Genomic DNA, 57,076 nt, shown 5'->3' with positions numbered 1-57,076 from the left:
AGGTATCCCGCTGCGATGCCTCGCGAGTCGCTTGCAATACGCACTGTCCTTGACGAGGCCATCTGGCGATTGAAGTTGCAGGCCATGATCGCGGTGGAGTCAGATTCGCTCGAATTCCTGCGCAGCTTCGTCGTGAGAGAAAACACAGTCGCATTTCTGCCGCAGAGCGGTGTGCCAATCACAGACGCGAGAATCTGCGGGCGTCCCATCAGCAATCACGACATCGATCCGCTGCGCGTGATCCTCGGCCAGCTTCAAGGAAGGATTCTCCCTGTCGCAGCCGAAAAGTTTGCAGAACAACTGGCCGAGCGCTTACCTGACGTCCATTGAATTCTCTTGAATCTCGACGCTCCAGCAAGCGGCCGCCCTACTGGGCGACAGGCAGCTAGGCAGCTCGAAGCGGACGTTGCGCCCCGAAGGCTCAATGGCCCTGATGGGTCGATTACGGAATTGCGCCGAGACGTTAGCGTCAGCGGCGGGCGCCCGATCGCTGAAACAGGAACGAACTGTGGAGGCTTACTTCAACAAAAGGTGTGATTCAATTGGAGTCGTGTAACCTCTCATCCTTGGAAAGGCTTATGGCGTTCGGGCTGTATGCCCCTGTCGAAGTTCTGATGTTGATGTTGATAAAAATATGAACAGTGACTCCGTGCCAGAACAGCAACGAGAGGTTCAACGTCTTCTAGGCCGCTGCATGCTGCGGCTCCAGCAATATGAGCGGCTGATGAAGGCGCTCCTCGTCGACCATGAAATCGATGGCGAGATCTACACATTGAAGCAAGCTCGAGCGCAGCGCGTTGACGAGTTCGCGACTGACACTCTCGGTCTTTTGGTGAAGAAGCTGTTCGGTTCGTTCGTCGTCGCTGATGATGCTCACAAATCGATGCCCAAAAGGCGAAACGTTGCTCCAAAGGCTCCTGCGTTCAGCTACCGGATCAGTCTACAGATGTCGGCAGCGGACCACGCACAGGTTGTGGCGGAGTTGGAGGATCTGGTCAACGTGCGAAATCGGTTGGTGCACCACTTCATTAACTACTTCGATCTTTGGTCTGTCGATGGTTGCGCTGCTGCACAAGTCAAGCTTAGCGAGCATTACGCGCTCATTGACGGACACTGCAATAGGCTGCAGCACTGGTCCACACGAATGAATGAAGCGAAGTCAGCCATGTTGGACGAAATGGGGACGCCGGCATTTTTAAACTTATTGGTCGACAGCAGATTACCTGGCGAGATGATTGAAGGCGCGATCGCTGGAATCGTTTGCGCGCTGCGTGAAGCTGCAGCCGAACTGGCGATCGATGGTTGGACAAGGCTCGATGACGCAGTGGCGTTCGTTGTCGAAAGGTACCCTGCCCAAACACCGGACAAGTGCGGTTGTCGGTCCTGGAAGCAGGTGCTCCACGAATCGCGCATATTCGAGTTGCGGTACCGTACGAACGGCGGTGATTCTCGCTTCGCCTGGTTCAGGGAACGAGGGGCGTAACACCGACGCACGTTTTCAAACTTCCGCGCCGGACAGCAGCCGATCGGTTGGAACCCGCATACCACCGAGAATCGGACAATCGTGCATCGCAGCGGCGTTTGCATCCCATCCGCACCAACCAAGAGCGCTCCATGTCTGCGGCCATCGGTCATCAGAGGAATTTCCCGAGAACCGTCATTCAAGCGCGTCACCCCTTGGTCAAGGGGTTCGGTCTTCGGTCGCTGTCGCTACCAGCGAAACTTTGGGTCTACTATCGGCTGACGATCCATTCACCCAAAGAGATTGAAATGATCATTCCTGCTGTGATGCGTCCTTCAAGCGAGCTCGTGGGTCGATATCGAGAGTTAATCGCGTCGTACGACTCCGTGACGTGTGCGTTGTCCGACTGTATGGGCCGATTCGGTGCGATGTCGGTTTCCCTTCGGCCCATCTTCGAACCTCTTTCCTTTGTGGGCACCGCAGTCACGGCCAGGGCGCTAGCGTCGGACCTCGCGGCGCCGTTCAAGGCGATTGACGTAAGCGAACCGGGGGACGTCATCGTGATTGACGCCCATACGTCGGCTAGTACCGCGTTCTGGGGGGAGAACATGACGTTGTCCGCGCTAAACCGTGGCGTTGTCGCTGCAGTTATCGACGGAGCCTGCCGCGATGTGCCGGAAATTCGCCGACTTCGGTTTCCGGTCGTGTGCCGCGGTATCGTGCCCAACGTTGCGGCCATCGCCGGTTACGGTGAAGTGAACGTTCCTGTTCAGTGTGGCGGCATACCGGTCTCACCAGGCGATATCGTTGTGGGAGATGAAAACGGTGTAGTGGTGGTGCCGTTCGCCCGCTGCGAAGAGATCATCGGCAAGGCCGAGGAGCTACTGGAAACAGAGCACGTTCTCCAGGACCGGCTACGTGCGGGAGGCACGATTGGACAGCTCGTAGATGTCGACTCGGTGTTTGCCAATACGTTTTCGTATCAGCAGCGCGCCGTGCGTGATGACAAATAGAGCATTTTGACCTGTCCGGCGCGTTCGAGGATCAAATGATCGAAGGTCTGTTTCCTGAAATCCGATCGACCGCAAGGGGTCCCAAGTACGCGTTGCCGGCGGGTCCAGCTCAGCATTCGCAATTGCCGAGGCACGAACGGCGGGAAAGCGTCGCATGGCTGCCCGACGGAAGTCTGTAGCTCAGCTTCGACAAGCCGATTGGCGGTCCGCAAGTAGTGGCCTTTGGCCGACCGCATAGCGATCCTTACTATCCATTGGATCAATGACACGCGATTGTCGATTGGGGAGTAGGACGGTCTATTCCCACGATTGCAAGCTGCGGTTATTCAGTTCAGGTCGTTCTAATGGACTCGTCTCTTAAGGGCGCTCTTCGTCGATCACGGCGAAAACCCGAAGCGGGCTACCCTTTCATCCGCGCAAGACTATTCGACAGATGCATCCGCATGGCCGCGCGTGCAGCCTCCGAATCCCGGCGCGCGATCGCTTCGTAGATATTCAAATGCTCGGTGTTCACGCGCGCAGAGTAGTTTGCGGGATCGAGTCGTGCGCGCGGCGCGAATGCCGGATCGAGCGTCGTCAGCACATCGACGAAATAGGCATTGCCGGTTGCCTGCGCAATGCGCATGTGGAAGCGGAAATCGTACGGCGCGGGGTCCTCGCCGGCACGCGCGTGCGCGTCGATCGCTTCGAGCGCCTCGAGGATTTCCGCGTGGTCTTCCCGGGTCGCGCGCACGGCGGCGAGCGCGGCGCTCTCCGCTTCGATGCAGATTCGTAATTCCAGGATCGCGAAGACATCGCGCCGTCCGCTCGCGGCCGCAGGCTTGAAATCGACCGCGGGTGCGGGACTCGGCAGGACGAAGCTGCCGATGCCATGACGCGTTTCCACGAGACCGTTGGTTTGCAGCCTCTGCACCGCCTCGCGCACGACGGTCCGACTTACCGCGAACTCCTCCATCAGCGCCACTTCGGTAGGCAGCTTTTCGCCGACCTTGAGCACGCCTGCACGAATCTTTTCGATGAGCCGGTCAATGACTTCCTGCGCGCGCGCCGCTGGGCGTCGGATGGAAGGCGAAGTCGAGGTGTCGGGCGGCATGGAGATTGGCGCGAGCGGTAACGACGGAATTATACGATCCCGTGTGATGTGACGACGGACGTTGAGTCATTCAGGTTGATAAGTATTAATACTGAGTGATGGTATGTCATGGTCGACGGTTGTCGATCGGGAAATCGCAAATCATCACCGACACATTGAGTCTAAGTAATTGATAAATATACTAATATAGCTAAAAGCAAAGATTTTATCCGCGATTACGGGTTAACTCTCATTTGATGAGTGATGTGATGACCGTAGTATCCGTCGCTATCTTGTACGACGACGAATCACTTTTAGAAGTCGTCGTAACACTTCACACCAACAACGATGGAGACGACATGGAAAAGGTCCGGTCACGAGCGCCGCGCTTCATGGGCAGCATCCTTGGAATGCATCGAATCGGGTTCGCGGCGGCGGTCTGCGCCGCATTTCCGGTCGTCGCGAATGCGCAGTCGTCGATCACCCTGTACGGCGCGGTCGACGATGCGCTCGCGTATATCAGCAACCAGCACGGACACTCGAACATCTTCCTCAAGAGCGGAAGCCTCGAGTCCAGCAAGTTCGGGTTCAAGGGCGTGGAAGATCTGGGAGGCGGAACGCAGGCGCTGTTCCGGCTCGAAAGCGGCTTCAACCTGAATACCGGCGCGATGTCCGACAAGGACACGATCTTCGGCCGCCTCGCCTGGGTCGGCGTGACCAACCCGCAATACGGCACGTTCACGTTCGGCCGCCAGTACACGCCTTATCTGCTCTATGTCGGCGCGCTCGGCCCCGCGCCGGCGCTCACCGGCGCGACCGGCGCGCACCCCGGCGACATCGATCAGCTGGACGTCGACAGCCGCGCGAGCAACGCGATCACCTATACGACGCCGTCCTTCCACGGGCTGCAGGTGAGCACGCTCTATGCGCTCGGCGGTGTCGCCGGCCAGTTTCCGTCTGGCAATACGTTCAGCACGGCGGCACGCTATACGGCGGGCAAAGTCGATGTCGCGGTCGGCTATCTGCGGGTGACGAACAACAACGTGGCCGGCACCTTCAGCCCGACCGCGACCGGCACGTTCGACCAGTCGCCCATCAATGCAGGCTATGTGAGCACCCATGCGGTCCAGTACATCGCAGCCGCCGGCAAATATGCGTTCGGGCCGGTGAAGATCGGTCTCAACTATTCGAATACGCAGTACAAGCCGGGTTCGGGCTCGCTTTTCACGGACACGGCGATCTTCAACAACTACGGCATCACCGCCGAGGCGAACCCGACGCCCTTCACCGGGCTCGCAGCGGGGTACAGCTATACCCGTGCAACCTCGGCGAACGGCATCAGCGATCCGGCCAGGTTCCATCAGTTCTCGTTCGAGCAGACCTATTTCGTCTCCAAGCGCAGCACGGTCTACTTGCTCGAGGCCTATCAGATGGCGCGAGGCAAGACGCTCGGCTCGAAAGGCGCGGGCAATATCGTCGATTCGGTCGCGACCGTCGGACGGATCGGCGAATCGATGCCGTCCTCGGGCGGTTCGCAGTTCGTAGCCATGGTCGGTTTCCGCCATGCGTTCTGATCGGGCCTCGGCCGATACGAAGTTCAAGTTCTCACAGTGACAGGAAGTCTCATGAAAATCGAGCGGGTCAAAGGCGTCGCATTTACCTATCCGAGCAAGCGCGGCGTGGACAGTGAAGGGCATTCGCACGTGGGCGAGGAGCGCCCGGCCGAACTGGCGATGCTGACGGTGGAAACCGACGACGGCCACGCCGGCCACGCATTCGCGCCGCCGGAGGTGATTCGGCCGTTCGTCGTCGATTCGGCGCTGCGCAAGTCGCTGATCGGCCGCGATCCGCTGATGCGCGAGCAGATCTGGCATGACCTCGCGCTGCGCCAGCGCGGCAGCGCCGGCCAGTTGACCGACCGTGCCCTGGCGGCCGTCGAGCAGGCGCTGTGGGATCTGGCAGGCCGCGCGTTCGGCGTGCCGGTGTACAAATTGATCGGCGGCTACCGCGACAAGGTGCCCGCCTACGGCAGCACCATGTGCGGCGACAGCCTCCCCGGCGGACTCGCGACGCCCGAGGACTTCGCGCGCTTCGCGGAGAAGCTCGTCGAGCGCGGCTATCGCGCGATCAAGCTGCATACGTGGATGCCGCCGGTTTCGTTCGCGCCCGATCCGAAAATGGATGTGAAAGCCTGCGCCGCGGTGCGCGAGGCGGTCGGCCCGGACATCGCGCTGATGCTCGACGGCTACCACTGGTACAGTCGGATGGACGCGCTCTACATCGGCCGCGAGCTGGAGAAGCTCAAATTCACGTGGTTCGAGGAGATGATGAGCGAATCGAGCATGGCGTCCTACACGTGGCTGTCGCAGCAGCTCGACATTCCCGTGATCGGCCCCGAGACCGCGAGCGGCAAGCACCACACGCGTGCGGACTGGGTGGCGGCGGGCGCGTGCGACATCCTGCGCGCCGGCGTGCCGGGTGTCGGCGGCATCGCGCCGACGCTGAAGGTCGCGCATCTGGCCGAATCGTTCGGCATGGATTGCGAGGTGCACGGTAACGGCGCGGCCAATCTCGCCTGCGTCGCGGCCATCAAGAACTGCCGCTGGTACGAGCGCGGCCTGCTGCACCCGTTCCTCGACTACGATGAAGCACCGGCCTATCTGAATGCGCTGCCGGACCCGATGGATGCCGAGGGCTTCGTGCATCTGTCCGCGTTGCCGGGGCTGGGCGAGGACATCAACTTCGGCTATATCGAAGCGAACGCGACGCGCGCGTGGTAAGCGCGTAACAGGCCATCGATATTTCGCGCAAGACGCCGCTGCCGCCCCGACGCACCGGGCGCGCGACAGCCGGCGCAGGAGGAGACGCAACATGAAACTGCCGTACGTGCCGGCGCTCGCCGCCATGCTCTGCGCAGGATACGTCGCGGCCGCGCATGCCGCGACGCCCGCCGACCAGTTGCTGGTCGGCATGAACATGAACAACGTGCTGACGCTCGACCCCGCCGCGGCGACCGGCAACGACGTGATGCCGGTTGCGGCGAACCTGTACGACTTCCTGGTCGAACTCGATCCGAAGCAGGTCACGCACATGTTACCGGGGCTCGCCGAAAGCTGGACCGTGTCGCCCGACCGGCGTCGCATCGACTTCAGGTTGCGCGCCGGTGTGACGTTCCAGTCCGGCGATCCGCTCACCGCCGACGACGCCGCGTGGTCGCTGCAACGCACCGTCAAGATGAACCGCGCGCTCGCCTCGCCGTGGAAGAGCTACGGCTTTTCCGCGCAGAACGTCGACACGCTCGTGCGCGCCGCCGATGACCGCACGTTGTCCATCACGCTGCCGCACGCCGTCGATCCAACGCTCGTCATCTACACGCTCGCGACCTCGATCGGCGCGGCGGTGCTCGACCGGCGCGAAGTGCTCGCGCACGCCCGTGGCAACGACTACGGCGGCGGCTGGCTCGCGACGCACGCGGCGGGCTCGGGCGCGTTCGCGCTCGCGCAATGGAAGCCGGAAGACGTAATGATCCTCACGCGCAATGCCGCGTACTGGCGCGGCCCGGCGAAGCTGCGGCGCGTGGTGCTGCGGCACATTCCGGAATCGCAGGCGCTGCGCTTCATGCTCGATCGCGACGATATCGATCTCGCGCTCGGCCTCTCCGCGCCCGATCTCGTCGCGATGCGCCGCGACCCGCACGTCGACGTGATGACGGTGGCCACCGGCGCAATGTACTACGTCGCGCTCAGCATGCAGAGCAAGCCGTTCGCGGATGCGCGGGTGCGCGAGGCCGTGCGCAGCCTGATCGACTACGACGGCATCAACCGCTACGTGATGGCGGGCTACGGTGTGCCGCATCAGCGGCCGGTGCAGTCCGGCCTGCCGGGCTCGCTGCCCGACCCCGGCTACCGGCTCGACGTGAGCCACGCTCGCGCGCTGCTCGCGCAGGCCGGCTACGCCGACGGCTTCGACACGACCATTCGCGTGCTGGCCGACCCGCCGTTCCTGAACATCGCGACATCGCTGCAGGCGACGCTCGCGCAGGCCGGCATCCGCGCGCAGGTAATTACCGGCACGGGCAATCAGGTGTACGGCGCAATGCGCGACCGGCGCTTCGATATCGTGGTCGGGCGCGGCGGCGGAGGGCTCGAGCCGGACCCGTTTTCGAACGTGCGTGCGCTCGTCTACAACCCCGACAACCGCGATGCGGCGAAGCTGACCAACTTCCAGGGCTGGCGCACCGGCTTCGCGGACGAGCAGATCAACCGCTGGTTCGCGTCCGCGCAGGCGGATCCCGATCCGCAAAGCCAGGCGAAGCTGTATCAGGCGATCCAGCAGCGCTACGCCGAACTCGTCGGCCCGATCCTGCCGGTGTCGCAATCGACCAACACCGTCGTCGTGAGACGCGGCGTGGACGGTTACGTGCCGAGCCCCGTCTGGACCACCCGGCTCTGGGCCGTGGGCAAGACGTCGTGAACCTCGCGCAGTTCCCAACTCCATTCCGTGCAGGCGACTGAAATGAACCTGACTTTACCGATGTTCTCCGGCGCGACGCGCCGGCGCGTGGCCGGCATCGGCGCCCGCGTCGCGAAGGCGGGCGTGAGCCTGATCGGTCTGCTCACGCTGACCTTCGTGATCGGCCGCGTGATGCCGATCGATCCGGTGCTGTCCGTCGTCGGCCCCGACGCCGATCAGGCGACCTACCGCGAAGTGTATCGACAGCTCGGCCTCGACAAGCCCGTCTGGGCGCAATTCGGCTCTTATCTTGACCATCTCGCGCATGGCGATCTCGGCCGCGCGCTTTTGACGGGCCGCCCGGTCGCCGAGGATATCGTCCGCGTGTTCCCGGCAACAGTCGAGCTCGCCACCGCGGCGATCGTATTCGGCGCGCTGCTCGGCATTCCGCTCGGCGTGTTCGCGGCGACGCGGCGCGGGCGCTTCGCGGACCAGGTGATCCGCGTCGGCGGCATGCTCGGCTATTCGACGCCCATCTTCCTTGTCGGCATGCTTGCGCTGCTGGTGTTCTACGCGCATTTCGGCTGGACGGGCGGTGTCGGACGCGTCGGGCTGGGCGAGGAGGGCGTCGTTGCGCCCGTGACCGGCTTTCTGCTGATCGATGCGGCGCTGCGCGGCGACTGGGCCGTCTGGAAAAGCGCGCTCCATCACCTGATGCTGCCCGCGACGATTCTCGGCCTGCACTCGACCGCCTATATCAGCCGCATGACGCGCAGCTTCATGCTGACGCAGCTCTCGCAGGAATACGTGCTGACCGCGCGCGTAAAAGGGCTGTCCGAGCGCGCGGTCGTGTGGGGGCACGTATTTCCGAACATCCTCGTGCAATTGCTGACTGTCGTCGCGCTCGTATACGGCACGTTGCTGGAAGGCGCCGTGCTGATCGAGAGCGTGTTCGCGTGGCCGGGCTTCGGCCAGTACCTGACCAGCAGCCTCCTGCTCGGCGACATGAACGCGGTGATGGGCTGCGTGCTGCTCGTCGGGCTCGTCTTCATCGTGCTGAACCTGTTGACCGACGTGCTGTACCAGGTCGTCGATCCCCGCACGCGACCATGAATGCGCCGCCGCTTCCGTCACGCGCCTCATCGCGCGCCATGCTGGCCTCCACTCAACCCAACCCGTTGCCCGATACGATGAACCCGTCTTCCGTTTCCGTTCGCCCGCAGCCGGCTTCGTCCGACCGGCTCGCCGCGCTCCTGCGTCACGCGCGCCGGCTACTGCGCACTCCGATGACCTGTGCCGGCGCGATCGTGGTCGCACTGCTCGTCGTCGTGGCCGTGCTGGCGCCACTCGTCGCGCCCGCCGATCCGTACGCCCAGCATCTCGCCTTCGCGCTCGCGCCGCCCGGCGCGGGCCACTGGCTCGGCACAGATGAGTATGGCCGCGATATCCTGAGCCGGCTGATTTATGGCACCCGCATCACGCTGTTCATCGTCGTGCTGGTGAGCGTGATCGTCGGGCCGATCGGCCTTGCCATCGGCACGGCGTCCGCGTATTTCGGCGGCTGGGTCGATACCGTGTTCATGCGCGTGACCGACATCTTCATCTCGTTTCCGAGCCTCGTGCTGGCGCTCGCGTTCGTCGCCGCGCTCGGGCCGGGAATCGAACACGCGGTGATCGCGATCGCGCTCACGTCATGGCCGCCGATCGCGCGCCTCGCGCGCGCCGAAACGCTTTCGTTCCGCAACGCGGACTTCATTGCCGCCGTCCGGCTGATGGGCGCGCGGCCCATGCGCATTCTCGTCTGGCACGTGTGGCCGATGTGCGTGTCCTCGGTCATCGTGCGTCTCACGATGAACATGGCGACGATCATCCTGACCGCCGCAGGCCTCGGCTTTCTCGGCCTCGGCGCGCAGGCGCCGTCGCCGGAGTGGGGCGCGATGGTGTCGGCGGGGCGGCGCTACATGATGGATGCATGGTGGCTCGTCGCGGCGCCCGGCGGCGCGATCATGATCGTGAGTCTCGCCTTCAACCTGCTCGGCGACGGATTGCGCGATCTGCTCGATCCGCGCGCGAACTGAACCACGGAGCGCGACATGACCAATCAATCCTTCAGCCTCGCGGCAGATCCGAAGCTCGTCGTCGATGGCCTGCGCGTCAGCTTCGCGACCGAGACCGGCATCACGCACGCCGTGCGCGACGTGTCTTTCACGCTTGGCAGCGAGAAGCTTGCGATCGTCGGCGAATCCGGCTCGGGCAAGTCGACGGTGGGCCGCGCGCTCCTGAAGCTGCATCCGCGCCATGCGGCGATCGACGCCCGCGCGCTGCGTTTTGCCGACACCGATCTGCTGCGCGCCGACGAAGCGACGATGCGCACGATCCGCGGTCGTCGCATGTCGATGATCATGCAGGACCCGAAGTTTTCGCTGAATCCGGTGAAGACGGTCGGCGTGCAGATTGCGGAGGCGTATCGCGCGCACGTCAGGTGCAGCGCCGTCGAAGCGCGCGAGCGAACGCTCGTGATGCTCGAGCGCGTGCGCATTCGAGACCCGCTGCGGGTGTACGGACAGTACCCGCACCAGATTTCCGGCGGCATGGGGCAGCGGGTGATGATCGCGATGATGCTGATTCCCGAGCCGGACGTGATCATCGCGGACGAGCCGACTTCTGCGCTCGACATCACCGTGAGGCTGCAGGTGCTCGAGGTGCTCGACGAACTGATCGCGAAGCGCGGCATCGGGCTCATCTTCATCAGCCACGACCTGAATCTGGTGCGGCACTTCTGCGACCGCGTGCTCGTGATGTATGCGGGGCGCGTGGTCGAATCGTGCGCGGCGGACGATCTCGAGCACGCGCGGCATCCCTATACACGCGGGCTGATCGACACGCTGCCGCGCATCGACCGGCGCCGCGAGCGGCTGCCGCAACTGCAGCGCGACCCGGCATGGAAAGGACTCTGAGGAGACGGCATGAGCATGATCGATATCGCAGGACTCGACCTGACCTTCGGTGACGGCGAGCGCGCGCACCACGTGCTGCGCGACATCCGGCTGTCGGTGCAGACGGGCGAAGTGTTCGGGCTCGTCGGCGAATCCGGCTGCGGCAAGAGCACGTTGCTGCGTTGCCTCGCGGGGCTGATCCGTCACTGGAGCGGGGACATTCGGATCGACGGGCGCGCGTTCGGGCATGCGCTTTCGCCCGAGCGCTGCCGCACCGTGCAGATGGTGTTTCAGGACCCGTACGGCTCGCTGCATCCGCGCCATACGATTGCGTCGGCGCTTGGCGAGCCGCTGCGCATTCACGGCATGCGTGACGTGGATGCGCGCATCGATCGCGCGCTGACCGATGTCGGCCTCGACGCTTCGTTCCGGACGCGTTTCCCGCATCAGTTATCCGGCGGACAACGCCAGCGCGTGGCGATCGCACGCAGTCTGATGCTCGAGCCGCGCATCCTGCTGCTCGACGAACCGACCTCGGCGCTCGATGTTTCCGTGCAGGCCGAAGTGCTTAATCTGCTTTCCGACTTGCGGCGCGAGCGCGGTCTAACTTACGTGATGGTCACGCACGATCTCGGCGTCGTTGCGCATCTGTGCGACCGGATTGCAGTAATGCGCGAAGGGAAGATCGTCGAAACGCTCGCGGTCGAATCGCTTCTCGAGGGCCGAGCGCAGCAGGATTACACACAGTCCTTGCTCGAGGCCTCTATTAGGTATGCATGACGCATATCGGGTCCACTAGAGGCCGCTCAGATGTCACCTTGCTCATGTTGCGTCACGCGCGAGGGCGCGGGGACGCATGCACTTTTCATTCGCTGTTGCTGTCAGACCGGATCCGGCCCATGAGGGGTAATTGTCCTTTTCGTGCATTTTCTGGCGGTAACGGCGGCAGAAGCCGCTTGTAGCAAGGCTGAACGACCTCAGACGCTTTTGCAACCTGACGGATTTTCAAGCGGTTGATCTGAAAGCGCTTTTTCGTGAAAACCGTTAGAAAATGCACGAAAAGGACAATTACCCCGCGTTCCGCGAATTGGTGATCGTCTCGGAGACCTTCTGCCGATTGATCTTTCATAGCTCCTTTGATCGCCTGACACGCATAGAGGCGACGCTGCGTAACCGCGAACAACTGGCTGCGCTTGGCTCGCTTGCCGCAGGCCTCGCGCACGAATTGGACAATCCCGCCGGCGCTCTGGTGCGGACGGCAGACCGCGAGGCCATGAAAATCCTGGGGAGCCTGGGCAATCGCCGGGACGTGACGAGCGTAATGTCGGGTATCGACGCGCTGAAGCAGACTCAGGCTGTCGATGCGCTCTGCGACTGGCTCGTCGCACAGGGTGTGGCCAAGCCCTGGCTCCAGGCGCCATGCCGCATCGATTCGGGCATCCTGCAGGAGGAACTTGGCCCGCTTGCAGTCGTTCTGTCCAAGCAGCAGTTCTCAGCCGCCATCCATTGGCTGGCGTCGACATTGGAACTCGACGCGCTAATGGAAGACATCCGCGTGGGTTCGATTCGGATCTCAGAGATCAGCCGGGCGATGAAATCCTACTCGCGTATGGATCAGGCACCGCAGCAGGAGGTGGACATTCACGAAGGGATTGAAGACACCCTCATCGTAATGCAGCACCGGCTCAAGCAGGGGATCACCGTGCAGCGAGACTACGATCGCAGCCTGCCGCGTCTGACAGTGTACGGCAGCGAGCTCAATCAGGTGTGGACCAATCTGATCGATAACGCGATCGATGCAACGAATGGCCGGGGCGACATCATTGTCCGGACGTACCACGAGATAGACGAGGCGGTGGTTGAGATTACCGACAACGGGACAGGCATCGCGGACGATGTCATGCCGCATCTGTTCGAACCGTTTTTCACCACCAAGCCGTTAGGTCAGGGCATGGGTCTGGGCCTCGACATCTCATATCAGACGGTGGTCAACCGGCACCGTGGTGCGCTGCTCGTCAGCTCACGCCCAGGACGAACGACGTTTCAGGTGCGTCTGCCGATGGTGGGGAATCACGGTCAAATATAAGCGCCCTGGACATCATCATAAGCAAAGGACTAAAAAATAGGCATTGCTGACGCGTCGGGTCCAGACATGCACGATTCGAACGATCCCCTAACTTGCCGTCGCCTTGTCGGGCGGTCAAAGCAGCATGTGTCGCTGATGCGTGGGTCAGATCTCCCACGTTCAAGCTTCGCATTTTGATGCGCTTAAATGCATGATCACGCGGACTATTGATGGAGCGCACGACAGGCTGTGGCGCGAGCATCCGGACGCTCGGATATCGAATCTTGCTCATCGAGAGAGCACGTATCCCGCTCGACACCGAAGTGGACGCCCCCGCAACTGCTCGCCCGCACGGCCGTGTGTTCTTAAGGACTCGAAGGGCAGGCGCGACTGCGCATGTTTTACGGAAGGATGAGCGGGAAGCTGGTCGAGACGAAAAGCCTTGACCAACCACCCGTCGAGATCTATGCAACAGGTTCGGGCCGCTTTGTCGCAAGACAATCAACGGTATCTCGCGCGCCGAACGCGAGCGCAAAGCTCGACACTTGATGTCCAACCGTCCTAACCTGCTCGACCACCTTGGGATCCGAGCACGAATCGGTCGACTCGAAGCGTGTCTCCAGCGTGTTCACCGTCGCACCGAACGGCGTCGGCCAGCCGCGCAATGCATGAATGACCGAGCGTAGCGACGTCAGCACAGTGCCAGCCGCTTGCCATCCATATACCGTGACAATGCTGCCCACGGCCCGTCCGTCCAGATAGGGACGATCGTCGTTACGGAGTTCGTCTAACGTATCGAGGGCGTTCTTCACCAGACCAGAAATGCCGCCGTGATAGGCAGGCGTAGCAACGATGAGCGCATCGGCGGCCCGTACCATTTCGATGAGTTCATGCTGTTCGTCGGTCAGTTGCCGGGTCTCGGGCGCGTAATGGGGAAGACTGTGCAGGAATGCACCGCCGAAAAGCTGCACGCGCGCGCCAGCGTCCTGGGCGCTCTTCAACGACAACGCAAGCGCGCGTTCCGTCGACGATGCTGGCCGCGTCGCGCCGCCAATTCCGACCACGAGAGGACGGTGAGATGAGTGGATTCGAGTCAAGGTCAGTGCTCCAATTGGACTGGCGGAATGAGCGTTTCATTCCCGGTTGGACGCTTTGCTTCACCATGGAGATTGTTCAAGCCCGCTGGATCTTCGGCTTAAGCTTTCTGGGTGTCTTGTTTCGAAAATGCGCCATGGCACATCGACCAACTCATTCGACGCCGCCATTCATCCGCTGGCGCCGTTCGAAGCGCGGCGTCGAGCGATAGGTGATTCGAGAATGTGACCACGAAGCTAGCTTCCGTAACATGAGACAACGATATGCATGAGTCGAATCTATCGGCCTGCTCAGGCAAAGACGAAGTACTTGCGCACCGTCTCCACCACCTCCCAGGTCCCTTTCATGCCGGGTTCAATCACGAATACGTCACCGGCCTTGAGGTGCACCGACTCCTCGCCTTCCGGCGTGATAATGCAGTAGCCGTCGAGGAAGTGGCAGAACTCCCATTTCTCGTAGTTCACCTCGAACTTGCCCGGCGTGCAGATCCAGGTACCCATGATCTTGCTGCCGTCCTTGGAGAGATAAGCGTTGAGGTTCACGGTGTGCGGATCGCCGCCGATGCGCTTCCACTTGGTGGCGTCAAGGACCGGAATCGGGCAGGTTTCGCGCAAAACGGTGATGAAATCGGACATGTCAGCTCCAAACGATCGGATAAGAGGTCCTCACCTTAGTTCAATAGCGTTACTGAGGCTAGTACGCTTCCGACATCGACTCAGCTATTTTCGACACCGACTCGGCTTTAACCTGAGCGCTAGGCCGCCTGTTGGTCGCCTACGGCGTCGAGCTGCACGCGAACGCAGTGACGGCGCTTAGCCTCAGGCGCACTTGGCCCTGATGTGTTCGGCACGCGAGAGTCTTGACGCAAGCCGGCCGGCGCTACATTGACTGATTACCGACTACTGATTACTGATTGGAATTTCACGACGTTCGCTCGTGCCCTGTGAAGGGTCCCTTCGATTCCAGTGCTCTTTGCGACGGTAGCGCGATCTAGGGCTAATGGGGTTTGCGAGACAACCCTTCCGCTTGGGACGAATCGAGGTAGTCGTACCTTTCGTGCAAAATCTGGCGGTTGGTTTCGACCGACGATGCCTGATGCAACGCATTACGCCCGGTGTCCGGTATCGCGCGACCACGCGCTCACACAGGCTTCGTCTCCTCCACGATCTTGCGCGCCACACGGTCCGTCAGCACGGTCCGGTCGCACAGGCCGACGAATGCTTCGGCGCTGTCGACGAGGGCCACGAACCTGCCTGACTTCCCGATGATCGAGCGCGCCATCGATTCCTCGGTGAAACCCTTCTGCACGCGGGCACGTTCGAGCTGCGTGCCGAGCATGGACGGCAGGCCGGCCGCCGTCACGTATTCGGCGAGCTCCCACGTCTTCATGCCCTGTTTGGCGGTGCGGTCGATCTCCAGCCAGGGAGCATCGGGGCGCGTCGGGCCGACCGGGGTAGCCGGCAATGAGATGGCCGAAACGGAGGAAAGGAAGCCTTTTGCGATCTGATTCAACGCGTTCTCGCTCAGATCGCCGTTCTGAAAATCATTCAGACTCCATGCGGCGAGGTCCAGATTCTTGTATGCGTTGAGCCACGCCGATTCGTATTCAGGAAAGCGCGCGCCGATCGAGGCGCGCACGTCGCGTGGCGCGGCGGCGCCGATGTATGCGCCGGACTCGCCCGTGAAGACGATGCAGCGCGCGGCTCGATTGCGGTCGAGCAGGGCGCTGAACACGAACAGGCGGGACGTGAGCCACGCGCGCGCGCGCTATCAGCGCCGAGGGCGATCAATGCGTAATCGGCCGAAGCAGAACGCGTGACGCCCGCGATCATGATCTGCACGCCGCTTTCCTGAACGGCCACCTGCTTCAATGTCTCCGCCGATGTCGCGAGCAGCGGGTTGGCCGGCGAGAGTTGCGCCAGCTCGACTTCGAACTGGAAGACCTTCAGTTTCGTTGCCCGCTGCTTCAAGGACGAAAGCAACTCGATGAGCGTGCCCTGGAATTTCAGCAGCAGAAAGACGATGGTCGCGGGCCATATGACGGCTTTGATCAGTTCAACCATGCTCATCTCCCGCGCCCGGATCGAGCCGCCTTTGTCAAATCTATAACAAGGACGATCCGGATCAAGGGGAGTCGTACCTTTCGTGAAAATTCTGGCGGTTGGTTTCGAAAATGCCTTTCTGAACAGTGGCTTGCAAGATTCAGCTTTGGCAAGATGCCAGAGCCCTGCGGAGCGGATAAGGGTCTGATCTAACTCACCGCCAGAATTTGCACGAAAGGTACGAATACCCCTTTCCAGGTATTCAGTGCCAAGCGCATTACCCGTATCCCAAGGCCATGTATGGCGCTTGACGCCATATCGGCTCTATGGCATCCTCCGCCATATGAACAGGAAAGCCACTCTAGTGTTCGAAGATCGTTCGGTCTATCCCGACGGGGCCATACTCGAAATGCGCATCTGGCGATTGCCTGAGAGCGACGCTGAAAGACCGCACGGTCTGAAGTACAGCCTTTTCTACGGTCGAGATGGCCAACGAATCATCGGCTACGACAATGAGCGTGGCAAGGGCGACCATCGGCATTATCGCGATCGTGAAGAGCCCTATGTTTTCTCGACAGTAGAACAGATGGTAGGGGATTTCCTGGATGATGTGGAACGTGAGCGAGGTGAAACATGAGCAAGCTTAATGTGCATGTGGGTGGTGCTCGGGATATGGGTCGCCGATTTGCGTCGGCCTTCAACCGCGCGCAAGCAGGCGAAAAGTTCGAAGAGCGGCATGTAACCTTTCTGTCGTTGGAGGAAATGCTCGCCGCGCTGTCACCGAAGCGCCTGGAGATGTTGCGTCATCTTCACCGCGAAGGCGCAGAAAGCGTGAAGGCGCTTGCGCTCGCCCTGAATCGTGACTACAAACGGGTCTATGAGGATGTAGCCATTCTGGAAAACGCGGGTCTCATCGTGCGTGAAGAGGGACGTCTGATTGCGCCGTGGGATGCGTTGACCGCTGAAGTCTCGCTGTGAGCGGTAGCTCTCGGATCTTGTTCAACATTGTTGTCCGGGGGGAGCTGTTCCTAGCTCACGCGATGTGACGCAACATGGACACGAACGCTCTATACTTCCTCTGAACGCATGTCCTCCAAGCAAACGGAGAATCACCGTGAGAACGAAGCTAGCAGGCGTTGCTGTGGCATTCCTCGTGGGCGTTGCGGGAACGGTTGTGGTTCCGCTTTCGTACGCTCAGGTTAGTAGTACGAACGCAACCGACGCGACGCAAGCAGCTTCTATGACCAAAGCGGAAAAGAAGGCTGCGAAAAAACAAGCACGCGCGAAGAAGAACGCCGAACTGAAGAAGCTTGAGGACGCAGGCTACAACCCAGGTCGAGCGAATGACCCCAACTATCCCCAGAATTTGCAGGACGCGCAAAAGAAGGCGGGGATCGGGGCGGCTGCCAGCCAGTAGATTTCGCAGCACGCGCGAACGAGTCCCGCAGGCAGCGACAGACCTCGTCGCGCCGGGCAAGAAGAATATCGAGCAGGAACTGCCATCCTTCGAATGCTCATTGCATTGCGCCAGGTCGTTCCATTCCATGAGCCATCCATCGATGATCACGCACGGCTGAGGAGCGTTTTCGCCCGGTCCACCCGATGCGCATCGACGGTCATGTCGGCGATCTGGAGGCGGCGGACATCGGATTTCGGGAGGAACACCCGGTTGACCGGGATTCTTCACGCAGCGCCGGTTCAACTGGAGACAGCCTTCGGTCATGGACTACCACGTGGTAGAACTTTGGCTATATTTCAGCCGGGATGAAGTTTTCCCTGTGCGTTTTTTAGTGCCGAAAGCGCGCATGGGCACGGCACACTCCCTCATGTAAGCAATTTGCGAAAAACCGATAAATTGCGTTATGTCAAGCTGCAGGGATATTTCTGGCGTCAGGTGCCAATGACCGTTTATTGAGTTCAACTCGCTACCCGCGCCGGGTACCGTTGCGCTTCAAGACTGATCACCGCCAGATTTCGGCGTTCGCTCCGACTTCGATGGTCGATATCTAGCGTTTGACCAACCCGAGTACGTACGTGCATTTTTCGTCGGTCGGATTTATGAAAGTACACGGAACAGGGGGTCCGAGTTGCAAACAATCTCCTGCATTCAGCGTGTGTGTAGCGTCGCCTTCCTCGAAAACCAGCGTCCCCGAGGTCACCCAAATTTGCTGATGCTGGAACGTGAACGCGGATGGCGGATAAGCGACCCTCACGCCTGCGGGCAGGCTGACCTCGACCAGTTCAAGTACTGAACCATTCAACGGCGAAAGCACGCGCCGCGTATAGCCCGTTTCTGGATCCTGCCAGATCGGCTGAGAGTCGGCACGGCTGATCCTCAGCCCCGCTTGCTCTGCCAACGCTAGCAATGTCGAAAGTTGCAATCCAAAGGCCCCAGACAACCGGCCGAGCACCGTGGCAGTTGGACTGGCTTCGCCGCGTTCGATCTTGCTGATCATCGCTTTGGAAACGCCCGAGCGCTCCGCGAGCTCGGAAAGTGACCAGTTTCGCGTTTCGCGCTCGATCTTGACGCGGGTGGCGATGGCGTCGGTCGGGTCACTTGTCACTCAGAACCCCATAGTCGGATCAATGTCGGAGCGACGCATTATAGACGCGCGCACTGAACGTACTCGTGCCAGGACTTTGATTGGTCCGGGCAGCGAGCGTAAACCCTATAAAAATTATTTTTACAGTGGTCGAGCGTCCACTATAGTAAACGCAACGAAACCACTCTAGGCCACGAGGCCGACAGTTCCAAGCGTTATTTGAATACAGGACACGACCATGCCGCAAGAAATCCGCCTCAACGCCTTCGACATGAACTGCGTCGGCCACATCCAGCAGGGTTTGTGGGCGCATCCGCGCGACCAGTCCAGCCGGCACGGCGAGCTCCAGTACTGGATGGACTACGCGAAGAAGCTCGAAGCCGGACTCTTCGACGGCCTGTTTCTCGCCGATGTCGTCGGCGTCTACGATGTCTATGGCGGCAACGCCGATGCGTCGCTGCGCGGCGCGGTGCAGGTGCCCGCGAACGATCCGCTGATGATCGTGCCTGCCATGGCCGCCGTCACGAAACATCTGGGCTTCGGCGTCACGTGCAACCTCACGTACGAGCAGCCGTTTCTGTTCGCGCGGCGTATGTCCACGCTCGATCATCTGACGGGCGGGCGCATCGGCTGGAACATCGTCACCGGCTATCTGGACAGCGCGGCACGCGCCATCGGCATCGATCATCAACTGGCGCACGACGACCGCTATGACCTCGCCGACGAATACATGTCGCTCGTCTACAAGCTCTGGGAAGGAAGCTGGGCCGACGACGCCGTGCTCAACGACCGCGCGAACGGCGTGTATGCGTCGCCGTCGCGGGTGCGCGCGATTCATCATCAGGGCGCGCAATACAAGGTCGATGCCATGCATCTGTGCGCGCCCTCGCCGCAACGCACGCCGGTGCTATATCAGGCTGGTTCGTCGACGCGCGGCCGGCAGTTCGCCGCGACGCACGCCGAATGCGTGTTCGTGAACGGCCAGAAGAAGGACGGCATACGCGAGATCGTCAGCGATATTCGCGCGCGCGCCGTGCAGTACGGGCGCGACGCGAACGACGTGAACGTCTTCATGGGCGCGACGCTCGTGATCGGCCGCACCGATGCGGAAGCGCGCGACAAGCTCGAGGATTACCGGCGCTACGTGAGCTCGGAGGCGGCGCTCGCGCACGCGGCGGCATCGCTGGGCATCGACTTTTCGCGCTATGACATCGACGAACCGGTCGATACGCAGAAGAGCCAGGCGATCGTCTCGAACGTCGAAGCGATGACGCGCAGCGTCGGCCCGCAATGGACGCGCCGCAAGCTGCTCGAACAGATGGTGCTCGGCAGCCGGCAGAAGCCGTGGGTCGGGTCCGCGCAGAGCATCGCCGATCTGATGATGGCGTGGGCCGAGGAAACCGGCATCGGCGGCTTCAACCTGTCGCGCACCGTGGTGCCCGAATGTTTCGACGATGTCGTCGATCTGCTGATTCCGGTGCTGCAGGAGCGCGGCGCGTACAAGACGTCGTATCGCGACGGCACGTATCGCGAGAAGCTGTTCGGCCATGCGCGGCTGCCGCAGTCGCATCCGGCGGCACAGTATCGCGGCGGCTTCGACGCGAACCTTTGATCCCTCATCTTCCTCATCCGCAATCGAATCGGGCGACATCATGATCGACAAGACAAAGTTTCGAGAAGCCATGGCGGGCCTGGGCGCGTCCGTCAACGTGATCACATCCGATGGCGCGGCGGGCCGCGCGGGCTGCACCGCGTCCGCCGTGTGCGCGGTCACCGACGATCCGCCGACGCTGCTCGTGTGCATCAACCGGTCGAGCCGCAACAACGCGATCATTCGCGAGAACGGCGTGCTGTGCGTGAACGTGCTGTCGGCGGAACAGCAGCACGTCGCGGCGCGCTTCGCCACTAAAGACGCCAGCATGGACGAGCGCTACGCGTGCGGCGAATGGCACGCGCTCGAAACCGGCGCGCCGGTGCTCGAAGACGCGATCAGCGCGCTCGATTGCGCGGTGCAATCCACCACGGAAGTCGGCACGCACACGGTATTCTTCTGCACCATCGAAGCGACGCGCACGCGCAGCGAAGCCGATGCGCTCATCTACTACGCGCGCAATTTTCATCGCGTCGGCAATGCGGCGGCGGGCATGTCGCACGTGGCGGCGTGACGTGTCGAAATACGATCGAGATTCTTCAATGTCAATGGCAATCGATTACCCGAAAGTTCAGATGCTCATCGGCGGACAATGGCGCGACGCGCCGGGCCGACCGGTCATCAGCCCCGCTGACGAAACCGCGATCGGCAGCGTGCCGAACGCCACGCCGCGCGATCTCGACGACGCGCTCGCAGCCGCGCAAAGCGGACTTCAGGTCTGGAAGCGCACGTCGCCTGCGCGCCGCGCCGAAATCATCCTGCGCGCGACGGAGTTGCTGCGCGAGCGCGTCGAAAGCATTGCGCCGGTGATCGCGATGGAGCAGGGCAAAACGCTCGCTCAGGCGCGCGCCGAAGTGCTGCGCAGTTGCGATCTGATGGCCTGGGACGCGAACGAAGGCAAGCGCCTCTACGGACGCGTGATTCCCGCCGAGCCGGGCATGCGTCATACGGTGATTCGCGAGCCGCTCGGTGTGATCGCCGCTTTCACGCCATGGAATTTCCCGATGAGCTCGCCCGCGCGCAAGATCGGCGGCGCCCTGGCGAGCGGCTGCGCGATCGTGCTCAAGCCGGCGGAGGAAACGCCCGCGGGCGCGGTCATGCTCGCGACCGCGCTGATGGATGCCGGCCTGCCGCCGGGCGTGCTCAATCTCGTCTATGGCGATCCCGCGCAGATCTCGGAGCATCTGATCTCGAATCCGGTGGTGCGCGGCATCACGTTCACCGGCTCCACGCCCGTCGGCAAGCATCTCGCGGGGCTCGCGGCGCGCTTCATGAAGCCCGCGATCATGGAACTCGGCGGACACGCGCCCGTGATCGTCTGCGATGACATCGATATCGATTCCGTCGCGCTCACCTGCGTTAAAGGCAAGCTCAATAACGCGGGGCAAGTGTGCGTGGCGCCCACGCGCTACTTCGTGCATCGCGCGGTGTATGACGCGTTCGTCGACGCGTTCGGACGGCACGGCAAGGCGATTCGCGTTGGGCATCCGCTCGAAGCGGGCAGCGATATCGGCCCGCTCACGAGCCGTCGCAGGCTGGAGGCGATCGAAGCGCTCGTGCAGGATGCCGTGGACGCAGGCGCGCGCCTGATGTGCGGCGGCAAGCGGCTGCCGGGCGCGGGCTACCTGTTTCCGTTCACGATTCTCGCCGACGTGCCCGATGCTGCCCGCATCATGCACGAGGAACCGTTCGGGCCGGTGTGCGTCGTGTCGCCGTTCGATTCACTCGATGAAGCCATCGCGAAGGCGAACGCCCTGCCCTTCGGACTCGCGGGCTATGCGTTCACACGCGGCGCCGCGACGGCGTACCGGCTCGGGCAGGAAATGGAAGTGGGCAATCTCGCGATCAATCACTTCGTGTCCGCCGTATCGGAGACGCCTTTCGGCGGCGTGAAGGAAAGCGGCTACGGACGCGAAGGCGGCGTCGAAGGGCTCGAATGCTACACGACAGTCAAGAGCATCTCTCATCTGATCGTGTGATCGACTGATCGACTGATCGACTGATCGCGTCATCTCATCGGGCGGGAATCGGCCGACTAAACCGCATGTGAAGTTCCGCGCGCCGGGTTGCGATCCGGCGCGTGCAAGACGGAACGCCCGCGGTGCGCGTTCCGGGGCAAGGCAACACCGCAAAGGTTGACGGCGTTCTCGTCCGGGACATGATTGCCCGTGGCTCCGCTCGTCTTTTCAAAACAAAAGCTCGTGGAGTCTCGATGCGTCCCATCCACACCCTCGTCGTTTTGCCGCCCGCGTTCGTATTGCTCGGGCCGTTCTTTCTGAATCGCGTGACGCCGTTCGTTCTGGGCATGCCGTTTCTGCTGGCGTGGCTGGCCGGAACGCTCGTCGTCACGTCGATCGTGATGGCCCTCATCTGTCATTCCGACAGCAAGCACCGCGTCAGAACCAGTGAAGACATGGCGGGAGAGCATGCATGAATAGCGCACTGTTGATCATCTTCGCGGCGATGGCGCTCGCGTTGTTTCTCGGCATCCGCGCCCGGCCGGGTAAAGGCATGAGTCTGGAGCAATGGGCCGTCGGCGGACGCGGTTTCGGCACCGCGATCGTGTTTCTTTTGATGGCCGGGGAAATCTATACGACCTTCGTGTTTCTCGGCGGCAGCGGATACGCCTATGGGCACGGCGGCGCCGCGTACTACATGATCGGCTACGGCAGCCTGTGTTTCGTGCTGTCGTACTGGCTGCTTCCGCCCATCTGGCGATACGCAAAGCAGCGCGGCCTCATCTCGCAACCGGACTTCTTCGCCGCCAAATACCGCAGCCCGATGCTCGGCGTGTTCGTCGCGATCGTCGGCATCGTTGCGCTCATTCCGTATCTCGTGCTGCAGCTCAAGGGGCTCGGCATCATCGTGACGGTGGCGTCGTATTCGGCGTTGTCATCGACGCAGGGCGTGTGGATCGGCGCCACGGTCGTGGCCGTGTATGTCGCGTTGTCGGGCGTGCATGGCTCGGCGTGGACCTCGGTCGTGAAAGACATTCTCGTGATGGGCGTCGCGGTGTTTCTGGGCCTGTATCTGCCGTTCCATTACTACGGCGGCGTCGGGCAGATGTTCGCGGCCATCGAAGAGGCGAAGCCGGGCTTTCTCGCGTTGCCGGCGCGTGGCGAAAGCCCGGTGTGGCTCGTCTCCACCGTGCTGCTCTCGACGCTCGGCTTCTATATGTGGCCGCACATGTTCATGGCGACGTACACCGCAAAGCGCGAGGAAGTGCTGCGCAGAAACGCCTACGTGCTGCCGATCTATCAGCTCATGCTGCTGTTCATTTTCTTCGTGGGCTTCGCGGCGGTGCTGCGCATTCCGGGCCTCAAAGGAACCGAGATCGATCTGGCGCTGCTCAAGATTTCGATGGCGACATTCGATCCGTGGTTCGTCGGCGTGATCGGCGCGGCCGGTGTGCTGACGGCCATCGTGCCCGGCTCGATGATCCTGATGACCGCATCGACGCTGCTCGCGAACAACGTCTATCGCGTGGCGCGGCCGGGCGCGAGCAAGGAGCATATTGCCGCTTCGGCGCGCTGGATCGCGCCGCTCATCATGCTCGCCGCCGTGTTCTTCACGTTGCAGGGCGGACAGACCATCGTCTCGCTGCTGCTGATGGCGTATGCGCTCGTCACGCAACTGTTCCCTGTGCTGGTGGCTTCGCTGATGCGCAACAACCCGGTCACGCGACCGGCCGCGTTCGCCAGCATCATCGTCGGCGAAGGGACGGTGGCGGCCGTGTCGCTCACGAAGAGCACTATCGCGCAACTGTTCCCGTTCCTGCCGGATGCGCTGAAGGACCTGAACGTCGGCATCGTCGCGCTCGTGCTGAACGTGATGACGTTGATCGTCGTGACCTTGCTCACGCGGCGCGCCACCGATGAAGCGCGCAGCGGCGCAACCGCGCTCTGACGAGCCCTCGAGGAGCACACGATGAACGCACACGCCGGATTCACGATTGCCTACATCGAAGCGCAATGGCATTCGGACATCCTCGCGCCGGGCAAGCAGGCCTTCGCGCGCCGCATGAAGGCCAAGGGAATCGATGAAGACCGCATTCACTTCTTCACCGTTCCCGGCGCGTTCGAGATTCCTCTGTTCGCGCGGCGGCTCGCGGCGAGCGGGCGCTACGACGCGATCGCGGGCGCGGCGTTCGTCGTCGATGGCGGCATCTATCGGCATGATTTCGTGGCAAGCACGGTCGTCGATGCATTGATGCGCGTGCAACTCGATGCGAACGTGCCGGTTTTTTCGATGGTGCTCACGCCGCATCATTTCCACGAGCACGCGGCGCACCTGCAGTTCTTCAAGGATCACTTCTCGATCAAGGGAAGCGAGCTGGCCGACGCCTGCATGCAGCAATTGCTGAACCTCGAAGCGCTCGACCACCATCGCGTCGAGACGCTCACATGAACCTTCGAAAAGAGCATGAATCAAGGCACTGAAACGTTGCTGGACGATTTGATCGACCAACATCTTCCCCGATGGATTGCATTGCGGCACGACCTGCACGCGCATCCGGAGCTGCGTTACGAGGAAGTCCGCACATCTGACGTGATAGCTGATGAACTGCGCGACATCGGCTTCGAAGTCACGCGCGGACTCGGTGGCACCGGCGTGGTCGCGAGCCTGCCCGGCATCGATTCTTCGCGCGCGATTCTGCTGCGCGCGGACATGGACGCGTTGCCGATCCGCGAGACGAGTCAGCACGCGTATGCGTCGCGTCACGAAGGCCGCATGCACGCCTGCGGTCACGATGGCCACACGGTCATGCTGCTGGCCGCCGCGCGCGTGCTCAGGCAATTGCCGCGATTGCCCGGCAGCGTTCACTTCGTGTTTCAGCCTGCGGAAGAAGGCGGCGCGGGCGCGAAGCGCATGCTCGACGAAGGCCTGCTGGAGCGATTCCCGAGCGAGGCCGTATTCGCGATGCACAACTGGCCGAGCCTGCCAGCGGGACACTTCGGCTTGCGCGCGGGACCGATCATGGCTGCGGGCGTGCGCTTTCGCATTACCGTGAAAGGCGTCGGCGCGCATGCGGCGCAACCGCATCGCGGCATCGATCCGGTGCCGGTCGCGTGCGCGCTGGTGCTGCAGTTCCAGACGCTTTGCGCACGGCACAAGGACCCGGTCGATCCGGCCGTGCTGTCCGTCTGCATGATCCACGCGGGAGAGACGGACAACGTCGTGCCCGAATCGGTCGAGATGCGCGGAACGATCCGCACGTTGTCGTCGCGTTTGCTGAACGACATCAAGGAAGGCGTGGACCGGCGTTGTCAGGGCGCGGCGCATTCGTATGGCGTGCGCATCGAAACCGAGTTTTTTCAGTACTACCCGGCGACCGTCAACACGAAAAACGAAACCGACTTCTGCGCGGCCGTGCTGCGCGCGACTTTCGGCGACGAACACGTTCATGCCGATGTCGCGCCGAACATGACGTCCGAGGATTTCGGGTTCATGCTGGAAGCCCGTCCCGGCGCGTATGTGCTGGCCGGTAGCGGCGGCGATGCGGGCCTGCACAACCCAGCCTATGATTTCAACGACGCGCTCATTCCGGCAGGCGTTCGATACTGGACGGCGCTCGCGCACGCCTGGTTCCGACGGCCAGCCGCGACGCGCTGAAACAACAGGAGAGTGTCCCTTGGCAATGGCGGAAAGTAGCGGCGTGCGGCGGTTGCTCGTGGATCGCATCGGCCCCGTGACGGCGATCTCGCTCGCGCAGCTATTCGGAACCTCGCTGTGGTTCAGCGCGAACGGCGCGGCCGCCGGCATCACGCGCGCGTGGCACGCCAGCGCGACGGATATCGGCTGGCTGACGAGCGCGGTGCAGGCAGGCTTCATCCTCGGCACGCTGACGATGTCGCTGAGCGGCGTCGCCGACCGGTTTCGCGCGAGTTCGATCTTCGTCTGGAGCGCCATTCTCGGCGCCGTCTTCAACGCGATGTTCGCGCTGCTCGCGACGGGCGTGCTCTCCGGCGCGATGTGCCGTTTTCTCGTCGGCGTGTGTCTCGCCGGCATCTATCCGATGGGCATGAAGCTGATCGTCAACTGGGCGCCGGAGAAAACCGGCACCGCGCTGGCGCAACTCGTCGCGATGCTCACGCTCGGCTCGGGCCTGCCGCACGCGCTCAAAGTGGTGGGCGCCGACTGGCCGTGGCAGGCGATCATCGTGGCGTCGTCGGCGCTGGCGTTGCTCGCGAGCGTGCTGATCGCGATTCTCGGCGACGGGTCACGCATGGCGAATGCGCGTCGGCGTGCGGCGGGAAGCGCGGCGGCTTCATCGCCCGGCATACTCGATGCACTCAAACGCCCCGACTTTCGCTGCGCGGCGCTCGGCTATTTCGGCCACATGTGGGAGCTTTACGCGTTCTGGACGCTGGTTCCGCTCTACATCGCGCGCTCGTCGCTGGCGCAGGGCGTGCACGCGGGCGGCGTGTCCGGCCTGTCGTTTTTCGTGTTCGCGGCAGGCGCCGTCGGCTGTCTCGCGGGCGGCATGCTGTCGCGCAGAATCGGCAGCGCGGCCGTCGCGGCAGGCGCGCTGGCGATATCGGGCACGTGTTGCGTGCTGTTCGCGCTGCTGTGGCGCGACGCGAGCGTCCCGCTCCTGCTCGTTCTGATGCTGGTGTGGGGCGCGACCGTCGTCGCGGATTCGCCGCAGTTTTCCGCGCTTTCCGCGAAGGCTTGCCCGCCCGAACTCGTGGGCAGCGCGCTCGCCATTCAGAACTCGATCGGCTTCGCGATCACGGTCGTATCGATTTCAGCGGCAACCGCGCTGTTCGAAAAGATCGGGCTCGATTCGTCGTGGCTGCTCGTGATCGGCCCGATCGCCGGCCTGCTGGGATTCGCCCCCGTGCTCAGACGGCGGGCGAGCGGCCAGGCGTCGTCATCGTAGGCGACAGGGTTTTTACGCGGCGTCGGGCGTCGCGCGGTCGTCGAGAATCAACTGCAGAAACGTCAGATCGAGCCACTTGCCGAACTTCATGCCGACCTGCGGCATCTGCCCCACGTGGCTGAAGCCGAGCTTTTCGTGCAGGCGGATGGAGCCCTTGTTTCCCGATTCGATCGCCGCGACCATGACGTGCTTGCCGATGGCGCGCCCACGTTCGATCAGCGCGCGCATCAGCGCATCGCCGATGCGCTTGCCGCGCTGAGTCGCATGCACGTAGACCGAATGCTCGACCGTGTGCCGGTAACCATCGAACGCGCGCCAGTCTCCGAACGACGCATAGCCCAGGACTTCGCCGGCTTCGTCGACCGCGACCAGCACCGGATAGCCCTGCTTCTCGCGATCGGCGAGCCATTGCGTGCGGTTCGCGACGTCGACGAGCTTGTCGTTCCAGATCGCCGTCGTGTGCTGCACGGCGTCGTTGTAGATCGAGGTGATGACCGGGAGATCGCCCGGGCCTGCATCGCGGATATTCATCATTCGAACCCGTATTTCATAGTTGACTAATGTCTACTATAGTAGCCGAACAAAAATAACGCGCCAACTTCAGACGAAGGAAAGCGTCACCAGCGTCAGGACGAGATACCGGCCGAGTTTGGCGATGGTCACGAGCAGCAGGAAGCGCGCGAACGGCTCGCGCATGACGCCGGCGAGCAGCGTGAGCGGATCGCCGATCACCGGCGCCCAGCTCAGCAGCAGCGACCACTGGCCGAAGCGTTGGTAGGTGCGTTGCGCCTTTTCGAGCTTTTCTTCGGAAACGGGAAACCAGCGTTTGTGTTTCCAGCGTTCGATGTAGCGGCCGAGCAGCCAGTTGACGACCGATCCGAGCACGTTGCCGACCGTCGCCACCGCGAGCAGCAGGTTCACCGAATAATGTTTGCTCAGCAGCAGCCCGACCAGCACCGCCTCCGACTGGAGCGGCAACAGCGTTGCCGCGCCGAAGGCCGCGAGAAACAGGCCGCCATAGACCGACCATGTCAGCATGGGCGCGCAGTCCGGTGCCGAGCGCATCGGCGAAGGACTGGGGTGCCCGAATGAAAGTTGCGAATGTGCATGAACGTTCCGTGCTTTTTATAGCAGCGCGCGATGACCAAAGTACGCGCATCATAGCCGGTCCCGGTTCATGCAACCCGGATGCCCGCATGAGCAGCGCAGCGTCCGGGAATGTTCGACGCGACGCGCGAACGTCAGTTGACATCCACCAGCACGCGGCCTCGCAACTGGCCCGCGAGCATTGCTTCCGCCGCCGCGCCCACCTCTTCGAGGCGCACCGTTTGCGCGGTGATGCCATCGAGCAGCGCAGCGGGAAGGTCGATGACGATGCGGTTCCACGCCTTGATGCGATCCTTCGAGGGCAGCATCACCGAATCGACGCCGATCAGCTTCACGCCGCGCAGGATGAACGGCATGACGGTAGTCGGCAAGTCGGCGCCGCCCGCGAGCCCGCACGCCGCGACCACGCCGTTGTAGTTCATCTCGGCGAGCACGCGCGCGAGCACTTTCGAGCCGACGGTGTCGATTGCCGCGGCCCATTTCTGCGCTTCGAGCGCACGCGGCGCATCGGCCCATTGCGGACCATCGACGAACGCTTTCGCGCCGAGGCCCTTCACGTATTCGTGCTTCTCTTCGTTGCCGGTGAGCGCGCAAACCTCGTAACCCAGCTTGTTCAACACGGCCACCGCGACGCTGCCCACGCCGCCCGCCGCGCCCGTCACGAGCACGGGACCGCTCGCGGGCGTCACGCCCGCGCTTTCGAGCGCGTTCACGCACAGCATGCCGGTGAAGCCGGCGGTGCCGATCATCATCGCCTGCCGGGTGGTGAGTCCTTCGGGCAGCGGCACGAGCCATTCGCCGCGCACGCGCTGATACTGGCTGTAGCCGCCCCAGTATTTCTCGCCGACGCTCCAGCCGGTCAGCACGACTTTCTGCCCCGCGCGCAGATTCGGATTCGATGTCTCGACCACTTCGCCCGAGAAGTCGATGCCCGGAACCAGCGGCCACGTCTTGACGATCTTTCCTTTGCCCGTGACGGCCAGCGCGTCCTTGAAGTTGATGGTCGAATATTCGATCTTCACGAGCGTGTCTTCGCCCGGCAGCGAGTCGAAGCTCAGCTTCTCGATCGCGGCCTTGGTCTTCTTGTCTTCCTCGCGGAGCATCATTGCATTGAACGTCTGTCCGGACATCACGTGTTCTCCAGTTAGATGATTTGGGTTTGCAGCATCAGACTTCGAAGCGGCGGTCACGCCAGCGGATGGCCTCTCGCATGCCCTGCGCGCGCGCCACTTCCATGAATGCCTTCTTGTCGGGCGACACCGCCGTCTCGACCGCATGGTCGATATCGAGCGCGTGCTTGAGCGTCTCCTTCATGCCGCGCGCCTCGAAGCTGTGATTGATCGCGCGCTTGGTTTCGCGCATCAGGTTCGGATCGATGACGCACATCGTGCGCGCGATGCGCAGCGCTTCGTTCAGGTGCTCACCGTCATCGACGACGCGATTGACGAAGCCCAGTTCCGCGCCCTTTTGCGCATCGATATGGTCGAGACCCGTCAGAATGATTTCCTTCGCCTGCTTGGGGTTGGTCATCCAAGGCAGCAGCATCGTGACGATGCCCGCGCCGAACTTGAGTTCAGGCTCGCCGAAGATGGCCGAGCGCGCCGCCACGGTGATATCGCACGCGAGCACGATCTCGAACGCGCCGGCCACGCACGCGCCGTGCACCGCGGCGATGGTCGGCTTCGGGCAGTCCCAGAAGCGCATGGTGGTATCGAAATCGCGATCGAGAATTTCGCGCCACACGGCCGCGCCTTCCGGACGCGCTTCCATCTGCTCCTTCAGATCGAAGCCCGACGAGAACGCCTTGCCCTCACCGTGAATGACGATGGCGCGCACGCTTGCGTCGCCTTCTGCGCGGTTCATGACGGCGTTGATTTCTTCGAGCGACTTCTTGCCCAGCGCGTTCAGGCGCTCCGGACGATTCAGCGTGATGATCGCAATCGACTCTTTGACTTCGTATTTGAGCGTGATGAATTCGGACATCGATATGTCTCTCCGGTTCGGTATCAGGAACGGCCCGCAAGCGATGACAACGGTGACAGCGCGCCGCCCAAAATCATGTTGCGCAACTCGCGCCGGTCCGCCTTGCCGGTTCGCCCGATAGGAAGGGCATCGGCGATATAGATGAAGTCCGGCATCTTGAAGCGGTCGAGCCGGGTCGAGAGAAACGCGCGCAACGGGTCCGCTTCGATCGCGCAGCCGCTGTTCGGAACGATCAGCGCGTGAATGCGTTCGCCTAGGATGTCATCGGGCGCGCCGACCACCATGCAGTCGCAAACGGCATCGTATTGCTTGAGAGCGCGCTCGACTTCCATCGGCGTCACCTTGTTGCCGCCGCGCGAGATCAGTTCCTTCGAGCGGCCCATTAAGCGCACCTGGCCGTCTGTTTCGCGTTGCGCGAGGTCGCCGGTTCTGAACCAGCCATCGGAGAAGGCGGCTTGCGTGAGGCCGGGTTCGTCGAGGTAGCCGCTCATCAGGAACGGACTCGTGATCTGCAATTCGCCGATGACGCCCTGCCCGCACGGCGCGCCCAGTTCATCAACGACGCGAAACCGCACGTTGCTCGACGGCAGACCCAGCGAATGAGGATTCGCCTGACGGTCCCGGGGAAACTGAAAGAAATCGCACGTTGATGTTTCGGTCAGGCCGAAGATATTCAAGAGATCGGTATCGGGGAAAAGCTGCGCGACCTGCGTCGCGAGCTGCTCGCTCAACTGCTCGCCGCCGGTCAGGATCTGGCGCAGCGCGGGACAGGCGGTGGTGAGGCCGTCGGTGTCTTGCGCGAGCACGGCGAGCATCGCGCGCAACATCGTCGGCACTACGCCCACGCGATGAATCTCCTCATTGCGCAATTGTTCGAGCAGCAGCGCCGGAATGAACTTCTGCGGCAGCACGATGGTTCCGCCGCCGATCAGCGTCAGAAGGCTCGACCAGATGCCGAAGCTGAACGTGATGTTCAGCAGTTGCAGCGTGCGTTCGTTGCGGCGGAAACGGATCATCGCGTCGATGGCGCGAAGCTTGCCGCTGAACGCATCGTGACCGATCACGACGCCCTTCGGCACGCCCGTCGAACCGGACGTGAAGATGATCATCGCGGCGCGTTCGAGTTGCGCGCGAGCCGGCGGCAGTGTGTCGCCGATGCACGCGACGGCATCGACTTCGGCTTGATCCGAGCGAGCCACATCGACCACGAGCCGCGCGCGGCTTCGGCCTTGCACACTGTCGATCACGCTCGCCGGCGAGGTGCGATGCAGCGGCACCACGACACCGCCCGCGAGCCACACGCCGAGAAAGCCGGCGAGGTCCGCCGGATGACTGGACACGAACACGTGTACCGGTTCGTCGGCTTGCAAGCCGTGGGCGGCGAGCGCGCGCTCGATATGCATCGCGCGGTCGAGCAGCGCCGCGTACGTCAGCTTCGTTTCAGCCGCTTCGATGGCGATCGCCGCGCCGTGCTTTCTGCACGCGGCCGCCAGAGTGAAGCCGAGGTTATTCATTTCATCCATGAGCTTTCAGTGACATCAAAGTAGGCGAATGATTGAACGCGTTGCTTACAGCAGAAGGAGCGTGCCTCCCATGACCGCGAGCATGACGAAGAAGATGATGACGGTGAAGCCCATCACGCGGCCCATGCCCACGCCGGCGATGGCGAGCAGCGGAATGACCCACATCGGCTGCACCATGTCGGCCACGCCTTCACCGAGCGCAACGGCAATCGCGACCGCATGCTGCGAGACGCCGAGATGCTGCGCGGCGGGCACCACGAACGGCGCCTGCACGATCCAGTGTCCGCCCGCGCTCGGCACGAACATGCTGATGAGCACCGACGACACGAAGGTCCAGAACGGCAGCGTGTGCGTGGTCGAAAAGCTGATGAACCATTTCGCCATTTCGTCGGCGAGGCCCGTGACCGTCATGACGCCCATGATGCCGCCGTAGATGGGGAACTGAAGCAGCACCGGACCCGCGACGCGCGCGGCATTGTTGATGGCGGTGAGATACGCGCGCGGCGTCCAGTGCGTGACCAGACCGAGGATCAGGAAAATCATGACGAGCATGTTCAGGTCCATCGTGAACTTGCCTGCCATGACCTTCATCACGATATAGCCCAAGCCCAGCGCGACGAGAATCAGGTTAAGTACCCATCCGTGATCGAGCCATGCGGCGAAGGTTTTCGGACGTTCATTCGATACATCGACGGTGTCTTCCTCGATGAGCTTCGCCGGGTCTGCCGCGATGGTCTCGCTGTCGTGCGGCTTCATCAACCGGAACACGAGCGGAACCAGCACGCCGAGCACGATCACGGGCACGAAGTTCAACGGCGACAGCAGGAATTCGCGCATCGGCAGCACCGAACCCGTCACTTTCTCGATGATGTTCAGCGGCGAGCCCTTCGTCGCGCTCAGCAACGCGATGGAGCTCGACAGGCCGCACGGATAAAACGACCAGCCCGCGTAAGCCGCCGCGACGAGCCACGCGAAATCCACGCGCACGCGCTTGGCGATCTCGCGGGCGAACAGCGCGGAGACCACCAGGCCGACGGCCCAGTTGAGCAGGCCGCTCACCATCGAGACGAAGAAGGTGAGCGTCATCGCGCCTGCCGCGGTGGTCGGATACGACGCGACTTTCCTGAGCAGCATCGACACGGGTTTCGAGGTCGACAACGCGTGTCCCGTCACGAGGGTCAACGCGACCAGAAACGCGAAGCTCGAGATCTTGAATACGCCGTCATACCAGCTCGTGACGACCGTGCCGATATCGCCATGCGGCGCGAAGCCGACCGCGAGCACGCACGTCAGCAAAGTCAGCAATACGGCGATGACGAACGGATCCGGCATCACCTTTTCGACCAGCACCACGCATACGCGTGTGAATCCGCGTAGCCCGTAAGATCGCACGGGCCTGTTCATTGACGACGCCGCTCCTGCGTTCACCTTTTCCATTGCTCATGTCTCCGTTGTCTGATGCGTTTCATGTCGCTCAGTCATGTGGGCGTGGTACTAGACGACCGGTCAGTTAGAGACGTTATAGCCCCTAGTTGACTGGTCGTCTACAAAAACCTATAGTGGTTTCGGGAAAGTACTGACGCGGCTCGAAAGATATCGAACATGAACTTTGAGGAGACTTCCACGTGAGCACCGGGCTGGGCGCTGATCGAACGGACATACAGGCGGCGTCGCGCGCCAATCGCGCGATAGCGGTGATCGCGATCGCGCAGTTGTTCGGCACATCGCTGTGGTTCAGCGCGAATGCGGCCATGCACGACTTGCAGTTGTCGTGGCATCTCACCGCGTCGGGCATGGGCTGGCTCACGAACTCCGTGCAGGCCGGGTTCATCGTCGGGACCTTGATTTCGGCGTTCACGGGCATCGCGGACCGCTTGCCGACGAGCCGAGTCTTCGCCGCATGCGGTCTGCTCGGCGCGGCGCTCAACGCGCTCTTCGCGCTGTGCAGTACGGGTTTCGCATCGGCGGTCGTGTTTCGGTTTGGCGTGGGTGTCGCGCTGGCGGGCATCTATCCGCTCGGCATGAAGCTGCTCGTGACATGGGCGCCTGCGCGCGCGGCGCAGACGCTCGCGTGGCTCGTCGCGATGCTCACCCTCGGCACGGCCTCCGTGCACGCGATACGCGGCGCATTCGATGCGGTGCCGTGGCAGACCGTCGTGCTCACATCGTCGATGCTGGCGCTCATCGGCGCGGCGATGGTGCTGACGCTCGGCGAAGGGCCGCACGCGCGGCGGACGAAATCGAAGGCGGGCCTGGGCAACGCGCGCTCCGTGTTTGGTTCGCGGGAATTTCGCGCGGCGGCGTTCGGCTACTTTGGCCACATGTGGGAGCTTTACGCGTTCTGGACGCTCGTGCCGCTGCTCGTCGCGCATGCGTTGCAGGGCGGTACTGCGGCTTCCACGCGCGATGTCGCGTTGTGGTCGTTCGCGGTCATCGGAATCGGCGCGCTGGGCTGCATCGCAGGCGGCGCGTTCAGCAAGCGCTTCGGCAGTGCGCGCGCGGCGTTCATCGCGCTGTTCGTGTCGGGATCGATCTGTCTGCTTTATCCTTTTTTCGCCGATAAAGCGCCCGTCTACGCGCAACTCGCGGTGCTGCTGATCTGGGGCGTGAGCGTGGTCGCCGATTCACCGCAGTTCTCCGCGCTTTCCGTGCGCGCCTGTCCGCCCGAACGGGTCGGCGGCGCGCTGACGATACAGAACAGTCTCGGCTTCTTCATCTCGGCCTGTTCGATTTTTTCGGCGACGAGTGTGTATCACGCGTTGGGTGCGTGGAGTTCCCTGCTCTTGCTGCCAGGCCCGCTGTTCGGTCTGATCGCGATGAGTCCGCTTTTGAAGAAACAGCCGCGCTGGTAGAAAAAGCGTCAACCATTCGAAGGACGTCAGAATCATGGCAACCGTTGCAACCAAAAGGGATAGTGGCCGCCGCTCCGAGCTGATCCGGCTCGGCGTCGCGATCCTCACCGAGAAAGGTTTTCATAACTTCTCGCTCGACGAACTCGTCGCGCTCGCGGGCGTGCCGAAAGGCTCGTTTCACTACTACTTCAGCAGTAAGGACGCGTATTGCCTGGAGGTCATTCAGGCGTATCACGAGTACTTCGCGAAGAAGCTCGACATGCATCTGAAGGACGCGAGCCTCTCGCCGCTCGAACGCATCAAGGCGTTCACGGAAGACGCCGCGATCGGCATGCAGCGGCACAAGTTCAAGCGTGGCTGTCTCGTCGGCAATCTGAGTCAGGAGCTGGCCGCGCTCGACGAAACTTTCCGCAAGGCGCTCATGGATGTGCTGAAAGACTGGCGCGGCAGGATTCGCGCATGTCTGGAGGAAGGCAAGGCGAGCGGCGAGATTCGCGCGGACGCCGACACCGCCGCGCTTTCGCGCTACTTCTGGAATGCGTGGGAAGGCGCGGTGATGTGCTCGAAACTCGAGAAGTCCCGCGAGCCGCTCGATGACGCGAGCGCCGCGTTCCTCGCGCATCTCGCGCCTCGCGACAAACGCTGAGCGCTGAGCGCGGGCCGGACGGTCTTGCTAGCGTGATCGTGCGAACGACAGCGCGTACAACATCAAGGAGATGACATGAGCGCAGACAATGGCTGGAGCAAGACCCTCAACGGAATGCCCGCCGCCGGTGCGAGCGCCGAGCGCCAGAAAACGATGACCATGCGCGACATCGAACTGTTCACGGAAATCACGGGCGATCGCAATCCGCTGCACTACGACGAAGCGATCGCGAAGCAGTCCCCTTTCGGCGGTCTGATCGTGCAAGGCGGGGTCACGTCGGGCATGTTGAACGCCATTGTCGCGGAGGCGTTGCCCGGTCCCGGCACCGTGTTCCTCGGAATGGAGCTGAAGTTTTCGAAGGGCGTGCTCGTCGGCGATACGGTCACTGGCCGCGTCGAAGTGAAATCCGTGCGCGAAGACAAACCCATCTGCAACGTGGAAGTCTCCGTCACGAATCAGAAGGGTGAGGTTTGTTTGAGCGGCACCGCGACGACTTACACCATGCCGTTGAAGCAGGCCTGAGGCATCAGGCCCGTTCTCGCGAAAGATCAACGCGCGGCGCAAGCCGCCGATGAGTCGAGCGTCCACGCCATCGACGCGCCCGCGATCTGCCGAATGCGCTTCTTGTCGATCTTGCCGACCGATGTTCGGGGAATCGCATCGGTGAAGGCCCAGCGCTCGGGAATCCACCATTTCGCGACGCGGCCGAGCAGATGCGCGCGAAGCTCCGATGCATTCGCCGTCTCGTCCGGCTTCAGTACGACGATGGCGGCGGGCCGCTCCTGCCAGCGCTCGTCCGCGACCGCGATCACGGCTGCATCCAGCACCGATGGATGCGTGCGAATGGCATTCTCCAGCGCCAGCGACGGAATCCATTCGCCGCCCGATTTGATGGCGTCCTTCAGTCTGTCGGTGAGGCAGATGAAGCCATCGGCATCCACGGTGCCGAGGTCGCCGGTGCGCAGCCAGCCATCCTGCAAATGATTCCGGTCTTCGACATCGAGATATGACTGCGTGACCCACGGCCCGCGAATCTGGATCTCGCCGACCGCGACGCCATCGGCCGGCAGCGTGGCGCCGTCGAGATCGGACACGCGCACTTCGAGCCCGCAGACCACCCTCCCCTGCGCCGATGCGCAACGCCGCCGATCATCCGCGCTGCTGGCCCACGCCGGCGTTTGCGCGATCGCGGACATGGACGAGGTCTCGGTCATGCCCCACGCCTGAACCATTCTGATGCCGAGCGCCGCGTAGTCGTCGACGAGCCGTTGCGGCACTTGCGCGCCACCGCAACTCACCGATTTGAGGCGGCCGAGACCGCCCATGCCGCGCATGCGCATCTCGGCGAGGACATCGGACCAGATCGTCGGCACGCCTGCGGCGATCGTCGGCGATTCGGCTTCGATGAGCGCGATCAATGCCGACGGCTGCATCGACGCGCCGGGAAGAATCAGATCGCAACCGGCCATCAACGCGGCGAACGGAAGGCCCCAGCCGTTCACGTGATAAAGCGGCACGGCGGGCAGCAGACAGTCGTTGCTGCTGAGGCCCACGGAGTTCGCGGTGCAGATGCTCATCGCCTGAAGCCAGATCGAGCGATGGCTATAGGCGACACCTTTCGGCAATCCTGTCGTGCCGCCGGTAAAGCAGATGATGGCCGCCTCGTTCTCGTCGATGTCGGGCCAGTCGATGCGCGGCGCGCCTTCGGCAATGAGCGTTTCGTAGTCGATGGTTTCGCACGGCATGAGCGGCGCGGGGCTCGCCGTTCGCCGTCCCACCGTGACCACGAGCCGCAACTTCGGCAGCCGATGCGCGAACGATGCAAACGTTTCGAGGTTCTGGCTATCGAGCATGATGACTTCGTCGTTTGCATGCTCCGCGATGTAGGCCTGCTGATCCGCGTGCAGCCTCACGTTGATCGTGTGCAGGATGCGGCCGCTCGCGGGCACGCCGAGATACGCTTCCAGATGCTCGCGCGATGCCCCGGCCAACGTGCCGACGACCGTTCCCGTCGGAAAGCCACGCTGATCGAGCGCGTGCGCGAGCCGTCCCGCGCGCAGCGCCAGGTCGGCGAAGCTCTGTTCGACGCGAAGGCCATCGGCCGTGACGGATACGATCCGCGACCGTCCATTCACGCGGCACGCATGACGCAACAGCAGCGCGAGGCCGAGCTGATTCGCCTGCATCGTACTTTTCATCGTTATCTCCACTGAGTCGTACTACATATTATTTTTGACGCAATCGAACGCGGACGGCGTCGGATGATCGCCGCCCGCACATCGGGTATCGACCGATCAGAGCTTGCCGTAGCGCGAGTCGCGCCAGTCGAGCGCCTTGCGCAGACCCTCTTCCTTCACGCGCTGAGCGAAGCCGAGCTTCTCCGGCGAATAGGCTGCATTGAGCGTCGCGGCGACGTCGAGGTTTGCATTGACGGCCTGACGCAAACCCATCGCTTCATACGCGCGAGTCAGTGCGGTCTTCGTGAGCTTCAACGTGATGTTCGGTGTCACAGCGATCTTCCGCGCGAGCTTCTCGACGGTCTCGATCAGTTCATCCGTGGAAACGACGCGGTTGATCAGCCCGATTTTTTCCGCTTCCGCTGCGGAGATCACGTCGCCGGTCAGCAGCAGTTCGTTGGTCTTTTTCTGGCCGATGAGAAACGGCATCAGGATCGTCACCGGCCCTGAACCAAAGCGGATTTCCGGCTCGCCGAACTGGGATCGCTCGGTCGCGATGATCATGTCGCAGGCCATCGCGAGTTCGCATGCGCCAGCGAGACACCACCCATCGACTGCGGCGATCGTCGGCTTGTGCGAGGCCCAGACGGACATCGACAGATCCACGTTGCGCGTGAGCGCGTTGTGCCAGTCCTCCGGCCGCTCGATGCCCGCCGCGACCTCCTCGGCGATGTCGTAGCCGACCGAAAACGCCTTGCCCGTGCCCTTGATGACGATCACGCGAACGGCGTCGTCCTCGTTCAGCTTTTGAATCCACTGCCGCATCGTGATGACCACCGTGGACGACAACGCATTGAGCTTGTCCGGGCGATTGATGGAAAGCCACGCGATACCCTCTCGCACGTCACAGCGCACGACTTCGTTTGCATCTTCCTGCATGACGCATCTCCTGTGAGCAACGGTTGCGGATAATTTTCAGGAACCCTCGACCACGAGCCGGGGAACCATGCGGATCGCCGTCGCGAAGTTCGAATAGTTCGGCGATGTTTTCATCACGATGGCGTGAAGCGCTTCCAGCTTCTCGCGGGGCGCGTTCGACTTGATGCGCACCGTGTAGCTAACCTCTTCGTATCCCGGCTTCACCGATGCATCGAGTCCCAGAAAGCCGCGCAGATCGAGTTGACCGAAGCTCTCGATTTCGAGCTTCTCCAGCTTGATGCCCATCACGGCCGCATTGGCCGCATAGCCCACCGACATGCACGCGTTCAGCGCCGCGAGCAGAAGCTCCTGCGGATTCGGCGCCGAGTTGGTGCCGAGCAGTTCGACCGGTTCGTCGGCGGCGATATCGAAACTACGTTCGATGGTCTTGCCGCCGAGTTGATAACTCGAAACCGTGGCCGCGGTCTTCGTCTGGTTCGCCCACTTGGTCGTGACCTTGAAGCCTGCCGTTCCGGTCTCGGCTCGTTGTTTGACATCGCTCGCGAATGCGCCCAATGCGTCGACGTCAATGCCGTTCATGTTCATGATTCGCTCCTGAAAATAGGGTTGTCGTGCAGCACTCAGGCTTTGTCGAACGCGTCCAGCGTGCGCGCGGAATAGACCAGCGCGGCGCCCGCATTGAGATTGATCGCGACGCCCAGGGCTTCGGCCAGTTCGTCCATGGTCGCGCCCGCCTTCTTGGCTTCGGCTGCGTGGAACGCGATGCATCCATCGCATCGCGTGGTGACGGCAACCGCGAGAGAGATCAGCTCTCGCGTTTTCGCATCGAGATGATTCGTTTTTTCACCGGCCTGCGCGAGCGACGCGACGCCTTGCATCGTCGAAGGCGTGAGCTTGCCGAGTTGCGCGAGTCGTTCGTTCAGATCACCCCGGTACTTGTTCCAGTCAAACATGTGAGCTCCTGTTGAAGTAGCGTGAGGCGAATTCTAAACCTTCTAGTTGGTAGGTCGATGAATGAAAGCGCGAATTGCAAACCTACCAACTGGATGGTACAGTTGGCGAAAACTCGTCTGCCTGCGATTATGGAAATCACCACGCGCACCAAAATTCTTTCGCTCGCCGAGCGGCTGCTTCGCACTCGCGGATACGCTGACTTCAGCTATGCGGATCTCGTCGATGAAGTGGGCGTTCGCAAAGCGAGCATCCACCATCACTTTCCGACGAAGGAACAGTTAGGCGTGGAGGTGGTCGCGGACTATCTCGCGCGCTTTGGCGAAGAGCTTGAAGCGATTCTTGCGAATAACCAGAGCGCGCCGCGACGGCTGGGCGCGTATGCGGAACTGTTCAGCACGTCGCTGTTCGACGGCACATTTCCGCTATGCACTGCGCTCGCGGCCGAACTGGCCGCCCTGCCCGAGCGAATGCGGGATCAGACGAAGACGTTCTTCCAGATTCATCTGGATTGGCTCGAACGCGTCGTGCAGCAAGGGAAGAAAGCAGGCGAACTGGACGGCGCGCCTACCGCGCGGAAGGCGGCGACTATCCTGCTCAACGCGATCGAAGGCGGCGCGGTCGTCGCGTGGGCGCTCGGCAAGCCCGAATCGGTGAAGGTGAGTTTCGACGAACTGGTCCGGTTGTGGAGCAGCAAGGCGCGGTGATGTGTCGTCGCTGCTGGCGTCATTCCGCTGAACCCGTGACGAAATCGCCTGCTCGCGTTGGCAGGCGTGGATTCAAGTCGTTACGGCCTGGTTGCGGCGATTACCGATCTTCGGGGAAGAGCGCTGCCTGAACCATCGCGGGCGCCGCGGCGTGCCGATCCACCAGAAACTGATCGCGATCCTTTCCGGCGATCCAGTTCGGGGCGCGTCCCCGCCCGCTCCAGGTCGCGCCGCTGACGGGATCTTGATATCGCGCGAACGCGTCGTTCTCGCCATTCGCTTCCCGGGGCAAGGTGCATCGCTATAGGTTCCGCATCCCTACGCCGGCGGCACACGGGAAAGCGGCCAGCTCCACTTCTAATCCTGATAATTCGCTATCAAGCATGGTTTTAATGCCTTCGCGACGGGTCGGTCCGTACATAGCCGCGTGCGACCGACGCTCGGTCATGGGCGTACGCACCGGAACGCGACTATTAGATAACTACTATTCCCAGAAGCGCGCGCCGTGCTAACACCCTTTCCGTCTTTCCCTTTGAGGAGGACTGGCATCTCAGCGGAGATGCTATCCGATGATAGCGCGGCACAGGCCCGAGGCCCGCAGTTATTGGGCCTGCTTCCGTCGCAATCGTCTTCCCGATCGGTCTGCCCTGCGGCCAAGGCACTGTTTCAGCCGAGTCAGTTAGCCGCTCGAAAATAAAAAAAGCGGCCCTGCCTTTGCCGCCAAAAAGATGTTCGAAGGGCCGCCTTTCACAGCCCCGCATTTGACTATTGATCCGACTCAACCCGCTTGATTGTCGTCACGTCTTTTTATGGCAGTCAATGAGTCGAACTTTTTTCTAAAATTCAATCTGAAAAAATCGATTCCTTCCAAGGATAGCTTTCCTTCTTCATACGCCCAGGAAAGGAGATACTGCTTCAGGAAGTCATCGACGCCCACTCCGCGAGGAATCAATTGATCGGTTGAAATCGACTCCGGCTCCGCGAAAAAAATCATCTTGCCGGCCTTCAGTCTGATCGGGTAATCGATCCATTCGTCGGCGTAGCCGATCTCATCAACTTTATCCGGGGCATCGAGCAGATCGCATATGATCTGATCGGAGACCAATCGATTTTCGACAAAGAAGCTCATGAAAGAACTTCTTTCATCACCCTCAACCACGGATGCCACATCCACGAGATCATCAACCGAAGCAATCAGCGTTGCAGATGTAAAGTCCAGGAAAAATCTCGCGTACTCATCCAGCGAAGAAATGGGGTTGAGATACTCCAGATGCAGCGCATGTCGAAGAACCAGCGCGAATTTCTCACGCTGCTCCCAAAGCTTGCGCATGGCAGCGTGATCCCGATAATACGGAAATAAGAGCTTGAGAAGCTCGGCCTTATCCATCCCCACACCCTCCTCTTGACGCCCCGCGATTACCCGGCCTGAATGGCCGACCGCCAACCTCGGAATTAAGCACCTTTCTTATGTAATTGGCGATCTTGCTTTCAGCCCTGCGCATTCTACTGATCGTGCTTCTCTCTGAAAGCAATTGATCCGCCGTTCGATTTGATCTCCCCCTTATGATGGTTCCATCTGCCTTCACAGATCCGATAGACCTGCCGCCTTGTTCAATATGGAAGTGGATCGGATCCGCGTGCTCCCTCGGATTCGAATAGTAATGAACGATGCTTGTGTTGCCCTCGGAAGCGATGATTCTGTCCGGAAGAGAAGGCTGGGTGTCCAGTCCGAGCGGATCGGCCCAGCCGAATATATTGGGCGCAAACCGATATGGATTCGTTCCGCCGAGCAGCCCGACCGGATCCTGGCTGATGAAGGAACCGGTTGCGGGATCGTAATACCGATACCGGTTATAGGCAAGGCCGCTTTCAGCATCGTGATATTGCCCCTGGAGTCGAAGCGGCTGGTCCACGGAAGGAAGCGCTCCGTCGATTGCGCCGCCTCGGCTCGTGTAGCGCGCCTCCCATTTGACTTCCCCGAGCGCATCGACAACACGTACAGGGGCGCCGTTAGGCTCACAGCAATAGAACAGATATTGCGTCGAATCTCGTATCGCCGCTGAGGGAGGCTCGTGTCCGGTGATCCATAGCTCGCGTCTTGCCGCGCATTCTTGCGGCGCGCCAACGCTACGATGCGCCGAGACGAGCGGCCAATACGTTTCCGGATAGTAGATCCATTCACGAAGCTCGCTTTGTGCTTCTCGTAGCCGCTCCGGCGATTCGCATGTCACAGCCCGCGAGTCGGATGGCGTGCCAATCCATGAAGGGATGCGCTGCTCGCCGGACGCAAGCTCGCTCGCGAGCGCATCGCAATCCCAGAAGAAGCGACTGACGCAGCATTGGTCCGACGAATCATGATCCGGCGTCTTGCTCGCCGCGCGGTCAGCCTGCGCGTGCACGACCTTCCCGATGCGACGATGCAACGCGTCATAGACGTATCGGGCGCGCAAGAGGAGTTCGTCGCCCGCGTGATGCCGTGTCTGCGTTTCGATCAAGCGCCCGTCGGCGTCCCACGACAACGACACATCGCACGCGGCGCTTTGCTTGTGGACCAGATTCCCGGCCTTGTCGAAGGAGTAACGACATCCGTCGATGTGCTCCTCGCGGAACACGCGCCCATTGTCCGGCCCTTGTCTCGAAGCACCGTCTTTGCTTTGACGATAGCTTTTCGTATTCAGCAAATCGCCGGCCTGATCGTACAAGAAGCGATGCAATCTGCCTGTCGGATCCAGGTGTGCGGTCACCCTTCCCAACGGATCGTAATCGTAGTGCTCGCTTCCGAAGCGCGAGTCCTGCCTATGCGTCATCCCGCCATCGGCGTCATACGCGTATTCGCTTTCGAACAAGAGACCGGCGCCGGAAAGCAGCGCCTGCTTCGCCATGTGTCCCTCGGACGTGTATGAGAACTCGCGCTGAAGCACCTCGCCGAGGCGCTCGATGCGGATCTGCCCGAGTTCGTCGCGCTCGAATGTGATGGGCGCTGCGTCGTCGATGCGGATCGCGCTCACTGCATCCAGCGCGTCATATTCATATCGGACCGTATGCGTGACGACTTGATCGCCGGCAGTAAGGCGAGTCCGGCGTTCGATGCGATTACCGGCCGCGTCATAGGCGTACGCGATGACGAAATCGTCGCCCTGCTTTTCCTCGACGAGCCGCCCCGCCACGTCATAGCTCAGTTCGACGCGGCTATCCGGATTCTTCGCGGCGACGAGGTTCCCGTCCTGATCGTATGAAAACGTCTCGGTGCGAATGCCGCCGGACTGGCTCGAATCGGGCACGCGCTTCTGCACGATACGGCCGAGCAAATCGGTTCCATAGTCGATCTCACGCCCCAACGGATCGATGCTGCGGAGCAGTTCATCGGCCGCGCCATACTCGTAGCGGCGCGATTGACCCCAATAGTCGATTTCCTCGACAATCCGCCCCAATGCATCGCGCCTGAGTTCGTGAACTTCACCACGCTCATTGACGACGCCGGTCAATCGCTCCTCGGTATCGTATCGATACTCGAGCACGCCGCCATCCGGCGCGAGCCGCCTGCGCATGTGTCCCAGCGCGGAATATTCGAGTTGCGTCACATGCCCGCGCGGATCGCGATAGCGAATCAGATTGCCGTCGGCATCGTAGTTGCAATGGCATTCACGTTCGCCCGGCTCGATCGTTCGCGTCAGATTGCCGTTGCGATCGTACTCGTACCGGCTCAGTCGACCGAGGCCATCGAGCATCTCGATCAAGTTGCCCCGGGCATCGTGCCGGAATCGCGTGTGCGTGCCTAGTGCGTCGATGATTTCGGCGATATTGCCTTCACCGTCGTACACGAAACGCGTTTTCGTGCCGCGAGGTCCGGTGTGCAAAACGAGTTGACCATCGCGATCATATTCGTAGCGATAGCTCGCCTCGTCCGGCATGATCCGTTCGAGCAGGTTGCCGCGATCGTCCCATCGATAGCGCCAATGCCTTCCGCCCGGCGCGCTCGCGCAGACCAGCCGATGATCCGCGTCGTAATCCGCGCGCATGACGCCGCCGTCCGCCGGCGTATGCGCGAGAAGATTGCCGCGTGCGTCGTACTCCCACAGCGTGACACGTCCGGCGGGATCGATCTGTGCAGCGGAGCGTCCGCGCTCGTCGTACCGGTAGCGCGTCACGCCGCCAAGCGGATCGATCCGCGCGACCGGCAAGCCGCGCTCGTTCGTCTGAAGGATCGTCACGTGCCCCAGCGAATCGGCGATGCGGGTCTCGTGATGTTCGAAGTCATAGACGAAGCGATAATCGAACAGCCCATCGTCGCCCCATGCGTGATCGACCCGCCATCGTCCATCGTCATGATGCTGGTGGCTGTAGTAGAACGACACGCCGCGAGCGCTCGTGTGATGCACCATGCGATGATCCGCTTCGTAGGCGAAGCGTCGAGGCAGCCCCATCGCATCGAGCGCGGTAATCAGGTTTCCTTCATGATCGTGATCGTATGAAACGAGCGGATGCGCGCGGCCATCGGCAGTGACCAGCCTCAACGCATTCAGCATGCTCGGCGCATTTCCGGCCGGATGCCTTTCGCACACGATCACGCGCCCGGCCGGCTCATGTCCCTTGCATTCGACGATGCGCTCCAGACCGCCATCCGCGCCGCGCTCGAAAACCCAGCCATTGCCGTTGAGATGCGCCATGCGCCTGACGGGCATCGTCAGCGCGTCGCCTTCGGCGAGCGTGTCCACGGCGCGCGGCCAGTGCGCCGGCAAAGCGAATTCGTACTCGATCGCCGCGCGCGTGCGCATGACGAGTCGATCCTCTCGCCGATACAACGCATGACCGTGCTGCCAGTCATAAATGCGTGCGGGCCAACCGGCGGTCTCGGGTAATGCGTCGAAGGCCGTCGCGTGATCCGGAAAATGAGCCGCGACGCCGATCGCTCCTTCATGCCGCATCAGTTCGAGCCGGATATCGGCGGGCGTCTGCCAGCCAACGCCGGTTTCACCGCGCCGCGTGTCGTGGCTTGCGTAATGGCGGTTCCACGCGAGCGGCAGACGTCCCTCGACGGTGAAATCGCGCTGTTGCACGATCACCTCGCCGGTGATCGAATCGACGGGTTCGGCGTCCAGCACCTTGCACTTGAGAAACCCCGGCTTGAGATGCAGCTTGTCCGCCAGCGCCTTCGCCCACTTCGTGCCGCGAAACGCCTTGAACAAGCCCTTTGCCAGCGCGGCCATGTTGACGATAGGCGGCCCGCCCACCAGCACCGGCCGTCCTGCCGGAATCGGCAGCATGACCGATGTCGGCAACGACAGATGTTCGCGCTCCGTATGCGCGCCGTTATGCGTCGGTGGCTCCAGACCGAGTGCCCAGCAGCTCATCGCGGGCAGCGCCATGAACGACATCGGATCGTTGTTGGCGAGCACTGTTTTGCTGCCCATATACGCTTCCGAGTCGTTCGACGGCTTCGGATCGGGCGGCGCGAACGATTCGCCGAGCGGAAAGTGCAGCGCCGGCACATGGAACGCGTGCGTGCCGGCGGTGGCCCGCAGCATGCCGTTCACGAAGATCGGACGGCCCGCGATGCTTCCCATCCCGACGCCCGCGCCCGTCGCATTGGCGATATCGCCGGCGAGGCCCGCCGCCTTCAACCCCTGCGCGACGAGCGGATTGTTCGCCACGTCCTGAAGCGCGCCCGCGGCCTTGCCGGAGGTATCGTCGATACTCTGCGCGACGTCGGGATGATCTTCGAGATAATCGACCGCCAAGTCCTCGACGATCGTGAACGCGATGCTGCCGATCACGCCGAGCGCGGCATTCACATACTCGCGCAGATCCAGCATGAAGCCGACATGCGGATGCGGCAGGAAAACGGGCGTCGGGCTCGGCGCGACCAGCACCGAATGCACATCGACGCCGACGACGGGATCGAGATGCTTGATCGCGGGCAAACCCATGCCGCGCTCCGCTCACCGTCCGCCGCGCAGCGCGGCCACTTTCTCGCTGAGCTCGGCGCGCCGCCGGTCGAACGCGCCGACCTGCGACACCATCCACTCGACGACGAGCCGCAGATTGCCCTTCATGCGCATCGACTCGTCGAGCATGAGTCCGGCATCGAGCGCGTCGAAACCGGCTTCCAGCGCATGCTCGCGCTCGCCCGCGCGCTCCCAGCACACCGCGCTCATGCGCCATGCCTCCACGGTTAGCAGCGCATCCTGCGCGGCCGTGGTCGATGCCGCGGCGCGTTCATAGCAATACGCCGCCCGCGCGAAATCCTTGTGGGTCAGATGCACGCTCGCCTCCCCGAACAGCCCGTTCGCGACGAGCTTGTGCGCGGCCGGATGTCCCGCCTCCAGCGCGCGCGTGCCGCTTTCGGCGGCTTGCTGATAGGCGTCGATCGCGCGCTCGCGATCGCACCACTTGAGATAGGCTGCGCCCGCGATCAGTTGCACGACGACGCACTGATCGAACCATCGCTCGCGCTCCGCGACCTTCAGCGCCGCCGCGCGCAATGTCTCGAGGCGCGCGGGACTGCCGCCGTCGATCACCTCGGTCAGCATCACGAACAGCCGGCGAAACTCACTGCTCGCACCGCTTTCGCCCGAAGCCGCAAGCAACTCGCGCGGCACGCTGCTCATCGAATACCGGCCATGCACGACGCGAACCTCGTTCGCATGCCGCGCCAGCAAGGGCGCGAACGGTTCGACATCGATACGCGTGACGACGAAGCGCACGCGCGCGCCGAGCCGCGGCGACGACTCGATGATCGAGAGCAAAACGTCGATCCACCGCACCCACGCCGCTTCGTCATGCAGGTGCCCGGGTTCGAGCACGAACACCAGCGCCGGAAAAATGTCCGGGTGATGCCGCATCAGGCTGTCGGCGGTCCTCAGAAAGTGCAGCGCCGGGTCCGAGTCGTCTCGAGGCGGCGCCTGCCAGTCGGCGCGCACGCCCTGCGCACCGGATGCGCCTCGTCGGTTTTCATAGAAGACAACGAGTTCGTCGGCGAGCGCTCGTGCGTAATGCGCTTCGCCGACGAAGTCGGCCCGCATCGAACGCACGGCGCACGACGTTTCCTGCTGCGCCTGAAAATAGAGCTGCACAAGTTGCGCATCGGCTTCGTCGGTCTGCCAGATCATCAGGCGCGCGGCCACGTCCTTCGCGAAGCGCAGCCAGTCCAGATGCGCGTCCATAAACCTGCGCTCCACGGGGTTCGTCGGTTGCCAGTCCTGCATGATGCTTCGCCTCGTCAGGGATTCAGCTTCAAAATCATGCCCTCGACCGTATGCTCGCCCGATGCCGACGAGCTCACGTTCTTGCCGCGCACGCAATGACTGTCGGAGCCGGTCGATTCCACGTTGACGCCCTGAATCTGAATCGTGCCGTCGCTGCGCATCACGATGCTCGACGCGCCGCACACCAGGGCGAGCTCATCGCCTGCGCTGACGAGCACGGTCTGCTGCACGTTCATCGTATGGCTCGCGCCGACATTGACGGACTGCGCGCCGCCGACATCGAGCACATGCGCGTGCGCGATCGTCGAGGTGCGCGTGCCGATCTCCTCGGTATGCGTCGACGCGACGACCGTCTTCATGTCCTGCGAGGTCGTGTGATACATCTGCGCGACGCTCAGCGTCTTGCCCTCGCCGATCGTCTCTGTCTTGCCCTGCGCGACCGTCTCCTTGTGCGTGCCGCCGATGGTGGCGTCGCGATTCGCGCCGACCGTCACGGTTTCGTTCTTTCCGACCGTGCGCGTCCGGTTCCCGCCGACGCCATGCGTCTCGTTCCCGCCGATCTGCGCGACCCGGTGCTGCCCGATATTCACGGTCTCGTTCTGTCCGACATTGCGCTGCCGGTTGTTCGTCACCTGCATGGTTTCGTCATTGCCGACCGAATGCGTGTGATCGTGTCCGACCGAGAGCGTGTGATCCTGCTCGGTCTCCGCATCGAAGTTGCGCTCGGCGTGCATCCACAGCTGCTCCGCGCCGCGCCGGTCCTCGAAGCGCAGCGCGTTCGCATGCTCGGTGGTCCCGCCCGGCGACGACCGCGAGAGCATGCCGCTTTGCGTCGCGCTCGCCGGCAGGCCCCACGGCGGCATGCGCTCGCCGTTGAAGACGCGGCCCGTCACGATCGGCTGATCGGGATCGCCATTCAGGAAATCGACCACGACCTCGTCGCCGACGCGCGGAATCTGCACGCCGCCAAAACCGCTACCGGCCCACGGGCTCGACACGCGCACCCAGCACGACGAATCCTGATCGCTCCGGCCGTAGCGATCCCAGCGGAACTGGAGCTTCACGCGGCCATACGGATCGGTCCAGATTTCCTCGCCGGGCGGCCCGACGACGGTCGCCGTCTGCGGCCCGCTCGTGCGCGGCCGCGGCGTCTCGCGCGGCGGCCGGTACGGCAGGCTCGAAGGCTGCACGAGCATCTGTGTCGCATGCACGACAGCCTCGCCGCCCTGATCGCTCGCGTAGGCGTTTTCCTGAAAGCGATACCGGCAACGCACAATCAGGTATTCGCGGTTCTGGTCGGCGCGCGGGCAATGCGCGAGCGTGAACAGAAAACCGGGCGCCGCGCCCCGCACGTCCGTCCCGGCGCTCGCGCGCTCGTGCTCGGCCTGCTGCTCTTCGAGCCGCACGCGGCTGTAATGCGCGCCGGGCGCGTCGTCGCGATAGCCGCCTGGCCATTCGAACGACGCGAAACTGTCATGCTCGTGGCCGCGCGGATCCAGCTTCTGCGCTGACAGATCGGCGCGCGGCTTCGTGTAGTCGTAGTCGCTCGTCTGATGCTTGCCGACGCTCACTTCCTGCGCGGGCAGCCAGCTGTCGATGTGCTCCTCGTCCGCGATCGCCGTGCGGTCCTGCGCGACATACGGAATCGTCGCGTAGCCAGGCAGCGCCGCATGGGACGACATCGCATCGCAGAGCATCAGCGTGTGCGTCTCTTCGGCGTGCCGGAAGTAGTAGTAGATGCCCTCGAACTCCATCAGCCGCGAGACGAACGCCGCGTCGCTCTCGTTGTACTGCACGCAGTACTCGCGCGGCACGTACGACTCGGTGAGGTGCTGCTCGACCGGAAAGCCGTACGGCGCGAGCACGCTCTGCACGATCTCGGGCACGGTGCAGTTCTGGAAGATGCGGCAGTCAGTGCGGCGCGTCGCGAGCCACAGCCACGGGCGCACGGTCAGTTCGTAGCCGTAGTGCCGTTGCGCGCGCCGTCCGGCGAGCGTCGCGCGCGCGACGATCCCGTTCAGGTAGCGCATCGAGCCGTCCTGCTGCTCGATGCGCACCGTCACCGGCTTGCCGAGCATGTCCCTGAGCGACAGGCTATGACTGTCGGCGAGCGCGTCGATGCGGAATTCGAACAGCCGGCCGAGCGCCTCTTCGCCGTCGAGCCGATGAAACTTGAGGTCGTCGCCGTGCGGGCTGTCGAGCGTGAAAATGCGGTTCACGGCGCGTCCTCCTCGTCGAAGCGGTAGACGAACTCGCCGCCCGCGGCGCCGAGATCGATCGTTTTCAGCGTGCGGCCTTCGAACGTCGCGCGCAAAATCGCCTGGCCGATGCGCGGCATCACGGCATGCGTGAGCATCGCGTCGACCATCCGGGCGCCGGATTCGATCGTCCGGCAGCGCTCGACGATCAGCGCGTTCGCCGCGTCGGCGCAGCGCAGCCGGATGCCGTGATGCGCATCGATGCGCCGCTCGACGCGCCGCAGCTGCAACGCGACGATGCGCGCCAGCAGCGCGTCGGTCAGCGGGTAATACGGCACGACGGTCAGCCGTCCGAGCAGCGCGGCGGGGAACACGTCGAGCAGCGGCGCGCGCAACGCGTCGGCGAGCGTCTGCGCATCGGGCAGCCGAGCCGGGTCGCGGCACATGCGCATTACGTCGTCCGAGCCGAGATTCGATGTCAGCAAGATCACGGTATGCCGGAAATCGATCTCTCGACCTTCGCCGTCCTCCATCCAACCCTTGTCGAACACCTGAAAGAAGATCTCGTGCACGTCGCGATGCGCTTTCTCGATCTCGTCCAGCAACACAACGCTGTACGGCCGCCGACGCACCGCCTCGGTGAGCACGCCGCCCTGCCCGTAGCCGACGTAGCCCGGCGGCGCGCCCTTCAGCGTCGACACCGTATGCGCTTCCTGGAACTCGCTCATGTTGATGGTGATCGCGTTGCGTTCGCCGCCGTAGAGCGTGTCGGCCAGTGCGAGCGCGGTCTCGGTCTTGCCGACGCCCGACGGCCCGCACAGCAGAAAGACGCCGTGCGGCTTCGCCGGATCGTCGAGCCTCGCGCGCGCCGTCTGGATGCGCTCGGCGATCAGCCCGATCGCATTCGGCTGGCCGATCACGCGTTCGCCGAGCGTATCGGCGAGATTCAGCACAGCCTGCGTCTCGTCGCGCACCATGCGGCCGAGCGGGATACCCGTCCAGTCGGCGACGACGGCCCCCACGGCCTGCGCATCGACCGACGGCAGCACGAGCGGCGCATCGCCCTGCAGAGCGGCAAGCGACGTCTGGGCGGCCGCGAGTTTCGCCTGCACCTCGGCGTGGGCGTTCACGTCGGGCGCGTTCGCCGGATCGTCGTCGAGCAGGGTTGCGCGCCATCGTGCGATCGCCGCGAGCGCGTCGCGCTCTTCCTGCCAGCGCGCGTCGAGCCGATCGAGCTCGGCCTGCGCGCTGCCGATCGCCATGTCGATTGCATCGCACCGCGCCGCGTCACCGGTGCCGAGCGCGCATTCCCGGCCGATCCGTTCGCGTTCGACACGCAGACCGTCGATGCGCCGTCGCACATCGTCGATCGGCGCAGGCACCGCATGCTGGCTGACCGCGACGCGCGCGCAGGCGGTATCGAGCAGGCTGATGGCCTTGTCGGGCAGCTGGCGCGCCGGAATATAGCGATGCGACAAGTTGACGGCGGCCAGCAGCGCGTCGTCGAGCACGAGCACGCGATGATGCGCTTCGAGCTTCGCCGCGAGGCCGCGCAGCATCGTCAGCGCGGCGTCTTCCTGCGGCTCGGCCACGTGCACGAGCTGGAAGCGCCGCGTCAATGCGGGGTCTTTCTCGATGTGCTGCTTGTACTCGGACCACGTCGTCGCGCCGATCGTGCGCAGCAGGCCGCGCGCGAGCGCCGGCTTCAGCAGATTCGCGGCGTCGGCGATGCCGGCCGCGCCGCCCGCGCCGACGAGCGTGTGCACTTCGTCGATGAACAGGATCACCGGCCGCTCGCCGCCCGTCGCCTCGTCGATCACCGCGCGCAGCCGGCTTTCGAATTCGCCCCTCACGCCCGCGCCGGCCTGGAGCAGCCCGAGGTCGAGCAGATGCACCGCGACCTCGCGCAGCAGCGGCGGCACGTCGCCCGCGACGATGCGCAACGCGAACCCCTCCGCGACGGCCGTCTTGCCCACGCCGGCCTCGCCCACGAGCAGCGGATTGTTCTGCCGGCGCCGCAGCAGGATATCGACGATCTGGCGGATCTCGCCCTCGCGCCCGATGACCGGATCGATCTCGCCGGCACGCGCGCGGGCCGTCAGATCGACCGCGTAGCGCGCGAGCGCGCCGGCGCGCTCCGGCCGAGCCGATGCCGGAAGCGCCGTGGGCGCGGATTCGGGCGCCTGCTCGGGCGATCCCTCGACGATCGATTCGAGCGAATCCGCGAGCACGTCGGGGACGATGCGCTCGAACTCGCGGGCGATCGCATACAGCACGTGGCGCAGCGTCGGCGCCTTGAGGATCGCCAGCAGCAGCGTCGCGCCGCGAATGCGCGTCGAATCGTATTTGAGCGTCGCGTAGATCCAGCCGCGCTCGACCGCGTCGTCGATATGCGCGGACAGGTCGGACACCGATCCCGCGCCGCGCGGCAACCGCTCGAGCGCCGTGACGAGCCCGCGCTCGATTGCCCCGGCATCGATGTCGAAACGAAGCAGGATCCGGTGCAGGTCGCTGTCGGGGCGCTGCAGGATCTGCCTGAGCCAGTGCGCGAGCTCGACATACGGATTGCCGCGCAGGCGGCAGAATCCGGTCGCCTGTTCGAGCGTCTCGTACAGGAAGGGATTCAGTTTTGCGAACAGATTGGCGCGGCCGATATCCGACATGGCGATTCCCTTCTAGGCGGTTTCACGATGACGAGCGGCGCGCCGCTCGTCGTAGCGCACGACGAGATCGCGCGCCGGCTGCGGATCGAGCCGCCGCCCGAGCCACGCGCTGCGGCCGATTCCATGCGGCGCGCCGAGCGCGAGCGCGGGCACCGCGTCGGGCGCAAGTTCGAGCTGTACGTCCCAGTCGAATTCGATGCCGATGTACTCGCGCACCCATTGCGCAAGCTGCTGCGCATGCGCGCCGCCGGGCAGGAAACGCCGGTACGCGTCGAGCGCGAGCGGGCCGAGCACGATCCGGAAACGCGACTGCGCATCCCGCACCGCGATGCCGAGCAGCGCGCCGCCGAGCGGCTGCGTCGGGCGCGTCGCGTGGATCGCGCAACGCTGCGTGCGCTCGATCGCCACCCATTGCGGCACATGCTCGACGATGCGCGCCGCGACGCCGAAGTGACGGCGCACGATCTGCACGAGCCCTTCGGGATTGCGCGTATGCCGCACGAGATGACCGGCGTGAAAGCAGCGCGCGTGCGGGGAAAGCGCATCGACGGCGGTTTGCTCCGGCGCGTCGCGGCCGATGAGGCTCGCGACATGCCGGTCGAAGTGCGCTCGTCCGGCGCGGTCGAGGCTCACGGTCGGCTGCGCATCGGCCCATGCGCGATAGAACAGCAGGATCAGCCGGTGATGAAAGAGATCGGCGAACGCGGCGAAGGTCGGATCGTCGTGCTGCGCGGCGCGCTCGTGCGCGTACTCGGTCAGATGCGACGGCAACGGTCCGTTGGGCCCGAACAGGCCGAAGCCGTGAATCGTCATGCGCGGCGGCGCGGCGCCGTCGTCCTCGACACCGGCGAGCATGGACGCGGCGAACGCGAGCGACGCCTGCTGCCCGAGCCGCACGGGCTCGTCGCGCGGACGCGCGGCATGGCCGAGCGGCGCGCGCCCGGGCGAGAGCGCGTCGAGCCAGCGCAGCGCCTGGAACAGGTCGTAGCCGTGCGGCGCCGCGCGCAGGCGGGCCCACCACGCCGCGCGTCGCACGTCGCGGGCCGGATCGCGCGTCATGTCGTCGGTCGTGTCGCGCTTCATATCACGGGCCGCCTGCCGATGCGCGCCGGCCAATGCGCGAGCCTGCCGCGCTGCGCGCTCGTCAGCACGCATTCGGCGAACACATTGATCGACACATGACGCGCGAAGAACTGCTCCAGCACCGCGCCGAGCAGAAACGGGCTGTCGCCGGAAAACGCGTGGTCGTCGACGGTGACCTCCACCTGCACGCCGCGCCCGAACATCAGCGGGCCCGCGGCCGGCAAGCGGCGAAACACCGACGAGAACGCGACGCGCTGCACGCCGTCGATCTGCCTGCGCATCGCCACATCGGCCGGGTCCGCGTGCAGGGCGAGCAGCTCGCGCAGCACGCGCGCGCCCTCGTCGTCGTCGAGATCGGTCAGCGTCTGACGCGCGAGCCCGAGATGGCGGATGAGCCGCCACGCGCTCTGCGCATCGGCGATCGGCGGACGCGGGCGCGACGGCCCGCGGATCGCGACGGCCCGCTCCACCGGCGCCGACACGCGCAGCGTGAAGCCGTTGGTCTCGCCGGGCGGCTGCAGCAGCACGAGATCGCGATTCGTGCACAGCGTGTCGACCGACAGATAGCGCATCGATTCGTCGTAAGGCGCGCACTGGCTGTCCACGAGCGAGACATAGGTCTCGCTGCCGGTGTAGCCCGTGCGCGCGCCGTTCGCCCGCGCCTGCGCCGAGACGAGGCGAGGCTCGCGCCGCACCGTGTAGTACGCGCCGTAGTCGCCGCCGTCGCCCGCGAACGATGCGTGGAACGGGCGGAACGTGCGCGCCTGTCCGTCGTCGCGCTGCTCGCTCGCGAGCCGCTCGACCGCGTAGACCTCGTAATCGAGCGGCCGGCTGCGGTCGACCACGAGGTGATGCTCGCGCGCGCCGGCCTGCACCGGAATCCGGTCGGCCCGGCGCGCGAACAGATTGATCGCCGGCGTGCAGTTCAGCGCGAGATGGCGCGCGTCAAGAGCCGCTTCGAGCGCCGCGTCGTGACGATCGAACAGCACGGTGAGCTCGCATTCGTCGCCGGTGGCGCGCGCGAGCGCCGGCCGCAGCCCGCCGATGCTGAAGAACAGGAAGCGCGCCGGAAACGCGAAATACTCGCGCAGCAGCCGGTAGCCGTGGAAGCTGCGGCCATCGTCAGGCAGGAGCGCCTGCGCCGCGTCGAATCCCTCGTGGACGATCGCGTCCGCATCGAGCGCATGCATCCAGCCGGGCGGCCGCTGCCCCGGATCGTGACAGACCACGCCGAGCGCGTGCGACGCGATCAGCTCCAGCAGATGCAGGGCATCGCCTTCGGGGCCCGCGAGATGGAACGTCAGCCGCTCGAGCGGCAGTTGCGCGAGCCGCGCCCCGCCGCGCGCCTTCAGCCGGATCCGCAGCGCGCCGCGCACGTCCTGCCACGCCGCGAAAGCGCCGCGCGGCAGCCCGGCGGGCGCGCCCGTCACGGCTGCGTCCGTCAGTTCGAGCGGCCAGAGCGTCAGATCGTGCGCGGTACGAAACTCGCACGCGGTCTCCTCGGACGCGGCCGGCCGCGCGCGCAGCGCCGTGCCCGCCGGGAGCCGCCAGCCCTGCGCGAGACTGCCCTCGTTCATGCGGGGCGTGAACTGCACGATCGCTATCGACGGCAGCGGCGCGACATAGCCCGGATACACGGCATCGAGCAGCGCCTGCGTGAAGCGCGGAAACTCCGCGTCCATCTTGAGTTGCACGCGCGCGGTGAGGAAGCTGAAGCCTTCGAGCAGCCGCTCGACGTACGGATCGGGCGGCCCGGACTCGTCGAGCCGCAGCCGCGCGGCGACTTTCGGAAACCGTTGCGCGAACTCCGCGCCGAGCTCGCGCAGATAGGCGAGCTCGCGGTTGTAGTAATCGAGCAGGCGCGTATCCATCGCGTCACGCCCCCGCCGCGGATTGCAGCAACATCGCGCCCGTCTCCAGGTCGAGATCGGAGCGCAGCACGAATTCGACCGGATGCGGGACCGACCAGAGCGTGCCGCGAATCTCGAACATCAGCATGTTGTGGCGGCGCTCGCCGGCCGCGTCGCCCGGCGCGTCACGCACGCTGCGGACTTCGACGCTCCCGGGCTCGATGCGCGGCTCGAAGCGGACGATCGCGTCGCGGATCGACGCCTCCACCGACATGTGCTCGACGCCCGACATCGGCCTGCCGACGAGCGGCCGCATGCCATAGTTGAGCACCGAGGCCTGCGCGTGCCCGAACGCGGCCCAGTCGACGAAGCCGTCCTCGCCGTTGCGCGTGTTGAGCAGCCAGGCGAGGTCGCGCAGCACGGCCGCGCGCAGATGCTCCGCGCCGATCCACCGGGCGCCGGGCGGCTCCGCGCGGCGCGCGCGGTCGTCGTCGGTGAGGCGGTCGAGCAGCGCGGGCTGGAGGCGGTCGCGCGTGCCGTCCGCCCAATCGCCACGATGGTGCCGGTCGTTCATGATTTCGTTCTCCGTATCATCACATCTCGGTGTTTTCCTTGATGTTCCATCCGACCGACACCTCGGCGCCCTTGCCGCCGTTGTCGTTCTGCTGCCAGTACTGCTTCTTGACCTTCGCGGCCTGGAAGCCGTAGTGCATCAGCAACCGGTCGGCGCTGTCGCCGGGGTCGACGCCCGCGACGTTCGCCGACGTCACGAGCACTTCCTGCAGCGTCACGCGCATGAACTCGACCTGCGTGCCGCCGGTCTTGCACGCCGAGATCTCGACGGTGGGCAAATGCTTGCCGCTCGCGCAGTTCTTGATGATCGCGGGCGCACCCTTGTCCATGTACGCATCGACGATCAGATCGTTGAAGCTCGCCTTGCCCGCGTTGCCGCCGCTGCCGCTCGCCATCGCGCCCGGCTGGCTCGCGCCCCACGAGAACGACTGGATGTCGGTCCAGCCCTTGTGCTGCGAGTCCGCCGATTCGCCGGTCACGCCGTCCACCTTCATAAACATTGCCACGCCCATCGCTGCCTCCGTTTCGTGTCAGTCATGTCAGGTCAGATTTGCAGATGCGCCGCCGCCCGCCGCTCACGCGCCCGCCGCCTTCGTCGAAGGCAGCCGCGAAATGAGCCGCAGCGACACGGTGAGTCCTTCGAGCTGGTAATGCGGCCGCAGGAAGAACTTCGACGCGTAATAGCCGGGGTTGTCCTCGATGTCGTCGACGACCACCTGCGCCGCCGCGAGCGGCTTGCGCGCCTTCGTCTCCTGCGACGAGTTCGCCGGATCGCCATCGACGTAATTCATGATCCAGTCGTTCAGCCAGCGCTCCATGTCGTCGCGCTCGCGGAACGAGCCGATCTTGTCGCGCACGATGCACTTCAGGTAATGCGCGAAGCGGCAGCACGCGAACAGGTACGGCAGGCGCCCGGACAGCCGCGCGTTCGCGGTCGCGTCGGGATCGTGATATTCGGTCGGCTGGTACAGCGACTGCGCGCCGATGAACGCGGCAAAATCCGAGTTCTTTCGGTGCACGAACGGCATGAAGCCGTTCTTCGCGAGCTCGGCTTCGCGGCGGTCGCTGATCGCGATCTCCGTCGGGCACTTCTGGTCGACGCCGCCGTCGTCGGTCGGGAACGTGTGGCTCGGCAGCCCCTCGACCGCGCCGCCCGATTCGACGCCGCGAATCGACGAGCACCAGCCGTGCAGCTTGAACGAGCGGTTGATGTTCGTGGCCATCGCATACGCGGAGTTCGCCCACGTGTAGCGGTCGTGGTTCGCGGAGTCGGTGTCTTCCTCGAAGTCGAATTCGTCGACTGGATTCGTGCGCGCGCCGTACGGCAGCCGCGCGAGAAAGCGCGGCATCGCGAGGCCGACGTAGCGCGAATCGTCGGACTGTCGCAGGCTGCGCCATGACGCGT

The 57,076-nt window shown here is 63.5% G+C and carries 53 protein-coding genes (2 of these 53 only partly in view); 27 read left to right on the top strand and 26 right to left on the bottom strand.

Features of this window, described 5'->3' with window-relative positions:
* The 3 genes from AWB78_RS20275 to AWB78_RS20265 all read left to right on the top strand — a co-directional run.
* Positions 1 to 330, top strand: the final stretch of a protein-coding gene (locus tag AWB78_RS20275) for a LysR family transcriptional regulator (RefSeq protein WP_062607443.1). Its footprint begins 570 nt before the window's first position; the window shows 330 of its 900 coding nt (coding positions 571–900); its start codon lies off the left edge, out of view; the stop codon is at positions 328 to 330.
* A gap of 304 nt (positions 331 to 634) precedes the next feature.
* Complete coding sequence (locus tag AWB78_RS20270; protein WP_157697578.1) at positions 635 to 1,483, top strand: LOTUS domain-containing protein; 849 nt, start codon at positions 635 to 637, stop codon at positions 1,481 to 1,483.
* Between the two features lie 131 nt (positions 1,484 to 1,614).
* Positions 1,615 to 2,475, top strand: coding sequence for an RraA family protein (locus tag AWB78_RS20265; protein WP_157697577.1), 861 nt, complete (start codon positions 1,615 to 1,617; stop codon positions 2,473 to 2,475).
* 400 nt (positions 2,476 to 2,875) lie between these two features.
* On the opposite strand, the gene AWB78_RS20260 is transcribed toward AWB78_RS20265, so the two are convergent.
* Positions 2,876 to 3,568 (bottom strand): FadR/GntR family transcriptional regulator, encoded by a 693-nt coding sequence (locus AWB78_RS20260; protein WP_062607437.1) that lies wholly within the window; start codon positions 3,566 to 3,568, stop codon positions 2,876 to 2,878.
* A 338-nt stretch (positions 3,569 to 3,906) separates the two neighbouring features.
* On the opposite strand from AWB78_RS20260, the gene AWB78_RS20255 reads away from it, so the two are divergent.
* From AWB78_RS20255 to AWB78_RS20220, 8 genes are all read left to right on the top strand, one after another.
* Entirely contained in the window at positions 3,907 to 5,121 is a 1,215-nt protein-coding gene (locus AWB78_RS20255) for a porin (protein ID WP_232477761.1), read from the top strand.
* A 51-nt stretch (positions 5,122 to 5,172) separates the two neighbouring features.
* On the top strand, positions 5,173 to 6,327 hold the full coding sequence (locus tag AWB78_RS20250; RefSeq protein ID WP_062607435.1) for a mandelate racemase family protein: 1,155 nt from the start codon (positions 5,173 to 5,175) through the stop codon (positions 6,325 to 6,327).
* 91 nt (positions 6,328 to 6,418) lie between these two features.
* Positions 6,419 to 8,020: an ABC transporter substrate-binding protein gene (locus AWB78_RS20245; protein WP_096031815.1), complete on the top strand. Its 1,602-nt coding sequence runs from the start codon at positions 6,419 to 6,421 to the stop codon at positions 8,018 to 8,020.
* A 42-nt stretch (positions 8,021 to 8,062) separates the two neighbouring features.
* Positions 8,063 to 9,112, top strand: a complete 1,050-nt coding sequence (locus tag AWB78_RS20240) for an ABC transporter permease (protein ID WP_198399307.1) — start codon at positions 8,063 to 8,065, stop codon at positions 9,110 to 9,112.
* A 77-nt stretch (positions 9,113 to 9,189) separates the two neighbouring features.
* A complete protein-coding gene (locus tag AWB78_RS20235; protein WP_062607477.1) occupies positions 9,190 to 10,077 on the top strand; it encodes an ABC transporter permease in 888 nt (295 codons plus the stop codon).
* Positions 10,078 to 10,092: 15 nt separating this feature from the next.
* Positions 10,093 to 10,956, top strand: coding sequence for an ABC transporter ATP-binding protein (locus AWB78_RS20230; RefSeq protein ID WP_062607425.1), 864 nt, complete (start codon positions 10,093 to 10,095; stop codon positions 10,954 to 10,956).
* Between the two features lie 15 nt (positions 10,957 to 10,971).
* Positions 10,972 to 11,715 carry an ABC transporter ATP-binding protein gene (locus AWB78_RS20225; protein ID WP_062607476.1) on the top strand — a complete coding sequence of 248 codons (744 nt, stop codon included), beginning with the start codon at positions 10,972 to 10,974 and terminating at the stop codon, positions 11,713 to 11,715.
* Positions 11,716 to 11,986: 271 nt separating this feature from the next.
* Complete coding sequence (locus AWB78_RS20220) at positions 11,987 to 13,021, top strand: sensor histidine kinase (RefSeq protein ID WP_062607424.1); 1,035 nt, start codon at positions 11,987 to 11,989, stop codon at positions 13,019 to 13,021.
* Between the two features lie 443 nt (positions 13,022 to 13,464).
* Here the strand turns inward: AWB78_RS20220 and AWB78_RS20215 are convergent, their stop codons facing one another.
* The 3 genes from AWB78_RS20215 to AWB78_RS20205 all read right to left on the bottom strand — a co-directional run bounded on the left by AWB78_RS20215 (position 13,465) and on the right by AWB78_RS20205 (position 15,829).
* Positions 13,465 to 14,097: an NADPH-dependent FMN reductase gene (locus tag AWB78_RS20215; protein WP_062607422.1), complete on the bottom strand. Its 633-nt coding sequence runs from the start codon at positions 14,095 to 14,097 to the stop codon at positions 13,465 to 13,467.
* Between the two features lie 288 nt (positions 14,098 to 14,385).
* Complete coding sequence (locus AWB78_RS20210; RefSeq protein ID WP_061151644.1) at positions 14,386 to 14,730, bottom strand: cupin domain-containing protein; 345 nt, start codon at positions 14,728 to 14,730, stop codon at positions 14,386 to 14,388.
* A gap of 505 nt (positions 14,731 to 15,235) precedes the next feature.
* Positions 15,236 to 15,829: a hypothetical protein gene (locus AWB78_RS20205; protein WP_062607420.1), complete on the bottom strand. Its 594-nt coding sequence runs from the start codon at positions 15,827 to 15,829 to the stop codon at positions 15,236 to 15,238.
* A 179-nt stretch (positions 15,830 to 16,008) separates the two neighbouring features.
* Between AWB78_RS20205 and AWB78_RS46650 the strand changes: the two genes are divergently transcribed.
* The 4 genes from AWB78_RS46650 (at position 16,009) to AWB78_RS20190 (ending at position 17,554) form a co-directional block, all read left to right on the top strand.
* Complete coding sequence (locus tag AWB78_RS46650) at positions 16,009 to 16,350, top strand: hypothetical protein (RefSeq protein WP_157697576.1); 342 nt, start codon at positions 16,009 to 16,011, stop codon at positions 16,348 to 16,350.
* A gap of 151 nt (positions 16,351 to 16,501) precedes the next feature.
* On the top strand, positions 16,502 to 16,774 hold the full coding sequence (locus AWB78_RS43650) for a toxin-antitoxin system TumE family protein (protein WP_232477760.1): 273 nt from the start codon (positions 16,502 to 16,504) through the stop codon (positions 16,772 to 16,774).
* On the top strand, positions 16,771 to 17,115 hold the full coding sequence (locus AWB78_RS20195; protein ID WP_062607416.1) for an HVO_A0114 family putative DNA-binding protein: 345 nt from the start codon (positions 16,771 to 16,773) through the stop codon (positions 17,113 to 17,115). Before AWB78_RS43650 ends, AWB78_RS20195 begins: the two co-directional genes overlap by 4 nt.
* 196 nt (positions 17,116 to 17,311) lie before the next feature.
* A complete protein-coding gene (locus tag AWB78_RS20190; protein WP_374729481.1) occupies positions 17,312 to 17,554 on the top strand; it encodes a hypothetical protein in 243 nt (80 codons plus the stop codon).
* 589 nt (positions 17,555 to 18,143) lie between these two features.
* On the opposite strand, the gene AWB78_RS20185 is transcribed toward AWB78_RS20190, so the two are convergent.
* Positions 18,144 to 18,701: a helix-turn-helix domain-containing protein gene (locus AWB78_RS20185; RefSeq protein ID WP_062607412.1), complete on the bottom strand. Its 558-nt coding sequence runs from the start codon at positions 18,699 to 18,701 to the stop codon at positions 18,144 to 18,146.
* 217 nt (positions 18,702 to 18,918) lie between these two features.
* On the opposite strand from AWB78_RS20185, the gene AWB78_RS20180 reads away from it, so the two are divergent.
* The 8 genes from AWB78_RS20180 to AWB78_RS20145 all read left to right on the top strand — a co-directional run bounded on the left by AWB78_RS20180 (position 18,919) and on the right by AWB78_RS20145 (position 27,214).
* Positions 18,919 to 20,292, top strand: coding sequence for an LLM class flavin-dependent oxidoreductase (locus tag AWB78_RS20180; protein WP_062607410.1), 1,374 nt, complete (start codon positions 18,919 to 18,921; stop codon positions 20,290 to 20,292).
* 40 nt (positions 20,293 to 20,332) lie between these two features.
* Positions 20,333 to 20,845: a flavin reductase gene (locus AWB78_RS20175; protein WP_062607408.1), complete on the top strand. Its 513-nt coding sequence runs from the start codon at positions 20,333 to 20,335 to the stop codon at positions 20,843 to 20,845.
* 28 nt (positions 20,846 to 20,873) lie between these two features.
* Positions 20,874 to 22,310 (top strand): NAD-dependent succinate-semialdehyde dehydrogenase, encoded by a 1,437-nt coding sequence (locus AWB78_RS20170; RefSeq protein ID WP_232477759.1) that lies wholly within the window; start codon positions 20,874 to 20,876, stop codon positions 22,308 to 22,310.
* Positions 22,311 to 22,543: 233 nt separating this feature from the next.
* Positions 22,544 to 22,765 carry a DUF3311 domain-containing protein gene (locus AWB78_RS20165; RefSeq protein ID WP_062607404.1) on the top strand — a complete coding sequence of 74 codons (222 nt, stop codon included), beginning with the start codon at positions 22,544 to 22,546 and terminating at the stop codon, positions 22,763 to 22,765.
* The gene (locus AWB78_RS20160) at positions 22,762 to 24,237 is read left to right on the top strand and encodes a sodium:solute symporter family protein (RefSeq protein WP_062607403.1); all 1,476 of its coding nucleotides are present in this window, start codon (positions 22,762 to 22,764) and stop codon (positions 24,235 to 24,237) included. Before AWB78_RS20165 ends, AWB78_RS20160 begins: the two co-directional genes overlap by 4 nt.
* A gap of 21 nt (positions 24,238 to 24,258) precedes the next feature.
* Positions 24,259 to 24,738, top strand: a complete 480-nt coding sequence (locus AWB78_RS20155; protein ID WP_062607401.1) for a 6,7-dimethyl-8-ribityllumazine synthase — start codon at positions 24,259 to 24,261, stop codon at positions 24,736 to 24,738.
* A 15-nt stretch (positions 24,739 to 24,753) separates the two neighbouring features.
* The gene (locus AWB78_RS20150; RefSeq protein WP_082883358.1) at positions 24,754 to 25,944 is read left to right on the top strand and encodes a M20 aminoacylase family protein; all 1,191 of its coding nucleotides are present in this window, start codon (positions 24,754 to 24,756) and stop codon (positions 25,942 to 25,944) included.
* A gap of 25 nt (positions 25,945 to 25,969) precedes the next feature.
* A complete protein-coding gene (locus tag AWB78_RS20145; protein WP_062607400.1) occupies positions 25,970 to 27,214 on the top strand; it encodes an MFS transporter in 1,245 nt (414 codons plus the stop codon).
* Between the two features lie 12 nt (positions 27,215 to 27,226).
* Here the strand turns inward: AWB78_RS20145 and AWB78_RS20140 are convergent, their stop codons facing one another.
* The 6 genes from AWB78_RS20140 to AWB78_RS20115 form a co-directional block, all read right to left on the bottom strand.
* A complete protein-coding gene (locus tag AWB78_RS20140; protein WP_062607473.1) occupies positions 27,227 to 27,745 on the bottom strand; it encodes a GNAT family N-acetyltransferase in 519 nt (172 codons plus the stop codon).
* A gap of 69 nt (positions 27,746 to 27,814) precedes the next feature.
* On the bottom strand, positions 27,815 to 28,252 hold the full coding sequence (locus AWB78_RS20135; protein ID WP_062607470.1) for a YqaA family protein: 438 nt from the start codon (positions 28,250 to 28,252) through the stop codon (positions 27,815 to 27,817).
* A 203-nt stretch (positions 28,253 to 28,455) separates the two neighbouring features.
* Positions 28,456 to 29,451: an MDR family oxidoreductase gene (locus AWB78_RS20130; protein WP_062607398.1), complete on the bottom strand. Its 996-nt coding sequence runs from the start codon at positions 29,449 to 29,451 to the stop codon at positions 28,456 to 28,458.
* A gap of 37 nt (positions 29,452 to 29,488) precedes the next feature.
* Positions 29,489 to 30,304: an enoyl-CoA hydratase/isomerase family protein gene (locus AWB78_RS20125; protein WP_061150741.1), complete on the bottom strand. Its 816-nt coding sequence runs from the start codon at positions 30,302 to 30,304 to the stop codon at positions 29,489 to 29,491.
* Between the two features lie 23 nt (positions 30,305 to 30,327).
* Positions 30,328 to 31,827, bottom strand: a complete 1,500-nt coding sequence (locus tag AWB78_RS20120; RefSeq protein WP_062607397.1) for a class I adenylate-forming enzyme family protein — start codon at positions 31,825 to 31,827, stop codon at positions 30,328 to 30,330.
* 45 nt (positions 31,828 to 31,872) lie between these two features.
* Positions 31,873 to 33,231 carry a short-chain fatty acid transporter gene (locus tag AWB78_RS20115; protein ID WP_063958993.1) on the bottom strand — a complete coding sequence of 453 codons (1,359 nt, stop codon included), beginning with the start codon at positions 33,229 to 33,231 and terminating at the stop codon, positions 31,873 to 31,875.
* A gap of 221 nt (positions 33,232 to 33,452) precedes the next feature.
* On the opposite strand from AWB78_RS20115, the gene AWB78_RS20110 reads away from it, so the two are divergent.
* The 3 genes from AWB78_RS20110 (at position 33,453) to AWB78_RS20100 (ending at position 35,847) form a co-directional block, all read left to right on the top strand.
* Positions 33,453 to 34,679, top strand: a complete 1,227-nt coding sequence (locus tag AWB78_RS20110; protein ID WP_082883356.1) for an MFS transporter — start codon at positions 33,453 to 33,455, stop codon at positions 34,677 to 34,679.
* Between the two features lie 34 nt (positions 34,680 to 34,713).
* Positions 34,714 to 35,325, top strand: a complete 612-nt coding sequence (locus AWB78_RS20105; protein WP_063958990.1) for a TetR/AcrR family transcriptional regulator — start codon at positions 34,714 to 34,716, stop codon at positions 35,323 to 35,325.
* A 75-nt stretch (positions 35,326 to 35,400) separates the two neighbouring features.
* Positions 35,401 to 35,847 carry a MaoC family dehydratase gene (locus AWB78_RS20100; RefSeq protein ID WP_062607393.1) on the top strand — a complete coding sequence of 149 codons (447 nt, stop codon included), beginning with the start codon at positions 35,401 to 35,403 and terminating at the stop codon, positions 35,845 to 35,847.
* Between the two features lie 26 nt (positions 35,848 to 35,873).
* Here the strand turns inward: AWB78_RS20100 and AWB78_RS20095 are convergent, their stop codons facing one another.
* From AWB78_RS20095 to AWB78_RS20080, 4 genes are all read right to left on the bottom strand, one after another.
* Entirely contained in the window at positions 35,874 to 37,523 is a 1,650-nt protein-coding gene (locus AWB78_RS20095; protein WP_062607392.1) for a long-chain fatty acid--CoA ligase, read from the bottom strand.
* Between the two features lie 96 nt (positions 37,524 to 37,619).
* A complete protein-coding gene (locus AWB78_RS20090; protein ID WP_062607390.1) occupies positions 37,620 to 38,441 on the bottom strand; it encodes an enoyl-CoA hydratase/isomerase family protein in 822 nt (273 codons plus the stop codon).
* Positions 38,442 to 38,477: 36 nt separating this feature from the next.
* Complete coding sequence (locus tag AWB78_RS20085; protein WP_062607388.1) at positions 38,478 to 39,026, bottom strand: OsmC family protein; 549 nt, start codon at positions 39,024 to 39,026, stop codon at positions 38,478 to 38,480.
* A 35-nt stretch (positions 39,027 to 39,061) separates the two neighbouring features.
* Entirely contained in the window at positions 39,062 to 39,394 is a 333-nt protein-coding gene (locus tag AWB78_RS20080) for a carboxymuconolactone decarboxylase family protein (protein WP_062607386.1), read from the bottom strand.
* Positions 39,395 to 39,496: 102 nt separating this feature from the next.
* Here AWB78_RS20080 and AWB78_RS20075 point away from each other — a divergent pair, with 102 nt between their 5' ends.
* Positions 39,497 to 40,099 carry a TetR/AcrR family transcriptional regulator gene (locus tag AWB78_RS20075; RefSeq protein ID WP_198399305.1) on the top strand — a complete coding sequence of 201 codons (603 nt, stop codon included), beginning with the start codon at positions 39,497 to 39,499 and terminating at the stop codon, positions 40,097 to 40,099.
* A 100-nt stretch (positions 40,100 to 40,199) separates the two neighbouring features.
* Here the strand turns inward: AWB78_RS20075 and AWB78_RS20070 are convergent, their stop codons facing one another.
* The 11 genes from AWB78_RS20070 to tssC all read right to left on the bottom strand — a co-directional run.
* Positions 40,200 to 40,391, bottom strand: coding sequence for an H-NS family nucleoid-associated regulatory protein (locus tag AWB78_RS20070; RefSeq protein ID WP_082883355.1), 192 nt, complete (start codon positions 40,389 to 40,391; stop codon positions 40,200 to 40,202).
* 486 nt (positions 40,392 to 40,877) lie between these two features.
* The gene (locus AWB78_RS20065) at positions 40,878 to 41,486 is read right to left on the bottom strand and encodes a hypothetical protein (protein WP_062607382.1); all 609 of its coding nucleotides are present in this window, start codon (positions 41,484 to 41,486) and stop codon (positions 40,878 to 40,880) included.
* On the bottom strand, positions 41,479 to 46,026 hold the full coding sequence (locus AWB78_RS20060) for an RHS repeat-associated core domain-containing protein (RefSeq protein ID WP_062607380.1): 4,548 nt from the start codon (positions 46,024 to 46,026) through the stop codon (positions 41,479 to 41,481). Before AWB78_RS20060 ends, AWB78_RS20065 begins: the two co-directional genes overlap by 8 nt.
* Positions 46,027 to 46,038: 12 nt before the next feature.
* Entirely contained in the window at positions 46,039 to 47,304 is a 1,266-nt protein-coding gene (locus AWB78_RS20055) for a hypothetical protein (RefSeq protein ID WP_062607378.1), read from the bottom strand.
* 14 nt (positions 47,305 to 47,318) lie between these two features.
* Complete coding sequence (locus tag AWB78_RS20050; protein WP_062607376.1) at positions 47,319 to 49,523, bottom strand: type VI secretion system Vgr family protein; 2,205 nt, start codon at positions 49,521 to 49,523, stop codon at positions 47,319 to 47,321.
* Positions 49,520 to 52,165, bottom strand: coding sequence for a type VI secretion system ATPase TssH (tssH, locus tag AWB78_RS20045; RefSeq protein ID WP_062607374.1), 2,646 nt, complete (start codon positions 52,163 to 52,165; stop codon positions 49,520 to 49,522). The genes AWB78_RS20050 and tssH overlap by 4 nt, the downstream gene beginning before the upstream one ends.
* Positions 52,166 to 52,177: 12 nt before the next feature.
* The gene (tssG, locus tag AWB78_RS20040) at positions 52,178 to 53,248 is read right to left on the bottom strand and encodes a type VI secretion system baseplate subunit TssG (protein ID WP_062607464.1); all 1,071 of its coding nucleotides are present in this window, start codon (positions 53,246 to 53,248) and stop codon (positions 52,178 to 52,180) included.
* Entirely contained in the window at positions 53,245 to 55,119 is a 1,875-nt protein-coding gene (gene tssF, locus AWB78_RS20035) for a type VI secretion system baseplate subunit TssF (RefSeq protein ID WP_062607373.1), read from the bottom strand. The genes tssG and tssF overlap by 4 nt, the downstream gene beginning before the upstream one ends.
* A 4-nt stretch (positions 55,120 to 55,123) precedes the next feature.
* On the bottom strand, positions 55,124 to 55,672 hold the full coding sequence (gene tssE, locus AWB78_RS20030) for a type VI secretion system baseplate subunit TssE (protein ID WP_062607371.1): 549 nt from the start codon (positions 55,670 to 55,672) through the stop codon (positions 55,124 to 55,126).
* Between the two features lie 19 nt (positions 55,673 to 55,691).
* Entirely contained in the window at positions 55,692 to 56,183 is a 492-nt protein-coding gene (locus AWB78_RS20025) for an Hcp family type VI secretion system effector (protein ID WP_062607368.1), read from the bottom strand.
* A 63-nt stretch (positions 56,184 to 56,246) separates the two neighbouring features.
* A protein-coding gene (gene tssC / locus AWB78_RS20020; RefSeq protein WP_062607366.1) for a type VI secretion system contractile sheath large subunit crosses the window boundary here: on the bottom strand, positions 56,247 to 57,076 show its 3' portion. It continues 679 nt past the right edge of the window; the window shows 830 of its 1,509 coding nt (coding positions 680–1,509); its start codon lies beyond the right edge, outside the window — the gene reads right to left on this strand; it ends in the stop codon at positions 56,247 to 56,249.

Source organism: Caballeronia calidae (assembly GCF_900044055.2).
In the GTDB taxonomy this organism is placed as follows: Bacteria; Pseudomonadota; Gammaproteobacteria; order Burkholderiales; family Burkholderiaceae; genus Caballeronia; species Caballeronia calidae.
This window is presented reverse-complemented; position numbering and strand designations above follow the sequence as displayed.

Excerpts from the sequence above, each read along its gene's own strand:
- AWB78_RS20270 (WP_157697578.1), top strand. The coding sequence starts at position 635 with ATGAACAGTGACTCCGTGCCAGAACAGCAACGAGAGGTTCAACGTCTT.
- AWB78_RS20265 (WP_157697577.1), top strand. The coding sequence starts at position 1,615 with ATGTCTGCGGCCATCGGTCATCAGAGGAATTTCCCGAGAACCGTCATT.
- AWB78_RS20260 (WP_062607437.1), bottom strand. The coding sequence starts at position 3,568 with ATGCCGCCCGACACCTCGACTTCGCCTTCCATCCGACGCCCAGCGGCG.
- AWB78_RS20255 (WP_232477761.1), top strand. The coding sequence starts at position 3,907 with ATGGAAAAGGTCCGGTCACGAGCGCCGCGCTTCATGGGCAGCATCCTT.
- AWB78_RS20250 (WP_062607435.1), top strand. The coding sequence starts at position 5,173 with ATGAAAATCGAGCGGGTCAAAGGCGTCGCATTTACCTATCCGAGCAAG.
- AWB78_RS20245 (WP_096031815.1), top strand. The coding sequence starts at position 6,419 with ATGAAACTGCCGTACGTGCCGGCGCTCGCCGCCATGCTCTGCGCAGGA.
- AWB78_RS20240 (WP_198399307.1), top strand. The coding sequence starts at position 8,063 with ATGAACCTGACTTTACCGATGTTCTCCGGCGCGACGCGCCGGCGCGTG.
- AWB78_RS20235 (WP_062607477.1), top strand. The coding sequence starts at position 9,190 with ATGAACCCGTCTTCCGTTTCCGTTCGCCCGCAGCCGGCTTCGTCCGAC.
- AWB78_RS20230 (WP_062607425.1), top strand. The coding sequence starts at position 10,093 with ATGACCAATCAATCCTTCAGCCTCGCGGCAGATCCGAAGCTCGTCGTC.
- AWB78_RS20225 (WP_062607476.1), top strand. The coding sequence starts at position 10,972 with ATGATCGATATCGCAGGACTCGACCTGACCTTCGGTGACGGCGAGCGC.
- AWB78_RS20220 (WP_062607424.1), top strand. The coding sequence starts at position 11,987 with ATGCACGAAAAGGACAATTACCCCGCGTTCCGCGAATTGGTGATCGTC.
- AWB78_RS20210 (WP_061151644.1), bottom strand. The coding sequence starts at position 14,730 with ATGTCCGATTTCATCACCGTTTTGCGCGAAACCTGCCCGATTCCGGTC.
- AWB78_RS20195 (WP_062607416.1), top strand. The coding sequence starts at position 16,771 with ATGAGCAAGCTTAATGTGCATGTGGGTGGTGCTCGGGATATGGGTCGC.
- AWB78_RS20180 (WP_062607410.1), top strand. The coding sequence starts at position 18,919 with ATGCCGCAAGAAATCCGCCTCAACGCCTTCGACATGAACTGCGTCGGC.
- AWB78_RS20175 (WP_062607408.1), top strand. The coding sequence starts at position 20,333 with ATGATCGACAAGACAAAGTTTCGAGAAGCCATGGCGGGCCTGGGCGCG.
- AWB78_RS20170 (WP_232477759.1), top strand. The coding sequence starts at position 20,874 with ATGTCAATGGCAATCGATTACCCGAAAGTTCAGATGCTCATCGGCGGA.
- AWB78_RS20165 (WP_062607404.1), top strand. The coding sequence starts at position 22,544 with ATGCGTCCCATCCACACCCTCGTCGTTTTGCCGCCCGCGTTCGTATTG.
- AWB78_RS20160 (WP_062607403.1), top strand. The coding sequence starts at position 22,762 with ATGAATAGCGCACTGTTGATCATCTTCGCGGCGATGGCGCTCGCGTTG.
- AWB78_RS20155 (WP_062607401.1), top strand. The coding sequence starts at position 24,259 with ATGAACGCACACGCCGGATTCACGATTGCCTACATCGAAGCGCAATGG.
- AWB78_RS20150 (WP_082883358.1), top strand. The coding sequence starts at position 24,754 with ATGAATCAAGGCACTGAAACGTTGCTGGACGATTTGATCGACCAACAT.
- AWB78_RS20145 (WP_062607400.1), top strand. The coding sequence starts at position 25,970 with ATGGCGGAAAGTAGCGGCGTGCGGCGGTTGCTCGTGGATCGCATCGGC.
- AWB78_RS20140 (WP_062607473.1), bottom strand. The coding sequence starts at position 27,745 with ATGAATATCCGCGATGCAGGCCCGGGCGATCTCCCGGTCATCACCTCG.
- AWB78_RS20135 (WP_062607470.1), bottom strand. The coding sequence starts at position 28,252 with ATGCTGACATGGTCGGTCTATGGCGGCCTGTTTCTCGCGGCCTTCGGC.
- AWB78_RS20130 (WP_062607398.1), bottom strand. The coding sequence starts at position 29,451 with ATGTCCGGACAGACGTTCAATGCAATGATGCTCCGCGAGGAAGACAAG.
- AWB78_RS20125 (WP_061150741.1), bottom strand. The coding sequence starts at position 30,304 with ATGTCCGAATTCATCACGCTCAAATACGAAGTCAAAGAGTCGATTGCG.
- AWB78_RS20120 (WP_062607397.1), bottom strand. The coding sequence starts at position 31,827 with ATGGATGAAATGAATAACCTCGGCTTCACTCTGGCGGCCGCGTGCAGA.
- AWB78_RS20115 (WP_063958993.1), bottom strand. The coding sequence starts at position 33,231 with ATGAACAGGCCCGTGCGATCTTACGGGCTACGCGGATTCACACGCGTA.
- AWB78_RS20105 (WP_063958990.1), top strand. The coding sequence starts at position 34,714 with ATGGCAACCGTTGCAACCAAAAGGGATAGTGGCCGCCGCTCCGAGCTG.
- AWB78_RS20100 (WP_062607393.1), top strand. The coding sequence starts at position 35,401 with ATGAGCGCAGACAATGGCTGGAGCAAGACCCTCAACGGAATGCCCGCC.
- AWB78_RS20095 (WP_062607392.1), bottom strand. The coding sequence starts at position 37,523 with ATGAAAAGTACGATGCAGGCGAATCAGCTCGGCCTCGCGCTGCTGTTG.
- AWB78_RS20090 (WP_062607390.1), bottom strand. The coding sequence starts at position 38,441 with ATGCAGGAAGATGCAAACGAAGTCGTGCGCTGTGACGTGCGAGAGGGT.
- AWB78_RS20085 (WP_062607388.1), bottom strand. The coding sequence starts at position 39,026 with ATGAACATGAACGGCATTGACGTCGACGCATTGGGCGCATTCGCGAGC.
- AWB78_RS20080 (WP_062607386.1), bottom strand. The coding sequence starts at position 39,394 with ATGTTTGACTGGAACAAGTACCGGGGTGATCTGAACGAACGACTCGCG.
- AWB78_RS20065 (WP_062607382.1), bottom strand. The coding sequence starts at position 41,486 with ATGGATAAGGCCGAGCTTCTCAAGCTCTTATTTCCGTATTATCGGGAT.
- AWB78_RS20060 (WP_062607380.1), bottom strand. The coding sequence starts at position 46,026 with ATGGGTTTGCCCGCGATCAAGCATCTCGATCCCGTCGTCGGCGTCGAT.
- AWB78_RS20055 (WP_062607378.1), bottom strand. The coding sequence starts at position 47,304 with ATGCAGGACTGGCAACCGACGAACCCCGTGGAGCGCAGGTTTATGGAC.
- tssH (WP_062607374.1), bottom strand. The coding sequence starts at position 52,165 with ATGTCGGATATCGGCCGCGCCAATCTGTTCGCAAAACTGAATCCCTTC.
- tssG (WP_062607464.1), bottom strand. The coding sequence starts at position 53,248 with ATGAAGCGCGACACGACCGACGACATGACGCGCGATCCGGCCCGCGAC.
- tssF (WP_062607373.1), bottom strand. The coding sequence starts at position 55,119 with ATGGATACGCGCCTGCTCGATTACTACAACCGCGAGCTCGCCTATCTG.
- tssE (WP_062607371.1), bottom strand. The coding sequence starts at position 55,672 with ATGAACGACCGGCACCATCGTGGCGATTGGGCGGACGGCACGCGCGAC.
- AWB78_RS20025 (WP_062607368.1), bottom strand. The coding sequence starts at position 56,183 with ATGGGCGTGGCAATGTTTATGAAGGTGGACGGCGTGACCGGCGAATCG.